This window comes from Streptomyces sp. NPDC000880 (assembly GCF_053599675.1).
This window is the reverse complement of record NZ_JBSFMS010000023.1, coordinates 1-55650: the sequence shown is the minus strand read 5'-3', so window position 1 is coordinate 55650 and position 55650 is coordinate 1. Positions and strand designations below refer to the sequence as shown.

Annotated in this window: 53 protein-coding genes and 3 pseudogenes (1 of these 56 only partly in view); 27 read left to right on the top strand and 29 right to left on the bottom strand. The window is 70.0% G+C overall.

Going from position 1 to position 55650, the window contains the following annotated elements:
• Both ACWDO5_RS10870 and ACWDO5_RS10865 read left to right on the top strand, forming a co-directional pair.
• Positions 1–1291 carry the 3' portion of a GH92 family glycosyl hydrolase gene (locus ACWDO5_RS10870; protein WP_450530012.1) on the top strand. The gene continues 1682 nt to the left of window position 1, outside the view, so only the last 1291 of its 2973 coding nucleotides appear in the window; its start codon lies beyond the left edge, outside the window; the stop codon is at positions 1289–1291.
• 369 nt (positions 1292–1660) lie between these two features.
• Positions 1661–2428 (top strand): NPP1 family protein, encoded by a 768-nt coding sequence (locus tag ACWDO5_RS10865; protein WP_450529997.1) that lies wholly within the window; start codon positions 1661–1663, stop codon positions 2426–2428.
• Between the two features lie 142 nt (positions 2429–2570).
• Here the strand turns inward: ACWDO5_RS10865 and ACWDO5_RS10860 are convergent, their stop codons facing one another.
• Together ACWDO5_RS10860 and ACWDO5_RS10855 are read right to left on the bottom strand one after the other, a co-directional pair.
• Positions 2571–3284, bottom strand: coding sequence for a DUF6454 family protein (locus ACWDO5_RS10860; protein ID WP_450529996.1), 714 nt, complete (start codon positions 3282–3284; stop codon positions 2571–2573).
• Positions 3285–3744: 460 nt separating this feature from the next.
• Complete coding sequence (locus ACWDO5_RS10855; RefSeq protein ID WP_450529995.1) at positions 3745–5280, bottom strand: hypothetical protein; 1536 nt, start codon at positions 5278–5280, stop codon at positions 3745–3747.
• A gap of 272 nt (positions 5281–5552) precedes the next feature.
• On the opposite strand from ACWDO5_RS10855, the gene ACWDO5_RS10850 reads away from it, so the two are divergent.
• A complete protein-coding gene (locus ACWDO5_RS10850) occupies positions 5553–6359 on the top strand; it encodes a class I SAM-dependent methyltransferase (protein WP_450529994.1) in 807 nt (268 codons plus the stop codon).
• A gap of 66 nt (positions 6360–6425) precedes the next feature.
• Here ACWDO5_RS10850 and ACWDO5_RS10845 read toward each other — a convergent pair whose 3' ends face one another.
• Complete coding sequence (locus ACWDO5_RS10845) at positions 6426–7103, bottom strand: response regulator (RefSeq protein ID WP_450530011.1); 678 nt, start codon at positions 7101–7103, stop codon at positions 6426–6428.
• 298 nt (positions 7104–7401) lie between these two features.
• Between ACWDO5_RS10845 and ACWDO5_RS10840 the strand changes: the two genes are divergently transcribed.
• The 4 genes from ACWDO5_RS10840 to ACWDO5_RS10825 are packed head-to-tail and all read left to right on the top strand — an operon-like array spanning position 7402 to position 10885.
• Positions 7402–8385, top strand: coding sequence for a Bug family tripartite tricarboxylate transporter substrate binding protein (locus tag ACWDO5_RS10840; protein WP_450529993.1), 984 nt, complete (start codon positions 7402–7404; stop codon positions 8383–8385).
• Entirely contained in the window at positions 8382–8927 is a 546-nt protein-coding gene (locus ACWDO5_RS10835; RefSeq protein ID WP_450529992.1) for a tripartite tricarboxylate transporter TctB family protein, read from the top strand. The genes ACWDO5_RS10840 and ACWDO5_RS10835 overlap by 4 nt, the downstream gene beginning before the upstream one ends.
• A 3-nt stretch (positions 8928–8930) precedes the next feature.
• On the top strand, positions 8931–10427 hold the full coding sequence (locus ACWDO5_RS10830; RefSeq protein WP_450529991.1) for a tripartite tricarboxylate transporter permease: 1497 nt from the start codon (positions 8931–8933) through the stop codon (positions 10425–10427).
• Complete coding sequence (locus tag ACWDO5_RS10825; protein ID WP_450529990.1) at positions 10424–10885, top strand: GNAT family N-acetyltransferase; 462 nt, start codon at positions 10424–10426, stop codon at positions 10883–10885. Before ACWDO5_RS10830 ends, ACWDO5_RS10825 begins: the two co-directional genes overlap by 4 nt.
• Positions 10886–10943: 58 nt before the next feature.
• Here ACWDO5_RS10825 and ACWDO5_RS10820 read toward each other — a convergent pair whose 3' ends face one another.
• Positions 10944–11438: a DUF402 domain-containing protein gene (locus ACWDO5_RS10820; RefSeq protein ID WP_450529989.1), complete on the bottom strand. Its 495-nt coding sequence runs from the start codon at positions 11436–11438 to the stop codon at positions 10944–10946.
• A complete protein-coding gene (locus ACWDO5_RS10815; RefSeq protein WP_450529988.1) occupies positions 11419–12348 on the bottom strand; it encodes an N-acetyltransferase family protein in 930 nt (309 codons plus the stop codon). The genes ACWDO5_RS10820 and ACWDO5_RS10815 overlap by 20 nt, the downstream gene beginning before the upstream one ends.
• Positions 12349–12430: 82 nt before the next feature.
• Between ACWDO5_RS10815 and ACWDO5_RS10810 the strand changes: the two genes are divergently transcribed.
• Positions 12431–12805: a GntR family transcriptional regulator gene (locus ACWDO5_RS10810; RefSeq protein WP_450529987.1), complete on the top strand. Its 375-nt coding sequence runs from the start codon at positions 12431–12433 to the stop codon at positions 12803–12805.
• Positions 12806–12818: 13 nt separating this feature from the next.
• Here the strand turns inward: ACWDO5_RS10810 and ACWDO5_RS10805 are convergent, their stop codons facing one another.
• From ACWDO5_RS10805 to ACWDO5_RS10785, 5 genes are all read right to left on the bottom strand, one after another.
• A complete protein-coding gene (locus tag ACWDO5_RS10805) occupies positions 12819–13913 on the bottom strand; it encodes a DUF5925 domain-containing protein (protein WP_450529986.1) in 1095 nt (364 codons plus the stop codon).
• A gap of 207 nt (positions 13914–14120) precedes the next feature.
• Positions 14121–14897, bottom strand: coding sequence for a polysaccharide deacetylase family protein (locus ACWDO5_RS10800; protein WP_450530010.1), 777 nt, complete (start codon positions 14895–14897; stop codon positions 14121–14123).
• 20 nt (positions 14898–14917) lie between these two features.
• The gene (locus tag ACWDO5_RS10795) at positions 14918–15952 is read right to left on the bottom strand and encodes a glycosyltransferase family 2 protein (protein WP_450529985.1); all 1035 of its coding nucleotides are present in this window, start codon (positions 15950–15952) and stop codon (positions 14918–14920) included.
• Positions 15949–16878, bottom strand: a complete 930-nt coding sequence (locus tag ACWDO5_RS10790) for a glycosyltransferase family 2 protein (RefSeq protein WP_450529984.1) — start codon at positions 16876–16878, stop codon at positions 15949–15951. The genes ACWDO5_RS10795 and ACWDO5_RS10790 overlap by 4 nt, the downstream gene beginning before the upstream one ends.
• 357 nt (positions 16879–17235) lie before the next feature.
• Positions 17236–17679, bottom strand: a complete 444-nt coding sequence (locus ACWDO5_RS10785) for a hypothetical protein (RefSeq protein WP_450529983.1) — start codon at positions 17677–17679, stop codon at positions 17236–17238.
• A gap of 171 nt (positions 17680–17850) precedes the next feature.
• On the opposite strand from ACWDO5_RS10785, the gene ACWDO5_RS10780 reads away from it, so the two are divergent.
• The gene (locus tag ACWDO5_RS10780; protein WP_450529982.1) at positions 17851–18660 is read left to right on the top strand and encodes an SGNH/GDSL hydrolase family protein; all 810 of its coding nucleotides are present in this window, start codon (positions 17851–17853) and stop codon (positions 18658–18660) included.
• Here ACWDO5_RS10780 and ACWDO5_RS10775 read toward each other — a convergent pair.
• Positions 18644–19336 (bottom strand): hypothetical protein, encoded by a 693-nt coding sequence (locus ACWDO5_RS10775; RefSeq protein ID WP_450529981.1) that lies wholly within the window; start codon positions 19334–19336, stop codon positions 18644–18646. The genes ACWDO5_RS10780 and ACWDO5_RS10775 overlap by 17 nt on opposite strands.
• A 233-nt stretch (positions 19337–19569) precedes the next feature.
• Here ACWDO5_RS10775 and ACWDO5_RS10770 point away from each other — a divergent pair, with 233 nt between their 5' ends.
• Positions 19570–19833, top strand: coding sequence for a hypothetical protein (locus ACWDO5_RS10770; protein WP_450529980.1), 264 nt, complete (start codon positions 19570–19572; stop codon positions 19831–19833).
• Between the two features lie 37 nt (positions 19834–19870).
• On the opposite strand, the gene ACWDO5_RS10765 is transcribed toward ACWDO5_RS10770, so the two are convergent.
• The 4 genes from ACWDO5_RS10765 to hmgA form a co-directional block, all read right to left on the bottom strand.
• Positions 19871–21064, bottom strand: coding sequence for a CaiB/BaiF CoA transferase family protein (locus ACWDO5_RS10765; RefSeq protein ID WP_450529979.1), 1194 nt, complete (start codon positions 21062–21064; stop codon positions 19871–19873).
• 152 nt (positions 21065–21216) lie between these two features.
• Positions 21217–22377, bottom strand: a complete 1161-nt coding sequence (locus tag ACWDO5_RS10760; RefSeq protein ID WP_450529978.1) for a type ISP restriction/modification enzyme — start codon at positions 22375–22377, stop codon at positions 21217–21219.
• A gap of 114 nt (positions 22378–22491) precedes the next feature.
• Positions 22492–23241, bottom strand: coding sequence for a GntR family transcriptional regulator (locus ACWDO5_RS10755; protein WP_450529977.1), 750 nt, complete (start codon positions 23239–23241; stop codon positions 22492–22494).
• Between the two features lie 13 nt (positions 23242–23254).
• Positions 23255–24598 (bottom strand): homogentisate 1,2-dioxygenase, encoded by a 1344-nt coding sequence (gene hmgA / locus ACWDO5_RS10750; RefSeq protein ID WP_450529976.1) that lies wholly within the window; start codon positions 24596–24598, stop codon positions 23255–23257.
• A 318-nt stretch (positions 24599–24916) separates the two neighbouring features.
• Between hmgA and ACWDO5_RS10745 the strand changes: the two genes are divergently transcribed.
• The 6 genes from ACWDO5_RS10745 (at position 24917) to ACWDO5_RS10720 (ending at position 33941) form a co-directional block, all read left to right on the top strand.
• Positions 24917–27130 (top strand): molybdopterin oxidoreductase family protein, encoded by a 2214-nt coding sequence (locus ACWDO5_RS10745; protein ID WP_450529975.1) that lies wholly within the window; start codon positions 24917–24919, stop codon positions 27128–27130.
• Between the two features lie 120 nt (positions 27131–27250).
• Complete coding sequence (locus ACWDO5_RS10740) at positions 27251–28660, top strand: CitMHS family transporter (RefSeq protein ID WP_450529974.1); 1410 nt, start codon at positions 27251–27253, stop codon at positions 28658–28660.
• Positions 28660–29955, top strand: coding sequence for an MFS transporter (locus tag ACWDO5_RS10735; protein WP_450529973.1), 1296 nt, complete (start codon positions 28660–28662; stop codon positions 29953–29955). Before ACWDO5_RS10740 ends, ACWDO5_RS10735 begins: the two co-directional genes overlap by 1 nt.
• Positions 29956–30008: 53 nt before the next feature.
• The gene (locus ACWDO5_RS10730) at positions 30009–31355 is read left to right on the top strand and encodes an ABC transporter ATP-binding protein (RefSeq protein WP_450529972.1); all 1347 of its coding nucleotides are present in this window, start codon (positions 30009–30011) and stop codon (positions 31353–31355) included.
• Positions 31356–31449: 94 nt separating this feature from the next.
• Positions 31450–32844 (top strand): aldehyde dehydrogenase family protein, encoded by a 1395-nt coding sequence (locus ACWDO5_RS10725; RefSeq protein ID WP_450529971.1) that lies wholly within the window; start codon positions 31450–31452, stop codon positions 32842–32844.
• 17 nt (positions 32845–32861) lie between these two features.
• A complete protein-coding gene (locus ACWDO5_RS10720) occupies positions 32862–33941 on the top strand; it encodes a Zn-dependent alcohol dehydrogenase (RefSeq protein ID WP_450529970.1) in 1080 nt (359 codons plus the stop codon).
• A gap of 156 nt (positions 33942–34097) precedes the next feature.
• Here ACWDO5_RS10720 and ACWDO5_RS10715 read toward each other — a convergent pair whose 3' ends face one another.
• From ACWDO5_RS10715 to ACWDO5_RS10690, 6 genes are all read right to left on the bottom strand, one after another.
• Positions 34098–35039, bottom strand: coding sequence for an NAD(P)-dependent oxidoreductase (locus tag ACWDO5_RS10715; RefSeq protein WP_450529969.1), 942 nt, complete (start codon positions 35037–35039; stop codon positions 34098–34100).
• Between the two features lie 104 nt (positions 35040–35143).
• The gene (locus ACWDO5_RS10710; protein WP_450529968.1) at positions 35144–35947 is read right to left on the bottom strand and encodes an ABC transporter ATP-binding protein; all 804 of its coding nucleotides are present in this window, start codon (positions 35945–35947) and stop codon (positions 35144–35146) included.
• A gap of 3 nt (positions 35948–35950) precedes the next feature.
• Complete coding sequence (locus ACWDO5_RS10705) at positions 35951–36682, bottom strand: ABC transporter ATP-binding protein (protein ID WP_450529967.1); 732 nt, start codon at positions 36680–36682, stop codon at positions 35951–35953.
• Positions 36679–37866 carry a branched-chain amino acid ABC transporter permease gene (locus ACWDO5_RS10700; RefSeq protein ID WP_450529966.1) on the bottom strand — a complete coding sequence of 396 codons (1188 nt, stop codon included), beginning with the start codon at positions 37864–37866 and terminating at the stop codon, positions 36679–36681. Before ACWDO5_RS10700 ends, ACWDO5_RS10705 begins: the two co-directional genes overlap by 4 nt.
• 41 nt (positions 37867–37907) lie before the next feature.
• Positions 37908–38783: a branched-chain amino acid ABC transporter permease gene (locus ACWDO5_RS10695; protein WP_450529965.1), complete on the bottom strand. Its 876-nt coding sequence runs from the start codon at positions 38781–38783 to the stop codon at positions 37908–37910.
• A gap of 7 nt (positions 38784–38790) precedes the next feature.
• Positions 38791–39993: an amino acid ABC transporter substrate-binding protein gene (locus ACWDO5_RS10690; protein ID WP_450529964.1), complete on the bottom strand. Its 1203-nt coding sequence runs from the start codon at positions 39991–39993 to the stop codon at positions 38791–38793.
• Between the two features lie 282 nt (positions 39994–40275).
• Here ACWDO5_RS10690 and ACWDO5_RS10685 point away from each other — a divergent pair, with 282 nt between their 5' ends.
• Positions 40276–41286, top strand: coding sequence for a LacI family DNA-binding transcriptional regulator (locus ACWDO5_RS10685; protein ID WP_450529963.1), 1011 nt, complete (start codon positions 40276–40278; stop codon positions 41284–41286).
• Positions 41287–41525: 239 nt separating this feature from the next.
• Positions 41526–42863: an MFS transporter gene (locus ACWDO5_RS10680; protein ID WP_450529962.1), complete on the top strand. Its 1338-nt coding sequence runs from the start codon at positions 41526–41528 to the stop codon at positions 42861–42863.
• A 118-nt stretch (positions 42864–42981) separates the two neighbouring features.
• Here ACWDO5_RS10680 and ACWDO5_RS10675 read toward each other — a convergent pair whose 3' ends face one another.
• Together ACWDO5_RS10675 and ACWDO5_RS10670 are read right to left on the bottom strand one after the other, a co-directional pair.
• Positions 42982–43980, bottom strand: a complete 999-nt coding sequence (locus ACWDO5_RS10675) for a DMT family transporter (RefSeq protein WP_450529961.1) — start codon at positions 43978–43980, stop codon at positions 42982–42984.
• Positions 43981–44049: 69 nt separating this feature from the next.
• Positions 44050–44694, bottom strand: coding sequence for a TetR/AcrR family transcriptional regulator (locus tag ACWDO5_RS10670; protein WP_356230501.1), 645 nt, complete (start codon positions 44692–44694; stop codon positions 44050–44052).
• A gap of 64 nt (positions 44695–44758) precedes the next feature.
• Here ACWDO5_RS10670 and ACWDO5_RS10665 point away from each other — a divergent pair, with 64 nt between their 5' ends.
• The 3 genes from ACWDO5_RS10665 to ACWDO5_RS10655 all read left to right on the top strand — a co-directional run bounded on the left by ACWDO5_RS10665 (position 44759) and on the right by ACWDO5_RS10655 (position 46997).
• A complete protein-coding gene (locus ACWDO5_RS10665) occupies positions 44759–45910 on the top strand; it encodes an acyl-CoA dehydrogenase family protein (RefSeq protein WP_450529960.1) in 1152 nt (383 codons plus the stop codon).
• A 106-nt stretch (positions 45911–46016) separates the two neighbouring features.
• Positions 46017–46304 carry a YiaA/YiaB family inner membrane protein gene (locus ACWDO5_RS10660; protein ID WP_450529959.1) on the top strand — a complete coding sequence of 96 codons (288 nt, stop codon included), beginning with the start codon at positions 46017–46019 and terminating at the stop codon, positions 46302–46304.
• Positions 46305–46373: 69 nt separating this feature from the next.
• Complete coding sequence (locus ACWDO5_RS10655) at positions 46374–46997, top strand: TetR/AcrR family transcriptional regulator (RefSeq protein ID WP_450529958.1); 624 nt, start codon at positions 46374–46376, stop codon at positions 46995–46997.
• 9 nt (positions 46998–47006) lie between these two features.
• Here the strand turns inward: ACWDO5_RS10655 and ACWDO5_RS10650 are convergent, their stop codons facing one another.
• The gene (locus ACWDO5_RS10650; protein WP_450529957.1) at positions 47007–47468 is read right to left on the bottom strand and encodes a MaoC family dehydratase; all 462 of its coding nucleotides are present in this window, start codon (positions 47466–47468) and stop codon (positions 47007–47009) included.
• A 147-nt stretch (positions 47469–47615) separates the two neighbouring features.
• Between ACWDO5_RS10650 and soxR the strand changes: the two genes are divergently transcribed.
• On the top strand, positions 47616–48095 hold the full coding sequence (soxR, locus tag ACWDO5_RS10645; protein WP_450529956.1) for a redox-sensitive transcriptional activator SoxR: 480 nt from the start codon (positions 47616–47618) through the stop codon (positions 48093–48095).
• A gap of 336 nt (positions 48096–48431) precedes the next feature.
• Here soxR and ACWDO5_RS10640 read toward each other — a convergent pair.
• The 3 genes and pseudogenes from ACWDO5_RS10640 to ACWDO5_RS10630 all read right to left on the bottom strand — a co-directional run.
• Positions 48432–49128: pseudogene (locus tag ACWDO5_RS10640) on the bottom strand (RNA ligase (ATP)); the annotation flags it as partial.
• A pseudogene (locus ACWDO5_RS10635) lies at positions 49116–49403 on the bottom strand (3-keto-5-aminohexanoate cleavage protein); the annotation flags it as partial. The pseudogenes ACWDO5_RS10640 and ACWDO5_RS10635, both read right to left, overlap by 13 nt.
• A 70-nt stretch (positions 49404–49473) precedes the next feature.
• A complete protein-coding gene (locus ACWDO5_RS10630) occupies positions 49474–50085 on the bottom strand; it encodes a hypothetical protein (protein WP_450529955.1) in 612 nt (203 codons plus the stop codon).
• Between the two features lie 122 nt (positions 50086–50207).
• On the opposite strand from ACWDO5_RS10630, the gene ACWDO5_RS10625 reads away from it, so the two are divergent.
• Positions 50208–50363, top strand: coding sequence for a hypothetical protein (locus tag ACWDO5_RS10625; RefSeq protein WP_450529954.1), 156 nt, complete (start codon positions 50208–50210; stop codon positions 50361–50363).
• A gap of 130 nt (positions 50364–50493) precedes the next feature.
• Entirely contained in the window at positions 50494–50772 is a 279-nt protein-coding gene (locus ACWDO5_RS10620; RefSeq protein WP_450529953.1) for a hypothetical protein, read from the top strand.
• Positions 50773–50808: 36 nt separating this feature from the next.
• On the opposite strand, the gene ACWDO5_RS10615 is transcribed toward ACWDO5_RS10620, so the two are convergent.
• Together ACWDO5_RS10615 and ACWDO5_RS10610 are read right to left on the bottom strand one after the other, a co-directional pair.
• A complete protein-coding gene (locus ACWDO5_RS10615) occupies positions 50809–52116 on the bottom strand; it encodes a serine-threonine protein kinase (protein ID WP_450529952.1) in 1308 nt (435 codons plus the stop codon).
• 169 nt (positions 52117–52285) lie between these two features.
• A complete protein-coding gene (locus ACWDO5_RS10610) occupies positions 52286–53536 on the bottom strand; it encodes an exo-beta-N-acetylmuramidase NamZ family protein (protein ID WP_450529951.1) in 1251 nt (416 codons plus the stop codon).
• Between the two features lie 205 nt (positions 53537–53741).
• Here ACWDO5_RS10610 and ACWDO5_RS10605 point away from each other — a divergent pair, with 205 nt between their 5' ends.
• From ACWDO5_RS10605 to ACWDO5_RS10595, 3 genes and pseudogenes are all read left to right on the top strand, one after another.
• On the top strand, positions 53742–54506 hold the full coding sequence (locus tag ACWDO5_RS10605) for an SDR family oxidoreductase (RefSeq protein WP_450529950.1): 765 nt from the start codon (positions 53742–53744) through the stop codon (positions 54504–54506).
• 47 nt (positions 54507–54553) lie between these two features.
• Positions 54554–54982: pseudogene (locus ACWDO5_RS10600) on the top strand (AMP-binding enzyme); the annotation flags it as partial.
• Between the two features lie 33 nt (positions 54983–55015).
• Complete coding sequence (locus tag ACWDO5_RS10595) at positions 55016–55609, top strand: TetR/AcrR family transcriptional regulator (RefSeq protein ID WP_450529949.1); 594 nt, start codon at positions 55016–55018, stop codon at positions 55607–55609.
• Positions 55610–55650 lie beyond the last annotated feature (41 nt).

The following is a 55650-nucleotide window of genomic DNA, read 5'->3' as shown; positions in this document are numbered from 1 at the left end:
GCAGGCCCGCAAGGCGGACGGCACCTGGCTGTGGCCGTTCTCGCCGACCTCGGACGCCGGCTTCGCCCAGGGCACCAGCGCGACCTACACCTGGATGGTGCAGCACGACGTCTCCGGGCTGGCCCAGGCGATGGGCGGCAAGGAACGCGCGGCCGAACGGCTCGACATGTTCTTCCACCGCACGGATGGCTCGTGGGCGACCGGCGGTGACGGATTCCGCTACGACCCGACGAACGAGCCGGGCATCCACACCCCGTGGCTCTACAACGCGCTGGGTCAGCCGTGGAAGACGCAGGAGACCGTACGGGCGATGGCGTCGCTGGTGTACGGGACGGGCCCGAACGGCCTGCCCGGCAACGACGATCTCGGCACCATGTCCTCCTGGTACGTCTTCGCCGCCCTGGGCATGTACCCGCAGACCCCGAGCCGCGCCGAAATGCTGCTGTCCAGCCCGATGTTCCCGAAGGCGTGGATCAAGCGCGACGGCGGCCCGACCATCACGGTCACCGCACCGGCGGCCTCGGCGGACAACGTCTACGTCCAGAACGTCCGGGTCAACGGGCGGACGCACAGCCAGTCGTGGCTGCCGGAGTCGCTGCTCAACCGCGGCGGCGAGGTCGTGGTGAACGTGGGCCCGACACCGAACACCGGATGGGGAACCGGCGCGGGCGACCTGCCGGTCGATCATGTGCCCGCAGCGGACACCGCGCTGCCCAACCTGCCGGGACCGTGCGCGGCGTCCGGACCCGACTGTGCCCAGGATCTGCGGACCCAGTACGACGTGGACGGAGTAGCCACCGCGGACGCCAAGCAGCAGGGCAACCTGGACGGCAAGGGATGGAGCTTCCCGGCCGGGCAACTGCCCGCACCGGGCAGTCGGACTGTGGCCGGGCGGGCCTACCGGATCCCGGAGACCTCGGGCACGACCGGCAACTTCCTGAGCCTGCGGGGCCAGCGGACCTACCTGGCCCCGGGCCGCTACTCCGCGCTCGACCTGCTGGTCACGGCGGTCAACGGAGACCAGCAGACGGAGGTCACGATCACCTACACCGACGGGACGACGTCCACCGCCCCGCTGGCAGTGACCGACTGGGCGAGCGCGTCACCGCACTTCGGCGAGGAGACCGCACTCTCCACCGACACCCGGTACAACGTCAACGGCACGGCGGACGGCCGCGCGGTGCGGATCCGGCATGTGGCGCTGCCGGTCGACAAGGACCGTACGGTGAGCTCGATCTCCAGCCCGCCGGCGGCCAACCTGAAGGTGTTCGCCATCAGCGGCCGCGCCTGACCCTCGGGCTCGTGAGTGTTCGACCGCGACCCGTGGCCGAACACTCACGGGCAGAGCGGACCACCACCGCAGGGGCCACTACTGTGAGGTTCGCTCCCGGCCGCGCCCGCCGCTGGTGCGCATCTGAGTTCAACTCGGTTTCCGACACCTTCACTTCGGCCTTCGTAGCCGTCACACTCCGCTCAACATGTAACTCCGGCTCAGGTCGCCCACCCCCTGTATTGGTTGACCTTTCATCGCTCTGACACCTGTCGGCGCTCAGCGTGTCAACGAGGGCCGGAGAGGCTGAGCCGGGCATGTCAACCAGCTGGGCTGGGCATGTCTACCGGACCGCGTGCCCCCCACGCCGCGGTCGATCAGGAGGACGCAGTGAAGAAAAGCTCGCGCATCCGCAAGGTCTCACTCATCCTTGGCAGCGCCATCGCGCTGGTCATCGCCTTACCGGGCAGCGCTCTCGCCGACCCGCCCCAGGCCTTGCCCGCCAACGCGGACGGACTGGAGCAGACGTTCCAACCGGCCTACGACTACGACGGGGACGGCTGCTACCCCACTCCCGCCATCGGCCCTGACGGGACCATAAACCCCGGCCTCAACCCGAGCGGGGCCCTCAACGGCCAGTGCCGCGACTCATGGGACCTCGACAACACCAACGGATACGCGCGGTACAAGTGCAACAACGGCTGGTGCGCGATCATGTACGGGCTCTATTTCGAGAAGGACCAAGCCGTGCCCGGCAGCAGCCTCGGCGGACACCGCCACGACTGGGAGCACGTCGTGGTGTGGGTGCAGAACAACCAGGCCCAGTACGTCTCCACCTCCGCCCACGGCAATTTCAACATCTACGGCCGTGACCAGATCCGGTGGGACGGGACACACCCCAAGATCGTGTACCACAAGGACGGCGCGAGCACGCACTGCTTCCGCCCCGCGAACTCCAACGACGAGCCGCCGGAGAACCACTACCACGGGTGGCAGTTCCCCAGGCTGGTCGGCTGGAACGGTTACCCCGCGGGACTCCGCGACAAGCTGAGCCAGGCCAATTTCGGCAGCGCCGTCTTCGGCCTCAAGGACGGCAATTTCAACTACCACCTCGAGAGGGCCAAGCCGGCCAACATTCCGTTCGACCCGAACGCCTGACGAGCAGGACCGGGGGGTGGCCGCAGTGCGTCAATCGCCGTCCATCCCCCGGCCCAGCACGCCGAGTTGCACCGCGGGTCGCCTCTACCCGGAGCAAGGTCCGCGTTCTGGGACGGGCGGTTGCGGGACGCCAACGTCGGCGTCAGCCGACCTTGGCCTCGTAGACGAGGATCTCGGTGCCGGACACCTCTTCGCCGTCGTCGGGAGCGGCCCACATCCGCAGCTTGCTGCCGTCGGCCTCCAGGTGGACCGGGTTGCGGGTGGCGACATGGCCGGCGGCTGACCACAGCTGAACCGGCACCTCGTGCCGGACGGTCTTCGACTTGAGGTCGAGCAGGGCGATGCCCCCCAGCTCGAAGTCGGTGCCGGTCGAGGTCTTGTAGTTGGTGATGCCGGTGCACAGCATCAGCTCACGCTTGGTGTACGCGCAGTCCTGGTAGTCCACGAAGTGGCTGGAGTTGGCCGAGTGGGCCAGTTGACCGCCCTTGCTGTTCCAGGTGTAGAACTCCCGGGATCCCCAGGTCACTCCGTGCAGCTTGCCGGTGCCGGGATCGGGCACGATGCCGCCGACGTGGTCAGCGACCCGGAACTCTTCATGCACCTTGAGGGTGGCCAGGTCGATCCGGTAGACGATCGAGCGGCTGTACGGCCGGTACTCCGCGACCGGAACCCACAGCGATGTCCCGTCGGCGTCGATGCCGCCAGGGTGGTAGGCGTTTCCTTCTCCGAGGACGATGTCCTTGAGCAGGTTGCCCTTCAGGTCGAGCACGAAGACATGTCCGCGGCCCTTGCCCGGCGTCCGGTCGTACCCGTCGACCGGCTTCGGATACTTCACCGGCGCCTCGATGATCTCCACGCTGGACAGGAAGAGCCGGTCCCCGACGCGGGCGAAACCCTGCGGGAATATAGGTCGGGAAGTTCAGCTTGATCCGCTCGGCCAGATTCCACTGCGTCGATCGGTTCAGCCCGGAGACCGCTTCGACCAGCGGCGTGTTCTTGGAGGGCTGGGCCGTACCTACGGCCGGCGTGGTGGTCAGTGCCACCGCCGCTGCTGCCAGCACGGCTCCGGCCAGGACTGCGCCCTGGAACTTGTTGACGGATCTCATCGGAGGGCCTCCAGGCGTAAATGGGAACTTCGGCTTCCGTATATCTACGGTCGGTCGGCAGCCGAGGCGTGACGTAATCCCACCGGGTGGGTGTCCTGAAACCGAACATCCGGCCGAAGAGGCGGGCCTGGAGAGGCGGGCGATCTCGGCGGCGTCCACCGAGGAGACCGGCGCGGACAGGCCTTTGAGCGAGGCCGGTAAACCTGTCGGTCAGTCAGACGCCGTAGGTGACAGGTAGGCGCGGTAGTCGGTTCGGTGGCCCAGGTCCGGGAGACGGTGGAATCGCCAGAGGCGAGCGTACGACGGGGGGCGTCGGTCGCCGGAGAGCAGGACCGCGACCGGGTGGCGGAGCGCCGCGGTGGCGAGGGCCTCTGGCGTAATGCCGGCGTCGTGGCCGGCGGGCTGGCGGGAGGCGCAACCGGTGCGGAAGGCGACGCGGATCGCCTCCTCCCCGGTGATCAGGCAGGGCGGGCGTACGCCCTGTGCGCGCAGTCCGGCGGCGATGCGGGTGTGGGCGGCGGTGTCGGCGCGTACGCGGTTCACGATTCCGTCGAGCACGCGGAACTGGATCGCGAGGTGTGCGGCAACGGCCACGGCGACGAGGGCGACCGCGACCGGGCGCCGCCGCGGTCGGGCGCGCCGGGCCAGGAGCAGGCAGTGCGCCACGGGCAGGGCCAGCAGGGCGTACGCCGGCAGCAGGAAGCGCGGCGCCGCGTAGTCGACGGTGAACAGATAGGGCGCGGCCAGTGACAGTCCGACCCCGGTCGCGAGGACGATCTCCGCGCGGTGGCGGGTGTGGGCAGCGGCCCATACACCGCCCGCGACGAGCAAGGGCAGCGCGAAGAACCAGAGGGCGGTGAGGGGTTGCCGCCAGGGCACGTCGCAGGGGCGGCACAGGGAGCGCCCGCCCAGTGCGCGCACGTGGTCGTCAACGGCGACGTGCCAGCCCAAGTGGCCCTGGATCTCGCTGCCTCGCCGTAGCCGCGCGAAGAGGCCGTCGTAACGGACGTACGCCTCGGTGATCCACTCGGCACAGCCGAGTGCCGTGCCCGCGGCAAGCACGACGAGCAACAGCGGCCGACGCCAGGCACGCATCAGCACGGCCGCCACGGCGAGCGGCAGGGCCAGCCATACCGCGTCGGACGGACGCATCAGCGCGGCGAACGCCACCCCGGCGCCCAGGCCGATCAGTGCCCGGTGGTCGCCGGGGTCCCGGGCAGCGCGCAGGAAGCAGCCGACCGCGATGAGCGCACCGTAGGCGACCCAGAGGTTGGGCATCGCCTGCGGGCCGTAGAACATCGTGACCCACAGGCTCGCGAACAGCGCCCCGGCGACCGCGAGCACGGGAGCGGGCAGCAGCCGCCGCCATACCCACAGCGCGAGAAACAGCCCGCAGCCGGCCAGCAGGGCCAGATAGATGCGGAGCGCCTCGGTGGAGGTGGTCAGCGTCGTGACGGGGGCGACGAGGAAGGTGATGCCCCGGGCACGGGGCGCACTGAAGAACGCCGCCGGGGCCTGCGGGCTGACCTGGCTGACGTACACAGTCTCGTCCCAGCCGAGTCCCAGACCGGGCACCACCAGGACGAGTTGGGCCAGCGTGAAGGCGGCGGCGACGGCCGCCAGCCATGGCAGCGGGCGTGCGGCCGCCCCGGCACGGGGGGCGGGCGCTCCGCGCCCCCGCGCCCCTTCACGCGCGTCGTGCGGCACGCCGTCTTGCGAGCCGGAGATCAAGCGTGACCGCAGCATGGTCAGGCCTCGCTGGACGGTACGACGGGGGACGGATTCCCCCGCCTGTTCCCTCCACGCTGTGGGTGGTCGCGGCGGCCCACCAGGCGGGTGTGGCACTCGGCCGAACGGCTTTCCCGAACGAGTGAGGCGCCGGTTTTTGGGGGCGGGCCGACCGGCCGGGCGGCGTAGGGGCAGGACTACGGGCGGGGCAGGCGGCCGGAGAAGCGTGTCATGTCCCGCGCGGTTAGCATCCGCGCAGGGGCAGCCCACGGATGGCACGGGAGGCCGTCATGCACAAGAAACCCGCTCCGCGCCTGTCGAGGAACCGTTCACGGCCGGGGCACAAGGTGCGCTACGCGCTGCGGCATCCACAGCGCGTGCTGCCGTATCTGCGACGGGCCGGCCGGGACGGCTGGCTCCGGTTCCGGCACCGCGGGAGTCACATCGCCTACTACCGGGCGGTGATGGCGTCGGACACGGCGAGGAGCCCGGAGGCGGCGGTCGGCGGCGCGCCGTCGCACGACCGCTGGCTGGCCATCGGACAGCTGCAGTACGACTACCTGGTGCGACACGGCCTGAAGCCGCAGGACCGGATGCTGGAGATCGGGTGCGGCAACCTGCGGGCCGGGTGGCGGTTCATCGAGCATCTGGAGCCCGGCCATTACGTCGGGATCGACATCTCGCCCGACATCCTCATCGAGGCCAAGAAGACCCTGGTCCACTACGGCCTCCAGGACAAGATGCCGTACCTGACCGCTGTCGACAATCTGACGCTGGACTTCCTTCCCGATGCCTGGTTCACGGTGGTCCACGCGCACAGCGTGTTCTCGCACTCACCGCTGGAGGTCATCGACGAATGCCTCTCGCACGTCGGACGGGTGCTGGCCCCCGGCGGCTTCTTCGACTTCACCTACGACCGCACCGAAGGCAGCGAGCACCAGGTGCTTGGCGAGGACTTCTACTACCGCACGCAGACGCTGATCCGGCTGGCCGAGAAGCACGGTCTCGTCGCCGGCTTCATGGACGACTGGGAGCGACTACCGCACAGCCAGTCCAAGCTCCGGGTCAGCCACCCCGGGCCCGACCGGGTCACCTGACCCGACCGGGTCCGCGGCCGGGTCAGTGGGCGCGAGGCGCAGCATGCCAGCCGCCCCGCCTCTGCCTCAGACGATCCGCCGGTAGCGCCGCTCCGGACGCCCCGTCCCCCCGTACCGCAGCGTCACCTCCACCCGCCCCGTCTCCGCGAAGTACTCCAGGTACCGGCGCGCGCTGACCCGGGACAGGGAGCCCGCCTCCGCGCACTGGGAGGCCGACAGGTCCTCGCCCGGGTGCTCCCGCAGGATCCGTTCCACCAGTTCCGCGGTGTGGGCCGCCAGGCCCTTGGGGAGTTCGCGCGACCCCGGCGGGCGGGTGCCGAAGATCTGGTCTACGTCCTCCTGGCGAGCCTCGCCCAGCCGGTCGAAGCGGGAGCGGAGCGATGCGACGTGGCGCAGTTGTTCCTGCAGCGCAGCCTGGCTGAAGGGCTTGATCAGGTAGTGGAGGGCGCCCGCACGCAGTGCCGCCCGCACAAGGCCCGCATCCCGCGCGGCCGTGATGAACAGGGCGTCCACGGAAGCACGTCCGTCGCGCTCCTCCGCCGCACGCAGCTCGCGCAGCACGCTGATCCCGTTCATATCGGGCAGATAGATGTCGAGCAATACGAGATCCGGCCCAAGCCGCTCGGCCGCGCGCAGCGCTTCGGCACCGCTGTGGGCCACCCCGACGACCGTGAAGCCCTCCGTCGCGGACACATAGCGGCTGTGCAGTTTGGCGACCATGAAGTCGTCGTCCACCACCAGCACGTTCACTGGGATTCACCTCGCGAGGACGGTCCGCCCAGCCTTGCGGCCCTGCTTGTCGGCCTGGGGGTCCCCCCAGGCCCGGAGGGCCGAGGGGTGGGGGTCCCCCCAGGCCCGGAGGGCCGAGGGGGAGGGTCCGGGGGTTGTCCCCCGGGAGAGCACAGCATCACGCCGACACGCTAGGCCGCGACCACAACGACCACAACGTCCGTTGATTCCGGAACGGAGACAGCTTCTTAACGCGCAGGCAACATGTGGGCCACTTCACACGTCTCCAACTCTCCTTCGAAAGGCGGCTCGCGTGCGATTGCGCACTCCCCTCGCCCTGCTCGGGGCGGCGTTGCTGGTGCTCGTGGCGCCGCCGCTGCTCACCGCAGGCAGCGGTTCCGACACCGGCACGCAGATCCCCGGCCTGCGCCTCATGGTCCCCAACACCCCCGGCGGCGGCTACGACATCACCGCCCGTACGGCCGCCAAGAACGCCGAGGACGCCGAGCTCACCCACAACATCGAGGTGTTCAACCTGCCGGGCGCAGGCGGCACCGTCGGTCTGACCCGTCTCGTCGGCGAGCACGGCAACGGCAGGCTCGCCATGTCCATGGGCCTCGGCGTCGTCGGCGCCGTACACACCAACAAGTCGCCCAAGACCCTCGCCGACACCACCCCGATCGCCCGGCTCACCGAGGAGCCGGACATCGTGGTCGTCAGCAAGGACTCCCCGTACAAGACCATCCAGGATCTGCTCGCGGCCTGGAAGAACAACCCCGGCAAGCTGCCGGTCGGCGGCGGGTCCTCGCCCGGCGGGCCCGACCATCTCGCGCCCATGCTGATGGCGCAGGCCGCCGGGATCGCGCCCAAGACCGTCAACTACATTCCCTTCGACGGCGGCGGCGAGCTGCTCGCCTCCATCCTCGGCAACAAGGTCGCCTTCGGCGTTTCCGGCGTCGGCGAGTACCTCGACCAGATCAAGTCGGGCGAGCTCCGGCTGCTCGCGGTCACCGGTCCCGAGCGGGTGCCGGGCCTCGACGCCCCCACTTTGCGCGAGGCCGGGCTCGACACCGACTTCACCAACTGGCGTGGCGTCGTCGCCCCGCCCGGCCTCTCCGACGCCGAGCGCGACAAGCTCATCGGCCTCCTCGAGAAGCTGCACGACTCCCCCCAGTGGAAGGAGTCGATGAAGAAGAACGGCTGGGACGACGCCTTCCTCACCGGCGACAAGTTCGGTGACTTCCTCGACGAGCAGAACAAGAGCGTGGACTCGGTGCTGAAGGAGCTCGGGCTGTGACGACTCAGACGGAAGCAGAGACCGAAACCCCAGCCCCGCGCCGCTCCTGGCAGGAATGGCTGCGTGAGTACTCCGAACTCGGCGTCAGCGCCCTGCTGTTCGTCATCGGCGTGCTCGTCCTGACGGACGCGCTGACGATGGACGTCGACATCGCACAGCGCGGGCCCATCGGGCCCAGGACCGTCCCCGTCGTCGTCGGCATCGGCCTGCTGCTCGTCGCCGTACTGCTCGCCGTCGACGTACTGCGCGGCGGCCGCGGTGAGGCCGAGGGCGGCGAGGACATCGACCTCAGCGAGCCGAGCGACTGGCGTACGGTGCTGCTCCTCGCGGGCGTCTTCCTCGCCTTCGCCGTGCTCATCGGCCCGGTCGGGTTCCCGATAACCGGAGCCCTGCTCTTCTGGGGCGCGGCCTTCGCACTCGGCAGCCGCCACCTCCACCGCGACCCGCTGATCGCCGCGGTCCTCTCCCTGGTCACCTACTTCGTCTTCAACAACCTGCTCGGTGTTCCGCTGCCGGGTGGCCCGCTGATGGGAGTGCTTTAGCCGATGGACTCTCTCAACTCACTCCTCGACGGCTTCGGCACCGCGCTGACCCCGGTAAATCTGCTCTGGGCGGCGATAGGCGTACTGCTCGGAACCGCGATCGGCGTACTGCCCGGAATCGGCCCCGCGATGGCGGTGGCGCTGCTGCTGCCGGTGACGTACGGCCTTGAACCCACCGGCGCGTTCATCATGTTCGCCGGCATCTACTACGGAGCGATGTTCGGCGGCTCCACCACATCGATCCTGCTCAACACCCCCGGCGAGAGCGCGGCCGTCGTCGCCGCCCTCGAAGGCAATCCGATGGCGAAAGCCGGACGTGGCGCACAGGCCCTTGCGGCCGCCGCCGTCGGCCACTTCGCCGGCGGCATGATCGGCACCATCCTGCTGGTCGTGCTCGCCCCGACCGTCGCCAAAATGGCCGTCGACATCGGCGCGCCCGACTACTTCGCGATCATGGTCCTGGCCTTTATCGCGGTGACGTCCGTACTTGGTTCGTCGCGCATTCGCGGGCTGGCGTCCCTGCTGATCGGGCTCACCCTCGGGCTCGTCGGCCTGGACCAGATGACCGGCCAGCAGCGGCTGACCTTCGGCTCGCTCCAGCTCGCCGACGGCATCGACGTCGTCATCGTCGCGGTCGGTCTCTTCGCGATCGGCGAGGCGCTGTGGGTCGCGGCCCATCTGCGGCGCAGCAGCGGCGAACCCATCCCGGTCGGCCGGCCCTGGCTCGGCAAGTCCGATGTCAGGCGCACCTGGAAGTCCTGGCTGCGCGGGCCCGCCATCGGCTTCCCGTTCGGCGCGATCCCGGCCGGCGGTGCGGAGATCCCGACGTTCCTCTCGTACGTCACCGAGAAGCGGCTGTCCAAGCACAAGGAGGAGTTCGGCAAGGGAGCCATCGAAGGCGTGGCAGGGCCGGAGTCGGCGGCCTCGGCATCGGCCGCGGGCACGCTCGTCTCGATGCTGACGCTCGGTCTGCCGACGACCGCCGTCGCGGCCGTGATGCTGGCCGCCTTCCAGCAGTACGGAATCCAGCCCGGGCCGCTGCTCTTCGAGCGCGAGCCGGACCTGGTGTGGGGCCTGATCGCCTCGCTCTTCGTCGGCATGGTGCTGCTGCTCGCGCTGAACCTGCCGCTGGCGCCGGTCTGGGCGAAGCTGCTGCGCATCCCGCGCCCGTACCTCTATGCCGGAATCATGTTTTTCGCCGCGGTCGGCGCTTACGCGGTCGGCGGCGAGGCGCTCGACCTGGTGATCCTGCTGATCATCGGTCTGATCGGCTTCGGCATGCGGCGGTACGGACTTCCCGTGCTGCCGGCGGTGATCGGCGTCATCCTCGGCCCGGCCGCGGAACAGCAGCTGCGCCGTGCCCTCCAGATCAGCGACGGCAGTGTCAGCGGACTTGTCAACACGCCCTTCTCGGGGACGGTGTACGCCGTGATCGTGGTCCTGCTGGCCTGGCCCTGGCTGAAGAAGCTGATCACGCGCCGCCGTAACGTGTCGGCATGACGCGTGACATCGTCCACCTGGCCGCCGCCGACGTGCCCGCCGTGAAAGCGGTGACCGACGCGGCGTACCACCCCTACATCGAGCGCATCGGGCGCCGCCCCGTGCCGATGGACGCGGACCACGCCGCGGATGTAGCGGCAGGGAGGGTGTACGTCACCGGGGATCCGGTGGTGGGAGTCCTGGTCCTCGTCCCGCACGAGGACCATCTCTTCCTGGAGTCGATCGCGGTCCACCCCGACGCCCACGGGCGCGGGGTGGGCCGCCGCCTGCTGGAGTTCGTCGACGAACACGCGCGGGCGCTCGGCCTGTTCGAGGTGCGGCTCTACACGAACGCGCTGATGTGGGAGAACCAGAAGATCTATCCGCGGTTCGGATACGAGCTCGTGGAGCGCCGCGTGGAGGGCCTCTACGACCGCTTCCACTACCGCAAGTCGCTCGCCCAGCGCTCGGACGACTGACTCGGCCCGGCGCGGGCGACCCGACTGCGCCGGAGCTGGGAGCTCCGGCGTTCACCGACTAGGAACCGGTGTGAGCGAGCAGCGCCGTCAACTTGCCCTCGCGAGCGAGGAGTTCGAGCTGGTCCAGGGCCTGGACGGCCTGCTCGGCGGCCGCGGGGTCCGCCTCCCACAGGCCGCTCGCCTCGAACTCGTCCTCGTCCAGACGCAGCACCGACGAAGAGTCCGCCGACACCCACAGATCGAGGTCCAGGTCCTCGACCGTCAGCTTGTCGCCGTCGAGGCCGGCGGGGCGGGTCATGTCGCAGTACCAGCCCTTGAGCGCGCCGTCGCCGGTACGGACCTCCTTCACCGAGTACCAGCGGTCCCGCCAGTAGTGCTCGGTGAACACATCGCCGCGCTCGAAGCGTACGAAGCCGAAATCGCGCGCATCCTCGCCGGCCCACGGCGCCTGGACCACCACATGGGTGCCGTCGTCCGCGAGCAACTCGGCGGCATAGCGGATCTTGGTCCGGCCCGCCTTGAGCAGGATCACCTCAACCGAGCGTGCGGACATGACGTACCTCCGTCGCACAGATCTCGTAACCGAACCATTTGTTGATGGCCAGCATGGGGCCATTGTCCGCGTCATTGCTGGTGAACGCGTCCGTGTAGCCCGCCGCGCGGGCGCGGCGCAGCGAGTCCGTCTTGGCGAGCTTCGCAAAGCCCCGGCCGCGGTGGGCGCGCAGCGTGCCGGTCATGCCGGACATGTAGCGGGTGCCGCCGTCGGACCGCGCGGCGGTGAAGGCCGCGACCTCGCCGTCCACCAGCACCACCGTCGTGAGCGCACGGTCGAGCAGCGGGTCGTTCCAGGTGTGGCGGATCCAGTCGTCGTAGTCGTCGAAGTCCACGCTGATGTCGCCGGGTTCGTCCGCGGTGGCCTCGGCATCGGCCCGGTGCATCGGCCGCGGATCGGCCTCGAAGTCCGCGGCGGTACGCAGCTCGACGCCCGCGGGCAGCTCCGGCAGCGGGGGCAGCGTGCCGTTCGCCAGGTCAAGACGCTGGAAGTGGGCCGGGCGGGTCGGCCGGTAACCGCGCTTCTCGGCGAAGGCCCGGGACTCGGGGTCGTCCATCACCCAGGCGTACACGTTCTCCGCGCCTTCGGCCGCCAGATGCTCCTCGGCGGTGCGGAGCAGCAGCGACCCCGCGCCATTGCCGCGGTGGTCGGGGTGGATCTGGGGCGTGGCGTACGACTGGCCCGGCTCGATGCTGTCGTACGCGACGCCGACCTGGGCCGTGCCCACGATCTCGCCGTCGATCTCGGCGATCAACAGCCGGTATTTCTTGGCGGGGTTGGCGGTCTGCACGCCGAAGAGGATGGCCGCGGAGGTTGTCACCTCGAAGGGGATGGCGGCACGGCGGGCGCGGGCCACGGCTTGGGCGTCCTTGGCATCATGGGCACGGAAGTCACGGACGATCACGGTCATGGGGCCGCACGCTACGCGCGGGCCCGGCGCGGACGCTCCCCATTTTCCGGCGGCCCGCCCGGCGGTGGGGGACAATCGGGCCGTGACCTTGAAGATCGTCATTGACACGGACTCGGCGACCGCGCCGTACGAACAGCTGCGCGCCCAGATCTCGATGCAGGCGCGCTCGGGCCGGCTGCCCGTCGGCTACAAGCTGCCGACTGTACGCGGGCTCGCCGAGGAGCTGGGGCTCGCGGCCAACACGGTGGCCAAGGCGTACCGCGCGCTGGAGTCGGACGGGGTGATCGAGACGCGCGGTCGCAACGGCACCTTCGTCGCGGCGGCGGGTGATGCCGCGGCCCGCGAGGCAGCCGCGGCGGCGGCAGCCTTTGCGGAACAGGTCCACCGCCTGGGCCTGACCCGCGCGGACGCGCAGTCGGCGGTGGATGACGCGCTGCGAGCGGCGTACGGGAAGTGAGGGGGCGGCGGGTCTACAGGTACAGCCCCGCATCCGCCCCGTCGTTCTGCGTCGGCACCGACGCCGGGGTGGTGCCGCGGCGCAGGGCGTACAGCTCCGCCAGTGTCGCGCCCTCGCGGCCCACGCCCTCCTCCGTGCCGAGCCAGTTCACCGCCTCATTGCGGGTCAGCGCGCCCACCTCGATGCGGGCCAGGCAGCGGCCCGGGCGGACCACCGCCGGGTGGAGGCGTTCCAGATCCTCGTTGGTCGTCACGCCCACCAGGACGTTGCGGCCCTGGCCCAGCAGGCCGTCCGTGAGGTTGAGCAGCCGGGACAGCGCCTGGCCCGCCGTGTGCTTGGCCTCGCCGCGGATCAGCTCGTCGCAGTCCTCCAGCAGCAGCAGCCGCCAGCGGCCCTTCGACGTGCCCTCTTCCTCGCCGATCGCGATGTCCATCAGATAGCCGACGTCGTTGAACAGCCGCTCCGGGTCCAGTACGCAGTCGACCTGGCACCAGTCCCGCCAGGAGCGGGCCAGCGTGCGCAGCGCCGAGGTCTTTCCGGTGCCGGGCGGGCCGTGCAGCAGGAGCAGCCGGCCCGCGATGTCGTCCGGCGTCACCTTCATCAGCCGGTCCATCGCATCGGCCACCGGCGCCGTGTAGTTGGGCCGGACCTCCTCCCAGGTCCCCGCGGCGATCTGGCGGGTGGTGCGATGCGGACCGCGCCGCGGCGACACGTACCAAAAGCCCATGGTGACGTTCTCCGGCTGCGGTTCCGGCTCGTCGTGGGCGCCGTCCGTCGCCTGCCCCAGGACCTTCTCGGCGAGCTCGGAGGTGACGGCGGTGACCGTGACGTCCGCGCCGCGGTTCCAGCGGGAGACGAGCAGCGTCCAGCCCTCGCCCTCGGCGAGTATGGCGCTGCGGTCGTCGTCGCGCGTGGAGCGCAGCACGGAAGCCGCCGGCGGCAGCAGCGTGGCCCCCGGTTTGACGCGGTCGATGGTGGAGCTGTGGGAGTACGGCTGCTCGCCCGTCGCGAAACGGCCGAGAAACAGCGCGTCGACGACGTCCGAAGGTGAATCGCTGTCGTCGACGTTGAGCCGGATCGGCAGAGCGTCCTGAGGCTTGGCAGACATGCGCCCATGATCCGGCACGGGGACGCCGCGCGCACGGTGTTTTGACCGGTGACGCGCCAGGCCCGGAACGGCGGCGGGTTTCCGCACCAATAGACCGGCCGCCGACCGGTTCTCCCGCGGGCAGCCGGCCCGCTGCTGGTTCCCGCGCCGGCCGCCGATCCTTCGCCGGGTCCCGTGCTCGGTGCCGGCCCGCGACCGGCTCCCCCGTCAACCCCCGCCCCGGCGGATCAGCCCGGCGGCCCGGCGTACCCGGCGCACCATGGCGTAACCCTTGGTGAGCGCACGGTCCTTGGCGAAGTTCCGCGCGATCGAGAGGCCTTCGACCAGCCGCTCGAACTCCTCGATGCCGGTGGCGCGCCGCACAGTCACCCGCTGAAGGGCGTACGGCCCCTGCCGGGGCAGGGCGAGAGCGTTCCCCACGGCGAGCGACTGTGCGAAGCCCGCCGCCCGGACCGTACGCCGCACCCGGCGGCTGGAGTAGCCGTACGGGTACGCGAAGGAGAACGGCAGAGCGCCCAGTTCGTCCGCGATGATGTCCCGGCAGCGGAGCGTCTCGTACTGAAGCCGGTCGTCGTCGAGCTGGTCGAGCTGCGGATGGGTGTGCGTGTGCCCGCCGATCTCCGTGCCCGCGGCGGCCAGTTCACGCACCTGGTCCCAGTCGAGCATGGTGTCGAGCGCGCCGCCCTCGTCGTGCGCCCCGCGCAGCCAGCCGGTGGAGACGAAGAGTGTCGACGCGAAGCCGTGCTTGGCGAGGACGGGGAGAGCGTGCCGGTGCACGCCCTCGTAGCCGTCGTCGAATGTGATCAGCACCGGCCGCCGTGGCAACGGCCGTCCGCCCGCCCGCCAGGCGTCGCCCAGCTGTGCGGTGGTGAGGGGAGTGAACCCGCGCTCGCCGAGCAGCTCCATCTGCTCGGCGAAGGCGTCGGGTGAGACGGACAGTCCGTACGTGGCCTCGGCCGGCCGGTGTCCGACCGCGTGATACATCAGGATGGGGACAGGCCGGCTCACCCGGACGTACCTCCTGTGCCCGGCGCGGCCGCGATCGGTCCTGACGAGAACGTCGCGCCGCCCCCACGCGCCCGCACGCTCCCCACCACATAGCCTCCCGCCGCCGCAGCCAGCCCGGTGACGATCGCGCCCGCCCGCCCCGCGCCGCCGGGGCGGCCAAGCACCGCGTCGCGCAGCCCGCGTACGACTCCTGCCGGGAGCACCCGGGTGGTGTAGCGGCGCTCCGACTCGAGGCCCTTGTCCGCGCCCACACTCCGGGCCACGAGCGCCTTGGACAGGCCCTCGGCATACGACCGGGTGCGGAAGTACCCGAACCGTTCCCGCGCGGCCGGGACCTTGTGGTGGATCACCGCGCGGTCGTCGATCATGAGCACGGCGTCGGGCAGCGCCTTGGCGAGCCGGATGCACAGCTCGGTCTCCTCGCAGCCCAGCGGCCGTTTGTCGCCGTCGCGCCCGATCCCCGTGGCGAAGCCGCCCGACGCCTCGAACGCGCTGCGCCGGAACGACGCGTTGCCGCCCAGCACATTGCGCACGCGCACCCTGCCGCGCGGCAGGCCGCGGTACGTACAGCCGACGACCCAGTCGAACTCCTCGGGGAACCAGACGGGCCTGCGCCCGGACACCCAGGCGGCCATGGTCCGCCCCCCGACGGCCATCACCCGCCTGTCGTCGTACCCCTCGGCGAAGTACCGCAGCCAGTCGCGTTCGGCCACCGCGTCGTCGTCGAGGAAGGCCACGAACTCGCCGCGGGCCGCCGCGATTCCGGTGTTGCGGCCCGCGGAGAGGCCGCGGGGGCCCGCATTCGCGAGCACCCGCACCTTCTCCCCGTCCGCCACGCTCTCACTCTGCTCGCCGTACTCCTTGTACTCCTTGGCGAGCCGGTCGAGCAGCGCCGGATTGTGGTCGACCACGAGCAGCGTCTCCAGGGCCGGCAGTGACTGCCGCCGTACGGAGTCGACGGCCGCGAGGATGTCCTCCCAGCGGTCCTCCGTATAGGCACAGATCACCACGGAGAAGCGCCGGTCGCTCAAGACGCCCCTCCCCGTGGGATCCCGATGCTCAGCGCCGCCGGACGGCGACGCGCGGCTTTGCTCACGCCCTTCTCCTTGAGGATCACTCTCAGGACCCGCAGCCCGTCCCGTACGGCTCTGAGGTTGCTGACGCCGTGGATGCGGAGGTACTCGTGGCTGGGGACCTCCTGCACCCGCAGTCCGGCCTTGACCACCCTGATGTTCATCAGGGTCTCGATCTCGAAGCCGGTGCAGTCCAGGCTGATCCTGTCCAGGCAGTGCTTCCAGGAGGCGTTGTAGCCGTAGCAGAGGTCGGTGTAGCGGGCCCCGAACTTGGCGTTGACGACGGTGCACAGGACCCAGTTGCCGAGCTTGCGGATCGGGGTCATGTCGTCGGTGCCGCCGCCGTTGGCGAAGCGGGAGCCCTTGGCGAAGTCGGCGCCCGAGACGAGTGCCGAGACGTACGAGACGATCTCCTGGCCGTCCGCCGAGCCGTCCGCGTCGACCATCACGATGATGTCGCCGGTGCAGGCGGCGAATCCGCTGATGAGGGCATCCCCCTTGCCCTTGCCGACCTGCTTGACGACCTTGACGTCCGGCCACAGTTCGCGGGCGACCTGCACGGTGTTGTCGCTGGAATTCCCGTCGACCAGGACGACTTCATGAATCCAGTCGGGCAGGGTCTTGAAGACGTATGGAAGATTCTCCGCCTCATTCATGGCGGGGATCACGACGCTCACCGGCGGAGTGATCGCAAGGTGTGAGGAGATCGGCCGGTACGCGGTGGCTATTCGGCCGGCTCCCTGTGCTTCCGGTCCGACGCCTGCTGAATGGGCGGCCGCGGACTGTCTGACTGAATCCGCGGTTGATTCGGCGGTGTTGCCATGGTGCGACGGTGCAATGAACGGATCTTGCCCCGGAGCGGCCGGGTGCAGGACTGAGCTCATGAGTCTGATTCCCTCTCCACCGGTGGACTGCCCGCCCCCGGGCAGTCCGGATGAGTGTCCGGTTTGAAAGGGGGGTTCTTCTCACCCCGGCCATGACGGCATAGCACTCCGTACTTGGTGGATGAGCTGGCAAAACTGGCCGCGCGGTGTACGGCTCGGATTGAGCGCGAAACCGAGCACGGCACCCCCCTACCGCGCCCCGCTCGGGATCCATCGCGACGCCTGAGCCCTCCCCTGAAGCCGCTTTGCATGATGGACCGTTGCGGGTGGATGTACGACGGTATTGATGATTAGGACTGTATGGCAAGACCTGGACCGGGGACTCACTTTTTCACTTTTTTCATACCGATTCGGTGGTCAGATACGGAACCGTCCCGATCGGATTCTCTTGATCCCTTTCATCAACCGGTCTTCCGGATCGATGCGTTCCGCATTCCGGATACGCCGTCCCAGCGCCCAGAGGAAGAGAAGAGCGGTGATCGCGGCGACTGCCGTAATCCCGCCATTGGCCGTCAGGACCCGTGGTGACGACAGGGATTGGGCGATGAGCAGATCAGTGGCCACCGCGCCGGTCGCGGCCGTGGCGGCACGCACGGCCGGATCCAGCCGGTGAAGTACGGCGGCCAGGCCCCCGGCCGGCCCCGCGAACAGGAAGAAGAGGATGAACGGCGCGCGCAGCGGCGACTGGGCGCCGGTGAGTGCCAGCGCGACTCCGGCCGCCGAGATGGCGGACGCGACGCCCGCGAGAGCCGGCAGTAGGTCCGTCCGGACTGCTGACGGCTTGTTTCTGGTCGTCCGCATGACCGACTTTGCCCCCAAGTTGCCGGTTTCCGGGTCTCAATGCTGGGCAGTCGGCGACGCCCCGTCAAGAAGCCAGATCCTCTCGCCGAATCTTCTTGGCATGGACACTTCCGGTGAAGTGTGGGGCCTGCTACGAAAGTTGTGGCAGAGATCCTGCTAAAGGGAGGTTCCATGAAACTGTCCCGAATCGCGGCATTATCATCCTCACTTCTCCTCGGCGCCGTCCTCGCTCTCACCGGAGCCGGCCAGGCACAGGCCTCGGACACCGCGCTGGCACTGGACTATGTGGCCCTCGGCGACTCGTACTCATCGGGCGTCGGGGCCGGCAGCTACGACAGCGGCAGCGGCAACTGCAAGCGCAGCACCCGCGCCTTCCCCAGGCTCTGGGCGGCTTCGCATTCACCCTCGTCGTTCGCGTTCACAGCTTGCTCGGGCGCTCGTACGGGTGATGTCACGGCCGGTCAGCTCGGCCCCCTCAGTTCCGCGACCGACCTCGTATCCATCACTGTCGGAGGCAATGACGCGGGCTTCGCCGACGTCATGACGACCTGCGTCATGTATTCCGAGTCCACCTGCATCAACCGCGTCAACCAGGCGAAGAGCTACGTCGATTCGACCCTGCCCGGCCAGCTCGACTCCGTGTACTCGGCCATCAGATCCAAGGCTCCGGCGGCCCAGGTCGTCGTCCTCGGCTACCCACGCTTCTACAAGCTCAGCGGCAGCTGCGTCGCCGGGCTGACCGAGAACGAACGGTCCGCGATCAACGGCGCGGCCGACTACCTCAACGCCGCCACCGCGAAGCGCGCGGCCAACCACGGCTACGACTTCGCGGATGTCACCCCCGCCTTCACCGGACACGAGATCTGCTCCGGGTCGGCCTGGCTGCACAGCGTCAACTGGCTCAACATCGGCGAGTCCTATCACCCCACCGCCTCCGGACAGTCCGGCGGCTACCTGCCCGTCTTCACCTCGCACGCCTGAACACGGTGTTCGCCGCGCTCGCAGTGTTCGCGGCGCTCGGTGTGTTCGGTGTGTTCGGTATGTCCGGCGTGTAGGAGCTCTCGTCCGTCGGGGGCGGCTCCTGCTCGCAGGTGACCGAGAAGTCGATCCAGTTCGAGCGCACCTCGACCGGGCTTTGGACCTTCACCCGGATCCGGTCGTGGTGTGTCTCGTTCGCCTTGTACGTCAGCTCGGTGTGGCTGACCTGCTTCTGCTTCGAGCCGCCGGCCGCGAAGTGCAGCGTCTTCCAGCCGGAGCCGGAGCTCTCACCGCTCTTGGTCGCCCAGCGGTAGTCGACAGCCGCAGGGGTGCGGCCGACCGTGATCGTCGCCCGGAACGCCGGAGCCTCCGCTTCCGGTGGCGGGCAGGTGCCCGAGTAACTGCCGTGCACGGTCTCGGCGTACACCTTCACGGTCTGCGGCGGCGTGACCGTACCGCCATTGCCCCCGTCGTTGCCCCCGCCGATCGTGCCGCCGTCCGTCTGTGCGCCCGGGGCGGTCGCCGTGCTGCCCGGGCTCGCGCTCGAACTTCCCGTCGCGGGGACCGTGCCGCCGCCGTTGTCGTCCAGGCCGCCCTGGTCCTTGCCCTTGTTGACGAGCGCCCAGGCCAGTCCGCCGACCGCGAGCAGCAGCACGGCCACCCCGGCGACCAGCACCATCGCTGCCCGCCGCGCGCGGTCAGGCGGCACACCGGTCGTGGCCGTGGTGGCCGGACCGGGCGGTTTTTCCTGACGTGCTGTCCAACTCGCCCTGGAATCGGATGGATTCGGTGAGTAGTCGTCAACTCACGTATGGGTGTGGTGAATCCTGCGGCCGGTATACACGAGTGTGATGGCGGGGCGATAGGGTTAACCTGCCCGGGCCGGGTGCCCTCGTACGGGTGGGGAGTGACATGGAACAGATAACGGTGCGCAGCAGGCCGCGAGTGCCTGCGATCACGTGTGGGAGCAGTGCGACCAGCACGCGTCTCGACCGCCATCTCTCGGTGCTCGGCGGACCTGCCGTCCCGCAGGGTGAGACGGCCGAGGCGACGTCGCTGATGCGCGAGCTCACCTCACGCGATGTCGCGCACACCCGCAAGAGCAAGAGCGCGCGTGTCTCGCTCTTCGCGCCGCTGCGGCGGCTGCGTCGCTCACTGTTCGGCAGCCGCGGCTGACCGACCCCCAGGACCCCCTTCTCGTACGCGAACGCGCTCAGGCGACCACACCGTCCCGGCGTAGCGCCGCTGTTCCCTCATCCGTCATCCCCAGGGCCTTCAGCAGCGCATCGGTGTGCTCGCCGAGTGCGGGAACCGCGCCCATCCGCGCCTCCGGCCCGCCCGGCAGGGTGATCGGCGGCAGTAGCGTCCGCAGCGGCCCGACCGGTGAGTCCACCTCCCGCCACCGGTCCCGCGCAGCGAGCTGAGGATGCCCGGCCACATCCGTCACGCTGTTGAGCCGGGCGCACGCGATGCCAGCCGCCTCCAGCCGGTCGATGGCCTCCCGTGTGTCGAGGCAGGCCAGCGCCTCGGCCACCACCGCGTCGGTCTTCTCCCGGTTCGCCGTACGGGCCGTATTGGTCGCGAAGACCGGAACGCTCCCCAACTCGGGCCGGCCGAGCACCTGGTCGGCCAGCCGCCGCCACTCCCGGTCGTTCTGCACCGACAGCAGAACCTGCCCGCCGTCCGCCGTCGCGTAGGCGTCGTACGGCGAGATGACGGCGTGCGCGACCCCGGTGCGCGCCGGGGCCTCACCTCCATGCATCCCGTAGTGCAGCGGATGCCCCATCCACTCCGCCAGCGAGTCCAGCATCGAAACCTCCACGGGGCCGCCGACGCCCGTGGTCCCGCGCCGCAGCAGCGCCGCCAGCACCCCCGAGAAGGCGTACATCGCCGCCGCGATGTCGGCCGCCGGAATGCCCGCCTTGACGGGCTGCTCCGCGGTCCCGGTCACCGATACGAGGCCGGCTTCGCACTGCACGAGCATGTCGTACGCGCGCTTGTGGGCGTACGGCCCCTCCGCGCCGTATCCGGAGATGTCCACGGCGATCAACCGCGGGTGCGCGGCGCACAGAGTGGCCGCGTCCAGACCTAACCGGGCGGCCGCGCCCTGCGCGAGATTCTGCACGAACACATCGGCGTCCGCAACGACTCGACGCACGATCTCCAGGCCGCGCGGGTCCTTGAGATCGACGGCGATGGACTCCTTGCCGCGGTTGCACCAGACGAAATGCGAGGCGAGCCCGCGGGCCGCGGTGTCGTAGCCGCGCGCGAAGTCGCCGCCGTCAGGGCGCTCGATCTTGATGACGCGGGCGCCGAGATCGGCGAGCTGGCGCGTGGCGAAGGGCGCCGAGACGGCCTGTTCGACGGCGACGACCGTGATCCCGTCGAGGGGGAGAGGGTGGCTCATGAGCCGTACCTACCGTGTGCGTACCACCTTTGTCACCTCCGGACCGTTACCAGCCGTTCTGTGCGAAAGGGCGTGCGGCGAGGGTGCGGATGCCGTGGACCCGGACGAGTTCTTCGACCGCAAGCCGGCCGGGTCCTCGATTCCTTCGCCCCTCACAGCAGGGCGAACTGGCCCTCCGGCCCTTCCTCATGATGGTCGAGTACGGAGGCGGGCCGCCGAGTCACGTCGGCCGGCGGCAGAACACCCGGGAGCTCGGTGATCTCCATCCCCTTCAACTCATGCTTCTGCAGCCGGAGTTGACACAGCAATGCCAGCACGGTGATCAGCTCCAGCAGCTCGGAGGTCCACTCCTGCGGCCACACCGGGGGCCGGATCGCCTCCAGCGTCCCGGGCTCGGCCTCGGCGGTACGGCTCTCGAACCAGAGCTCCAGCACGCGTACGCCACCGACCTCGAAGTTCCAGGCGTCCGCGGGCACGGGTGAGATCCGGCCGGTCCCGAGGCTGAGCACCTCCTCCTCGGCGTCGTACGCGATGGCGTCGGGCCGCGCGGGCACGGCGGCCCGCACATACGGCCGCCGACCCCCGGGCAGCCGGGGCCGCTCGCCGCCCCGGGCCCCGCGCAGCTGGACCTCCATCATCCGCCGCCCCAACTCCACACCGTTCACCCACACGTGGGGGTCGGCGGGCAGCGGCACCACGCATCCGGCTGCCGACGCCTCGGCGGCCGCGACGATCCAGGCAATGACGTCGTCGGTGTCAACCTCGCGCCCGTACCGGCTCCCCAGCGCGGACAGCAGCCCGGGCGCGAGATTGGGCTCGACGCCACCGGGCCGCCGGTAGAGGGGCCGAATCCGCCCGGGTCTTCCCGCGGGCGAGCGCCCGTCCGGCAACAGGGCGGAGACGACCACGGCAGGCCCCGACGCGTCGGCCACCCACCCTTGCTCGACGACAAACACCTGCCGCTCATCGCAGACCCGCCACAACTCGGGCCGGGCCGAGTCGATGAGCCGGTGGTCGGGAATCATCCACTGCCCGTCGAAGGCCCCGTGCAGCACCCGCACCGGCGCGGGACTCCGCCCGTTCTCCCGGACGAACCTGCCCGTCCCGCTGGTCTGCCCGGGCAACTGGGCAACGGCACTGCGCGGCGTACGGGCCCGAGTGCACCCGAACAAGGCATCGCGCTCGGCGCCCTCAACGCGCACAAGAGCATCCCACCGGGCTTTGAGAGAGCCCGCGTCCGGGGCCATCACCCACGCCCGCCCCAGCCGCAATGGGGGTACGCCCCACGGCATGAGCTCGTCCAGCATCGGCATGCCGAAATGCTAACCGGGGGCCCGGGGGCCTGTCCCGGGCCCACCGCGAGCCCCGCACCCCGAGACCCGCACCCCGAGACCCGCACCCCGAGACCCGCACCCCCGACCGGACGGTCACTCCGCGTCGACCGTCACCGAGAACGCGAACCGGTCCCCCCGGTACCGAATCCGCGCCACATCCACCACCCGCCCGCCCTCGTCGTACGTCACCCCTGTGTAATGCAGGATCGGGCTCAGCAACGGCACCTTCAGCAGTTCCGCCGTCGGTGGGTCCGCCAGCCGCGCCTCCACCGTGTCCGTGATCCTGCTGATCCGCACCCCCAGCGAATCCCGCAGCACCTTCGTCATCGGCCAGCGCTCCAGATCCGCGACGTCCAGCCCCGCCGCCACATCCGGGTGCACCGCGTTCTCCGCCCAGTTCGTCGGCTCACCGCTCTCGCCGTCGCAGCGCAGCCGCCGGTACGTCACGAGCTCGGCCACGTCAGGGAAGTACTCCGCGAGATCGCCCGGCACCGGCTCGGGCCCGTGCCCCAGGATCGTCGTCCGCTCGCCCGATTGCTGGGCCACGATCGCGTCGATCGAGCCCAGCAGCCGCCTCGGCGTGCCCCGCCGCGCCCCCGGCTCGATGAAGGTGCCGCGCCGCCGGTGCCGGCTGATCAGGCCCTCCTCCTCCAGCTCCTTGAGGGCCTGGCGCATGGTCAGCACGCTGACGCCGTAGTGCGCGGCGAGCTGCTCCTCGGTCGGCAGCCGCAGCGACGCCTCGGGCGCTCGGCCCAGTATGGAGGCGCGCAGCGACTGCGAGACCTGGTACCACAGCGGCAGCTTGCGGTTCAGGACCAGCGAGTCGGGGGCAAAGGCGCTCACGGGGAACTCCGTACTACGACCGGAAGTGGCGCTCAAGACCCTGCCACACGTCGTCGTAGCCCTTCTGCAGATGGTCCGCGTTCGCCGCCTGTGAGGTCGCCGTCACCGGCCAGCGCGTCTCGAACATGAACGCAAGACCGTCGTCGATCTTCTGCGGCTTCAGCTCTGCGGCGCTCGCGCGGTCGAAGGTCTCCCGGTCGGGGCCGTGCGCGGACATCATGTTGTGCAGCGAACCGCCGCCGGGCACGAAGCCCTCGGCCTTGGCGTCGTAAGCGCCCTCGATCAGGCCCATGTACTCGCTCATCACATTGCGGTGGAAGTACGGCGGCCGGAAAGTGTTCTCGCCGACCAGCCAGCGCGGCGCGAAGACGACGAAGTCGACCCCGGCCAGGCCCGGGGTGTCGGTCGGCGACGTCAGCACGGTGAAGATCGACGGATCCGGGTGGTCGTACGAGATCGTCCCGATCACATTGAAGCGGCGCAGGTCGTAGACGTACGGAACATGATTGCCGTGCCAGGCGACGACATCGAGCGGTGAGTGGTCGTACGTCGCGGCCCAGAGGTTCCCGCAGAACTTGTTGACGACCTCGACCGGGCCCTCCACGTCCTCGTACGCGGCGACCGGCGCGAGGAAGTCCCGGGCGTTGGCGAGGCCGTTCGCGCCGATCGGTCCGAGGTCGGGCAGCTGGAAGGGCTGACCGTAGTTCTCGCAGACGTAGCCGCGCGCGGTCGGGCTCTGCCCGCCATCAGACACAGTGTCCAGCAGCTCGACCCGGAAACGGACCCCGCGAGGGATCAGCGCGACCTCGCCGGGCCGGGCGGCGAGCAGCCCGAGTTCCGTACGGAGCAGCAGGCCGCCGCGCTCGGGCACGATCAGCAGCTCGCCGTCGGAGTCGCTGAACACCCGGTCCGTCATGGCGGAGTTGGCGTGATACAGGTGCACCGCCATGCCGGTGCGCTGGGTCGCGTCGCCGTTGCCGCCGAGCGTCCACAGACCGGCCAGCCAGTCCGTGCCGGGCGCGGGCTCCGGCAGCGGGTTCCAGCGGAGCCGATTGGGGTCGGGGACGGACTCGGTGAAGGGCGCGCTGCGTACGCCGCCGTTGCCGATGCGGACGAACGGCGGATGGGCGGCCGACGGGCGGATCCGGTACAGCCAGGAGCGGCGGTTGTGGGCGCGCGGCTCAGTGAACGCGCTGCCGCTCAGCTGTTCCGCGTACAGCCCGAGCGGTGCCCGCTGCGGTGAGTTGCGCCCGTGCGGAAGTGCGCCCGGGACGGCCTCCGAGCTGTGTCCATTGCCGAAGCCGGGCGAGTGCCCAAGGCTTTCGGCGGTCTTCCGCGCCTGCTCGATGCCGCTCATCGTCCGCTCCCGGTGCCGAAGTATTCCTATGGGCAACCGTAGGATTGCGGGACCGCTCCGTCAACGGCAACGGGGCGGCCTGATGGACGGCGTGTCCCCAGCCCGTCTCCGGCGTACGCCCGTGCAGCAGTGCGGCAGTGCAGCAGTGCAGCAGTGCAACAGTGCAGCAGTGCAACAGTGCAACAGTGCAGCAGTGCAACAGTGCAACAGTGCAGCGCCGAGCGGCTCGCACCGCCCGCACCCCCTCCCCTACGTGCATACCGGTCGGTATGCTCGGCCCTGAACCGCGCGTCACCGCCGTCGCCCCGGGGAGGGCCCATGTCCCACACAGCTGCCACCCGTACCGCACTGCGCATCTGTCCCCTCTGCGAGGCCACCTGCGGACTGACCCTCATCATCGAGGGCACCCGCGTCACCGGCGCCCGCGGTAATCGCGACGACATCTTCAGCAAGGGCTTCATCTGCCCCAAGGGCGCGTCCTTCGGGGAGCTCGACGCCGACCCCGACCGGCTGCGCACGCCCCTCGTACGCAGGAACAGCGAGCTCCAGGAGGCCGGCTGGGACGAGGCCTTCGACGTGGTCGCGGCGCGGATCAGGCCGCTGATCGAGGAGTACGGACCAAATGCCGTGGGCGTCGTACTCGGCAATCCGAACGTCCACACCATGGCCGGAGCGCTCTACCCGCCCGTACTGCTCTCCCTGCTGCGCACCCGCAATCTCTTCACCGCCAGCACCCTGGACCAGATGCCCAAGCATGTCTCCAGCGGGCTGCTCTTCGGTGACCCCGTCGCCATCCCCGTCCCTGACCTGGATCGCACCGACCATCTGCTGCTCCTCGGCGCCAACCCCTTCGACTCCAACGGCAGCCTGTGCACCGCGGCCGACTTCCCGGGCAAGCTCAAGGCGCTGCGCCGGCGCGGCGGCACGCTGACCGTCGTCGACCCGCGCCGCACCCGCACGGCGCAGCTCGCCGACCGGCACATCGCCATCCGGCCCGGCGCCGACGCCCTGCTGCTCGCCGCCATCGCCCAGACCCTCTTCGAGGAGAAGCTCACCGACCTCGGAGCGCTCGAAGCGCATGTCGAGGGAGTGGCTGAAGTCGCCGAAGCGGTACGGGAGTTCACACCTGAGGCGGCCGCCGCCGCCTGCGACATGGACGCCGGGGAGATCCGTACGATCGCCCGCGAGCTCGCCGCCGCGCCCACCGCCGCCGTGTACGGACGCGTCGGCAGCAGCACCGTCGAGTACGGCACCCTCGCCAACTGGCTGATCGACGTACTCAATGTGCTCACCGGCAACCTCGACCGCCCCGGCGGCGCGCTCTTTCCGCTCTCCGCCACCGACCGCGCACCCCGCCCCGCCGCCCCCGGCAAGGGCTTCGCCCTCGGCCGCTGGACCAGCAGGGTCGGCGGCCACCCCGAGGCCAAGAGCGAACTGCCCATGGCCGCCCTCGCCGAGGAGATCGACACCCCCGGGGACGGACAGATCCGCGCGGTGATCTCGCTCGCCGCCAACCCGGTGCTCTCCGCGCCCGACGGTGACCGGCTCGACCACGCTCTGGCCGGACTCGACTTCATGGTCAGCGTCGATCCGTACCTCAATGAGACCTCGCGCCACGCGGACGTGGTGCTGCCCCCGCCGCCGCCCTCCCAGAGCGCGCACTTCGACTTCGCCTTCAACGCCTTCGCCGTACACAACCAGGCCCGCTACAGCCCGGCGGCCGTCCCTCTGGAGGAGGGCCGCCTCGGCGAGTGCGAGATCCAGGCCCGTCTGGTGCTCGCCGTCGGCGGCATGCACGGCGCGGAGCCGGGCGCCGTCGACGACATGGTCATCGAGCGCACCCTCACCAAGGCCGTCGCCGATCCGCACTCCCCGGTCAAGGGCCAGGACGTGAAGGAGCTGACCGCGCAACTCACCGGCCGCAGCGGGCCGGAGCGGCGACTGGACATGATGCTGCGCCTCGGCCCGTACGACCTCACCCTCGACAAGCTCCTGGAGCACCCGCACGGCATCGACCTCGGCCCGCTGCAGCCCCGAGTCCCGCAGGTCCTGGAGACCCGCAGCGGACGTGTCGAGCTCTTGCCGGGACCCATCGCCGCCGATCTGCCGAGGCTGCGGCGCGCCCTCGAGGAGCGGCCCGCCGCCCTCGTCCTCGTCGGCCGCCGCCATCTGCGCTCCAACAACAGCTGGATGCACAACGTCGCCACGCTGAGCGGCGGCTCCAACCGCTGCACGCTCCAGATCCACCCGGCCGATGCGGCCCGCCTCGGTCTTGAGGACGGCGCTCAAGTCCGTATCACCGCGGACGGAGGGGAGCTCGAAGCGCCGGTGGAGATCACCGACGCCGTACGGACCGGAGTGGTGAGCCTGCCGCACGGCTGGGGACACAGCCGGCCGGGCACCCGGATGTCGGTGGCCGCCGCGCGTCCCGGAGTCAACGTCAATCAGCTGCTCGACGGCTCGCGGCTCGACCCGCTGTCCGGCACCGCCGTGCTCAACGGCTTCCCCGTCGAACTATCACCAACGCGATGACCTGGGGTTTTGCTCGTATTGCTCACGCGTCAACATCTTGTTAACGGCTGTCGGCGCGACCTAACGTCATGCGAACCGCCGCTCCGGTGGGAGTTCAAGGGTGAACGTTAGGTGTCCCAAATGCTGACAATCCTCGGCTTCGTCATGATTGCGACCTTCCTGGTCCTGATCATGATGAGGAAGATGTCGCCGATCGCGGCGCTGGTCCTCATCCCCGCCCTCTTCTGCGTATTCGTAGGACAGGGCGCGCACCTCGGCGACTACGTCATCGAAGGGGTCGGCACGCTCGCCCCCACCGCGGCGATGCTGATGTTCGCGATCGTCTACTTCGGCGTGATGATCGACGTGGGGCTGTTCGACCCGATCGTCCGCGGCATCCTGCGCTTCTGCAAGGCGGATCCGATGCGCGTCGTGGTCGGTACGGCGCTGCTCGCCGCGATCGTCTCGCTGGACGGCGACGGCTCCACCACCTTCATGATCACCGTCGCGGCGATGTATCCGCTCTACAAGCGCCTCAGGATGAGCCTGGTCGTGATGACCGGAGTCGCCGCCACGGCGAACGGCGTCATGAACACCCTGCCCTGGGGCGGCCCCACCGCCCGCGCCGCCACCGCCCTCAAGCTCGACGCGGCCGGCATCTTCGTCCCCATGATCCCCGCGCTCGTCGTCGGACTGCTCTTCGTCTTTGTCCTCGCCTACGTGCTGGGCCGCCGTGAGCGGAGGCGCCTCGGCATGCTCACGCTCGACAAGGTGCTGGAAACCGAGTCCGCGACCGTCTCCGAGACCGTGCTGGTCAAGGCGGGCGGCGGCGGTTTCGAGGAGCGCAAGGCAGCTGCCGGTGGTACCGGCGACGCCCCCGGCGCACCAGAGAAGGAAGAGGACGCGCGCTTCCAGGGCCTCGACCCGAACCGTGCCACGCTGCGTCCCAAGCTGTACTGGTTCAACGCCGGGCTGACCGTCGCTCTGCTCGCCGCGATGATCATGGAGTGGCTGCCCATTCCGGTGCTCTTCCTCCTCGGCGCGGCCCTCGCCCTCACGGTCAACTTTCCGAAGGTCGCCGGCCAGAGGGCCCGGATCGCCGCCCACGCCGACAACGTCCTCAACGTCACCGGCATGGTCTTCGCCGCCGCCGTCTTCACCGGCGTCCTCACCGGCACCGGCATGGTCAAGCACATGGCCGACTGGCTCGTCAGCGCCATCCCCGAGGGTATGGGCCCGCACATGGCTATCGTGACCGGTGTGCTGAGCCTCCCACTCACCTACTTCATGTCGAACGACGGCTTCTACTTCGGCGTCCTGCCAGTCCTCGCAGAGGCGGGCGCGGCCCATGGCGTCTCCCCGCTGGAGATCGCCCGCGCATCCCTCGTCGGCCAGGCGCTGCACATGTCGAGCCCGCTCGTCCCCGCCGTGTACGTCCTGGTCGGCATGGCCAAGGTCGAGTTCGGCGACCACACCAGGTTCACCGTCAAATGGGCCGCGCTCACCTCGCTCGTGGTGCTCGGAGCCGGAATCCTGTTCGGCATCATCTGATGCCAATAACCCCGGCGCGAGGCTGGCTGCTGCGTCTCGTCATCGCCTTCGGCTTCGCGCAGGGGGCGGTGTCGATGGCGCGGCCGGCCGTCTCCTACCGGGCGCTGGCCCTGGGTGCGGACGAGCGCGCGATCGGCGTGATCGCGGGTGTGTACGCGCTGCTTCCCCTGTTCGCCGCCGTACCGCTGGGGCGCAGGACGGACCACGGGCGGTGTGCACCCCTGCTGTCCGTCGGCGTCGTCCTGATCTCCGGCGGGTGTGCCCTCAGCGGTACGGCGGGCTCGTTCTTCGCCATGGCGGCCTGGAGCGGAGTGATGGGCCTCGGCCATCTCTGCTTCGTCATCGGTGCCCAGTCGATCGTCGCCCGGCAGTCCGCACCGGACGAACAGGACCGCAACTTCGGCCACTTCACCATCGGCGCCTCGCTCGGCCAGCTGGTCGGACCGGTTGCCGCCGGATTCGTCGTCTCCGAGCACGACGGCGCGATGGGGCGTACGAGCGCACTGGCCCTTGTCGTCTCGGCGGCCGTCGCCGCCGTCTCCTTCACCTCGCTGTGGCGCATAGAACGCCGTACGGACGGCCCCGCCGCCCGCGACAAACAGCGGAAGGTCCCCGTACAGCGCATCCTGCGCACCCGGGGCGTCCCCGGCGGGATCTTCATCAGCCTCGCCGTGCTCTCCGCCACCGACATCCTCACCGCGTATCTGCCGGTGATCGGCGAACACCGCGGCATCGCGCCCGCGACCATCGGACTGCTGCTGAGTCTGCGGGCGGCGGCCACCATCGCCTGCCGGCTGGTGATGACCCCGATGATCCGCTTGCTGGGCCGTACGGCGCTGATGACCGTGACCTGTCTGCTCGGCGGACTGCTCTGCGGCGGTATCGCCCTGTCCGTCCCGGTCTGGGTGCTGGCCCTGATGCTCGTCGTCCTCGGCTTCTGCCTGGGTGTCGGGCAGCCGCTGTCGATGACGACGGTCGTCCAGGCTGCCCCGGCCGAGGCGCGCTCAACCGCGCTTGCCCTGAGGTTGACCGGAAATCGTCTTGGGCAGGTCGCGGCGCCCGCCTCGGCCGGACTGGTCGCGGGCGTCGCGGGCACCGCGGCCCCGTTCGTCATGCTGGGCGTACTCCTGCTGATGGCGGCCGGGCTGGCCGCACGTCAGTCAACCCGCCCGCCGGACACCGGAGTTCACGGCAGGGGGACCGGCGGGCGGCAACAACGCCCGTCGGCGGTGGACGGCTCCGCACAGAAGGCCCGCCCTCAACCTGCTCGCGAGCCATTCCCTGACCGGGAGTAATGGGCTAGTTTCAGACGTCTCAGTCGCTCCCCCTCGTCCCCCTGGCGGAACCAATGAGTCGCGCCATCTCGCTTCGCAGCGTCAGTAAGAGGTACGAACGCACCGCTCGCGCCGTCGACCGTTTCACGCTCGACATCGAGCCGGGGGAGTTCGTGGTGCTGCTCGGCCCTTCGGGCTGCGGCAAATCGACCGTTTTGCGCATGATCGCCGGCCTCGAGGACATCACCGAGGGGGAGTTGCTGCTCGACGGGGAGTACGCCAACCACGTCCCGCCCCGCGATCGCGCCATGGCCATGGTGTTCCAGAACTTCGCGCTCTACCCGCGCATGACCAACCGCGAGAACATCGGCTTCCCGCTGCGGCTGGAGAACTCCCGGCTGGACCGCGGCCAGCAGGTCGAGGCCACCGCCCGGATGCTCGGCATCGAGGACGTCCTGGACCGCTACCCCAGCCAGCTCTCCGGCGGGGAACGCCAGCGGGTCGCGATGGGCCGGGCCATCTCCCGGCAGCCCTCCGTCTTCCTGATGGACGAGCCGCTGTCCAACCTCGACGCGAAGATGCGCAGCCATCTGCGGGCCGAAATCTCCCAGCTCACCGCCGAGCTGGGGGTGACCACTGTCTATGTCACGCACGACCAGGCCGAGGCGATGTCGCTCGGCGACCGGGTCGCCGTGATGCGCGGTGGGGTGCTCCAGCAGGTGAGCACCCCACGCGATACGTACGCCCTGCCCGAGAACGTGTTCGTCGCCGCGTTCATCGGTACGCCGCGCATCAATCTGCTGCAGGCCGTCGTCTACGCGCCGCTGGACGGCCGGATGTCGATCGACCTCGGCAAACAGCGGCTGCCGCTGCCCGAACCCCTCAGCGCCGACCACCAGTTGCTCCGCATCCAGCAGGGCCGGCAGATCATCGTCGGCCTTCGCTCCGAAGCCGCCCGGATCGCCCCGCCGAGCCAGGCCCGCCCCGGCGAGGTCGCCCTGACCGGGATCGTCGAGCACATGGAGTACCAGGGGCATGAGGCGCTGGTGCACTTCAACACCGGCTCGCAGCCCGCCGTGGTCGCCGACCTGGAGTCGCCCAGGCCGGGGGCGTCCGTGCGAAGACGCAGAAGCAGAAGCAGCGGCCCGAGCGTCCTGACCCGGCTCAAGGAGCGCGCGGTCGCCCATGTCTCGGGGCCCGTGGTGACGCTCGACGACCCGGAGCCGGGGCCTCGTTCCGTCGCCCCCGAGCGCCCGGCTGTCGCCGCGAGCGATCTGGTCGTGCGGACCGGACCCGATGTGAGGCTGCGCACCGGCGCTCAGGTGCCGCTCCTCGTCGACCTCGCGCATCTGTACGTCTTCGACCACACCGGCCGCAGGATCTGCCCTGCTCCCGCGGACCTCCCGGGCCTGGACGCCTGAGGGTCCCGGCTACGCTCCAGGTGCCCCTGGCGTCCAAAAACTAACACCGCTAGTTTGGGGTGCGGACGACAACCGCAGGCTCTGGAGGAGTGCGATGAAGGCCCACGACGGGATGTACATCGGCGGCCAGTGGCGGCCCGCCGCAGGCCCGGACACCATCGCCGTGGTGAACCCGGCGGACGAGCAGGTCATCGCCCATGTCCCGGCCGGCACGGCCGAGGACGTCGACGCCGCCGTACGCGCCGCCCGCGCCGCGTTCCCCGGCTGGGCCGCCACCGGGCCGGCCGAGCGCGCGGCCAGGATCGCCGCACTGCGCGATGTGCTTGTGGCCCGCGCGGACGAGATCGCCGAGACCGTCACAGCCGAGCTCGGCGCGCCGCCGGCTCTGTCGCAGACGGTCCACGCGGGTGTGCCGGTCCTGGTCGCCGGCTCGTATGCGGAGCTGGCCGCTTCGTACTCCTTCGAGGAGAAGATCGGCAACTCCACCGTGCTGCTGGAGCCGGTCGGCGTGGTCGGTGCCATCACGCCCTGGAACTACCCGCTGCACCAGATCGTCGCCAAGGTGGCCCCCGCTCTCGCGGCGGGCTGCACCGTAGTCCTCAAGCCCGCCGAGGACACCCCGCTGACCGCGCAGCTCTTCGCCGAGGCCGTCGACGAGGCCGGACTGCCCGCCGGGGTGTTCAACCTGGTGACGGGCCTCGGACCGGTCGCCGGACAGGCACTCGCCGCGCACGAGGACGTGGATCTCGTCTCCTTCACCGGCTCCACCGCGGTCGGCAGGCAGATCGGCGCGACAGCAGGGGCCGCCGTCAAACGGGTCGCCCTGGAACTCGGCGGCAAGTCCGCCAATGTCATCCTGCCGAGCGCCGACCTGGCCAAGGCCGTCAAAGTCGGCATCGCCAACGTGATGTCCAACTCCGGCCAGACGTGCAGCGCGTGGACCCGGATACTGGTCCACAAGGACCAGTACGAGGAGGCGGTGGCACTCGCGGCGGCCGCGGTCGCCAAGTACGTACCGGGCGAGCGGGTCGGCCCACTGGTCAACGCCAAGCAGCAGCAGCGCGTGCGCGGCTATATCGAGAAGGGCGTCGCCGAGGGAGCCCGCCTTGTCGCGGGTGGCCCCGCCGCCCCGCACGAGACGGGCTACTACGTCAGCCCCACCGTCTTCGCCGATGTCACTGTGGAGATGACCATCGCCCAGGAGGAGATCTTCGGCCCGGTCGTCTCCATGATCGAGTACGCGGACGAGGAGGACGCGCTCCGTATCGCCAACGGCACGGTCTACGGCCTCGCGGGCGCGGTCTGGGCGGCCGACGAGGCGGAGGCCGCCGCCTTCGCCCGCCGGATGGACACCGGACAGGTCGATATCAACGGCGGCCGCTTCAACCCCCTCGCCCCGTTCGGCGGTTACAAGCAGTCGGGGGTGGGCCGCGAGCTCGGCCCGCACGGTCTGTCCGAGTACCTCCAGACCAAGTCCCTCCAGTTCTGAGCCGGGAGTTTCGTACCATGGTCCGTGCCGCCGTACTGCCCGCCGTCGGCTCTCCGCTGGAGATCACCGACATCGAACTGCCCGAGCCCGGCCCCGGCCAGGTGCGGGTGCGCCTCGCCGCCGCCGGGGTCTGCCACTCCGATCTGTCCCTGTCCAACGGCACTATGCGCGTACCGACGCCCTGCGTACTTGGCCACGAAGGCGCGGGCACGGTCCTCTCCGTCGGCGAGGACGTCACCCATGTCGCCGTCGGCGACGGTGTGGTCCTCAACTGGGCTCCCTCCTGCGGGAGTTGCCACCACTGTGGGATCGGCGAGGTCTGGCTGTGCGCCAACGCGCTGGCGGGCGCGGCAAGCGTCTACGCCCGCACCGCCGACGGCGCCGAGCTGCACCCCGGTCTGAACGTCGCGGCCTTCGCCGAGGAGAGTGTCGTCGGCGCGAACTGCGTCCTGCCGGTCCCGGACGGCGTCCCGCTCACCGACGCCGCGCTGCTCGGCTGTGCGGTCCTCACCGGGTACGGCGCGATCCACCACTCCGCGCGCGTCCGCACGGACGAGTCGGTGGTGGTCTTCGGCGTCGGCGGCGTCGGCCTCGCCACCCTCCAGTCCGCCCGGATCGCGGGCGCGTCGACGATCATCGCCGTCGATGTGTCCCCGCAGAAGGAGGAACTCGCGCGGCAGGCAGGCGCGACGGAGTACGTCGTCGCCTCCGACACCACCGCAAAGCAGATCAGGGCCCTCACCGGCGGCCAGGGCGCGGACGTCGCGATCGAGTGCGTGGGCCGGGGCGCCACCATCCGCACCGCCTGGGAATCCACCCGCCGCGGCGGCCGCACAACGGTCGTCGGCATCGGTGGCAAGGACCAGCAGGTCACCTTCAACGCGCTGGAGATCTTCCACTGGGGCCGTACGCTCTCCGGTTGCGTGTACGGCAACAGTGACCCGGCCCGTGACCTGCCGGTGCTGGCGGACCACATCCGCGCCGGCCGCCTGGACCTGGGCAGCCTGGTGACCGCGCGGATCGGACTCGCCGGAATCCCCGCGGCCTTCGACGACATGCTCGCGGGCAAGGGCGGCAGGGCGCTGGTCGTCTTCTGACGGGGGCTCCACCCCAGACCCCGCGCCTTCTCCCACGTACCCCAAGATCGTTTCCCGCCGGGCAGGTGAGAGGGCCCGTCACAGGCGTCGTCGTATTGGCTCGGCGCGGGCGGCCCCAGCCGCCTGCGCCGAGCTATCACGCCGACCGCCGGCGCCTCAAGGCGTGGCATCCAGGCCGTCGCCGACCTCGGTCCGCTCCGGGGACAGCGTCAGTCCGGCGGCCTGTGCCGCCTCGAGCAGCAGAACGGCGAAATCGGTGTCCCGGTGGCCCCGGCCGATGGAGTGCTGCACCAGCTGATGGGTGAGCGACGCGACCGGCATGGGAACCTCCAGCTCACGCGCCGCGGCCAGGCCGAGATCGAAGTCCTTGCGCAGCAGTTCGGGCGTGAACGTGGGGGCCAGATCGAGGTTGACGAACGCGGGCGTCTTGTACCGGGTGAAAACCGACCCCATGACCGAGTCGTTCAGGAAGTCCAGGAACGCCGCGCGGCTGACGCCGCCCTTCTCGGCGAGGACGGTGATCTCCGCCATCGCCTGGGTGACCACGCCCAGAAAGATGTTGTGCGCGAGCTTGACCAGGCGCGCGACTTCCCCCTCACCGGCGTACGTCACGGCGCGCGCGATGGTCGTCAGTAGCGGCTCCACCTCGTTGAAGACATCGCGGGGGCCGGAGACAACCATGGACAGCTTGCCGGCCTTGACCACCTTCGCATTGCCCGAGACCGGAGCCGCCAGAAGGGACGTACCGGACTGCTCGGCCTCTTCTCGCACTTGGGCCGACACCGAGGCGGACACCGTGGAACAGTCGACGAGGACGCGCGGCTTGGACGGCTGACGCAGAATGCCCTGCTCGCCGACGGTCACCTCGGCGAAGTCATTACTGGCGCTGACCATGATGAAGACGACGTCCCGGTCGGCGAGTGCCGCGACGGTGTCCACGATGGTCGCTCCGAGGCCGGCCAGCGGCTCGCACTTGGCTCGCGTGCGGTTGTAGACGGTGACGTCGTGACCGGCCTTGAGCAGGCGCGCGACCATGGCGTATCCCATGCGTCCGGTGCCTGCCCAGCCGATGGTGGGCTTACTGGCGGAGTCAGTCATGAGGAGATCCCTTTTCAAGAGTCCGGGCCACGGCCGGACCGGGCTCGTGGCGCGAGTCAGCAGAGGTCCGTGCGCGGCGACGCTGCGCCCACGCGAGGGAGGTCCTAGGGCGTGGTTCCGGCCACGGCGGTGCCGGCTCCCAGGTACAACCGGCCGACCTCGGGGTCGGTGAGCAGGTCGGATCCCGAACCGGTCAGGGCGACTCGTCCCGCTTCGAGGACGGCACCGGTCTGGGAGACCGCCAGCCCCGAGCGGGCGTTCTGCTCGACGAGGAGGATGGTGCGTCCGGATGCTGCCAGCTCGGCAACATTCTTGAACACCGCGGTGCGTGACTTGGGGTCCAGGCCGATGGACGGTTCGTCGAGGAGGATGAGGGCGGGATCGAGCATGAGCGTCCGAGCGATCTCGACCGTCTTCTGCTCGCCGCCGGACAGGGAGCCGGCGTGGGCGCCTGCCCGTTCGGCGATCAGGCGGAACGAGGAGGCGATCTCCTCCCACCGCCGTGCAAGGAGCCGACGGTCACGCAGCACATAGCCGCCCATCTGCACGTTCTCACGCACCGTCATCGCGGGGAACAGACTGCGGTCCTGAGGCACGTGGACGATGCCGCGCATGAGCCGTTGCCGTGCGCTGAGGCGGGTGATGTCCTCGCCGCGGAAGGTGACGGTGCCCTCGACCGGCTTGAGCAGACCTGAGACCGTCTTGAGCGTGGTGGACTTACCCGACCCGTTGGGCCCGATCAGGCACGTCACCTGGCCGGCGGTCAGGGCGAGGTCGACACCGCGCAGGATCAGGCCGGCACCGTAGCCGGCGGTGACCCCGTCCAGCCGCAAAAGCTCCTGCCGCTCCGGCGCGTTGCCGGCGGCTGCCGCCGCGCGCTCGTGCGGCTTCGATGAGGGATGGGTCATGGGCTATTCCCCCAGATAGGCGTCGAGGACCTGCGGGTCGCTTTGGATCTGCGCCGGCGTGCCGGTCGCGATGGGACAGCCGCGGTCGAGGACGATCACGGGGTCGCACAGGCGCATGACGAGCGGCATGTCGTGTTCGACGACGAGGAACGTCACTCCGGCGGCGTTCCTCGCCCTGATGTGGCGTTCCATCGCTTCGATCATCACCGGGTTCACTCCCGCAGTCGGCTCGTCCAGCAGGACCAGGGAGGGATCGGACATGAGCACGGCGGCGAACTCGCACAGTTTGCGTTGTCCGTAGGACAGGTCCGCGGCGGCCAGTTCCGCCTTGGCGGCCAGGCCGAAGTCCTCCAGCAGCGCGTCGGCCCGTTCCACGTCCCTTCGGGCGGCGCGCGGTCCGAGCAGTCCGGTCCAGCGGTGACCGGCAGCGGCGACCAGATTCTCCCGCACGCTGAGCGATGAGAAGATCCGCGCTTGCTGGAACGTGCGGGTCAGGCCACGGCGGTACAGCACCGCCGGGTCGGGCTTGCGGTAGTCGACGCCGGCGAAGCGCACCGAGCCTGCGTCCGCGCCGAGATACCCAGTGATCATGTTGAACGCGGTCGTCTTACCGGACCCGTTGGGCCCGATGAGAGCGGTGACCGAGCCTTGCTCGACCTCGAAGGAACAGTTCCGGACCGCTTGCACTCCGCCAAAGGACTTGGTGACATTGCGGACCTCGAGCAGCGCACTCATCGGTCGCTCACCTGCTCTCCCGTCGGATGCTTGCCGGTATCAGAACCAGAATCAGAACCGGAACCGGTCGTTGCCGTCACCTGACGTCCGCTGGACGGCACAGGCCGGGACGGCTTCGCACCGGTGGCTTCGGCCGGTGGCGCCGGGCCGGGCTCTCCCGCGCCGTGGACGTCGCGTTCGCCGCCCGGTGCGGTGGCGGCCCCACCGGCGCGCTGCCGTCGTGCGGTGAGCCAGTCGCTGATCGACGGAAGGATTCCCCTGGGCAGAACCAGCATGACGACCAGGAACAGCGCGGCGTATCCGACGAGGTACAGCGAATTCGCTCCGAGACGGTAGGCGAGGTACTGCTGCACCGGCACGACGAGGAAGGCGCCCAGCACCGGGCCCCACAAGATGGCCCGCCCGCCCAGATACACCATGAGGACCATGCCGATGGTCACCAGCGGGTCGACGGCGAACGGTGGGTAGACGAAGGAGACGTAGTACGCCCACACCGCGCCGACCGCGCCGGTGATGCCGACCGACAAGGCGAACGCGGCGAGTTTGGCGAGCGTGGTCGGCGCACCGACACCGCGCGCCTTGTCCTCGTCGTCGCGGACACTGGCCAGCACGAGCCCGAGCCGCGAGCGTTGGACGAACGCCGTGATGGCGACGGCGATCGCGAGTACCGCGACAAGGACGTAGTAGAAGGGGAAGGCGTAGTAGGCCGCATCGAAGGGCGCCGGTGGGATTCCGATGCCTTGGGCGCCGCCAGTCAGTCCGCGGGCGTTGTAGGCGATGGTCTGGGCGACGAAGACCAGCGTGATGGTGACGATGGCGAACGTCGCCGCCCGAGTGCGCATCGCGACCCACGCCACCGGCAGCCCGACCAGGGCCGTGAGCACCGCGACGACCGGCAGCGCGAGGAACGGCTCCCACCCGGACGTCGGCGGGTTGTGGTGGAACCAGATGGCTTCGGTGTAGGCGCCCACTCCGAAGAACGCGGCATGTCCCAGCGAGGGATAGCCGGCGAAGCCGCCGACCAGATTCCATGCGCTCGCCATGGCGGCCGACATGAGGGTGAACACCAGCAGGTTGAGGATCCACTGCTCGCCGACTGTCCACGGCGCGGCAAGAAGCGCTCCGAAGACCGCGACGGGTACCGCGGCGCGCAGCCGGGAGACGGACAGCAGCGCTCGGGGCATCGAGGCTGCGGGTGCACTCGCCGATGAGGTTGCCGAAGTGCTCACAGCGCGCCCCGCATCTGCGCGCCGAACAGGCCACGCGGCCGCACCAGCAGGACGACCAGCAGCACCACGAAGAACGTGAAGCTGGCCCAGACCGGCGACCAGGTCGCGGCCACCACGGCCTCGGCGACACCCATCAGCACACTCGCGGCCACGGCCCCGCCCAGGCTGCCGAGCCCACCGAGGACGACGATTGCCAGCAACCGGGCGATGAGGTCGTAGTGGCTGGCGGAGTTGAAGGGGTAAACCAGGCCGAACACCGAGCCGGCCGCGCACGCGGTTGCCGCGCCCAGGCCGAAGCCGAGAGCGGAGACCCGTTCGGGGTTGACCCCCAACAGGCGCGCCGCAGTCGGGTTCTGCACCGTGGCCCGGACAGAGGCGCCGAACCGGCTGCGGTGCAGCAGCAGCCAGAGCCCGCCCAGGACGGCCAGGGACAGAGCGAACGCGGCAAGCCGCGTCACCGAGAGCCGGTAGTCCCCGACGACCCACGCGGCATCGCGGTAGCTGGTGTTGATGGACCTGTAGGTCGTCTTGTACGCCACGGCCAGCACTCCTTCGATGCCCAGCGCGAAGGCGAACATGACCAGCAGGCTCAACTCGCCCTCGCCCGCCTTCAGCGGGCGCAGGAAGACCCACTGCACGGTGACCCCGAGCAGGAACATCAGCGGTGCCGTGATGAGGATGCTGAGGAAGGGGTCGATGCCGGCCCAGGTGAAGAGCGTGTAGGAAAGGTAGGCGCTCAGTACCACCATGGCGCCCTGCGCCAGGTTGACCACGCGCATGATGCCGAAAATCAGCGTCTGTCCACTGGCCATCAGCGCGTACACGCCGCCGGTGAGGACACCGAGGATGACCGCCTGGATGAGGGTGTGCACGAGCGGCTCAACCCCCCCACGCCGGCTTGGCCGTGAGCGGCTGGGCGGCCGCGACACCCGTCGGGAAGACCGGCGTCAGGCGCTCCTTCTGCCACTGCACCAGGGTGTAGCGACCTTGCGGCTCACCATTGGCGTCCCACGAGAGGTCGCCTATCGGGGTCGACCATGTGCCCGAGTGCAGGGCCGATATGAGGGTCGCGTTGTCGATCTTGTTGGTTTTCCTGGCCACTTCTTCGACGAGCACGCCGGCGGAGTACGCCTCGGCGCTGGTCGTGTCGATGCCGGTCTCCTTGCCGCCGTACTTCTTGAGGTACGCCTTCACGAATTCGGCGGCGCCCTGCTGCGTGGATCCCGCGTACCAGTCACCGGTGGAGAAGATGCCGTTGACGTTCTCCGCGCCGACCTTGTCGGGGAATTCCAACGGGTTGTTGGCCCCGTTGGACAAGAACAGCCACTTCGGGTTGAACCCGAGCTGGATCATGGCTTTTACCTGTGCGTACGCGTCCTCGGACTGCGTACCGCCGACGACCAGATCGGGCTTGGCAGCGGCGACCTTGGTGATGACCGGCGTCAAGTCGGTCAGGCTGTCGGGGTAGGTCTCGGAGTAGACGGTCTTGATACCGGCGCCCTCCAACCGCTTACGGACGTTGTCCGCCAGCGGAGTCGCGAACGGGTCGTCCAGCGCCGCGTAGGCTGCGGTCTTCGGCCGCTGCGCGGCAGGAAGGCTGAGCACGTAGTCCACGAAGATGTCGCCCTGCTTGACGATCGCGGCGGGCTGGACGAAGAACAGGTTGTTCAGCTTCTGCTCGAACACCGTCGGGCCGCCGCCCGCCGGCTCGAGGAAGGCGTAGTTGTAGCGCTTGGCGACCTGTGAGGCCGGGATGGTCAGCATGCTGGAGAAGGGGCCGAAGACCAGGTCGACCTTGTCCTTCGTGATGAGGTTGGTGTAGTTCGTCGTCACCTGGTTGGGGTTCGAGGTGTCGTCGACGATCTTCACGACGACCTTGCGGCCCAGGACGCCGCCGCGGGAGTTGACATCGTCGGCCCACAGCTCATAGCCGCGCCTGGCGGCCTTGCCGGGATCGGCGAAGTCGCCAGTGAGCGACAAGGACACTCCGACGGTCAGCGTGTCCTTCGACGACGAGCCCTGACTGGAGCCGCCGGTGGCCGGGCCGCACGCGGCCAGCGCCAGGCAGGCGGCCGCGGCCACCGCAGGCGGGAGAAAGCGGTGCGCCCGCGTCCGCTGCCGGGGGCTTGGGCCGGCGCGGAACACGCTCCGCGGCAAACGATTGCCATACATCGCAAGTCACTCTCTTCCTCAGAAGATTGGAACTGATGACCATCCCGCCACGGGCCCAGACGGTGATCCCGTGACGCCACCGCAATCGGTTGCCGCGACGTTAGAACTGCGTTACAGGCCTGTCAAGGGTGTGGGTGGCCCTATCCATCGCAATCCATTGCCGCTGTTCACCGGACCTCTTAGGATTCGGGCATGACAAGCCTCAGCGACGTGGCGCGAGCGGCCGGAGTGCATCCCGGGACCGCGTCGAAGGCCCTGAACCCGAAGACCCGCGGCCGCGTCTCGGCCGAGACCGCTCGGCGAGTCCAGAAGGCGGCTGACCGCTTGGGTTACCAGGCCAATTCAGTCGCTCGTGCGCTGCGCACCCGCCGCTCGAACATCATCGCGGTGCTCATCCCGGACCTGACCAACCCCCTCTTCCCGCCCATCGTGCGCGGAGTGGAGAAGGTCCTCGCCTCTGCGGGGTGCTCGGCCCTGTTGGTCAACACCGACAACGATCAGGACAAGGAGCGGCATCTGTTCGCCGAACTCCGCGGACGCCAGTGCGACGGTTTCATCGTGGCGACCGCTCGCCGCAAGCATCCGCTCCTGGAGGCCGCTGCTGCCGATGGTGTGCCGATGGTGCTGGTCAACCGGGTCATGGACAGCCATCACGTACCGTCCGTGGCCGGTGACGAGGCCGCGGGCGTGCGCGCCGCCGTCGCCCACTTCGTGTCGCTGGGGCACCGGCGCATCGCTCACATCGCAGGCCCCCAGGAGCTGTCGACCGGCCTGGTCCGCTACCGCGCGTTCGTCGACGCGTGCGACCGCAACGGGCTGGATCCCTCCGCGTGCCCTGTCGTATTCGCAGACTCCTTCAGCGAGACGGCCGGCGAGAGCGCCATGCGGCAGTTGCTCGAGGGTTCGGCAGGTACGACGGCGGTGTTCGCCGCGAACGACCTGCTCGCACTGGGCGCGCTGGACGCGTTGAACGCCGCCGGGATGCTCTGCCCCGATGACATGTCCGTCATCGGCTTCAACGACATGCCGTTCCTGTCGCGGCTGAACCCCCCGCTGACCACCGTTCATGTACCGCAGAGCGAGATCGGGGTGGCCGCGGCCCGCATGCTGCTCGAATGCGTCGAGCAGCCAGGCCCACCGCGGTCGCTGCTTCTGGGCTGCGACCTCGTCGTCCGTGCTTCGACGGGGCCTGCCCGGCCGTAGCTGCCCCTGAGCCAACGCCGGCGGTGGTGTCCTCCGGACCCGCCTCACCGCAGCGAGGCCGGAGGGGACGGCGGCGTCGACAGCACCGAAGAAGGCGGCCGCCCTCCGCAGAGATCGACATCGCGGGAATGAGCAGCCGCTGTCTGATGCAACCACCTGCGCAAACCGTTGACCACATACCCACCAGTCGGTATGTTCCCCGCACTCCTCGTCCCCGTACCCATCGGAGTGTGCACAGTATGGACACCGCCCCATCGCTCACCGCCCCCATCGCGGATCCCCGCCGTCGCCGCGTGGCCACCGCGGCCGCCCTCGCCTCCGCCGTCGAGTGGTACGACTACTTCGTCTTCGGCATCGCCGCCGCCCTCGTTCTCGGCGATCTGTACTTCCCCGCCGGCAGTTCGTCGGCCGGCGTGCTCGCCGCCTTCGCCACCTTCGCCGTCGGCTTCCTCGCCCGCCCCATCGGAGGCATCATCGCGGGCCAGCTCGGCGACAAGCGCGGCCGCAAGCCGATGCTGGTCCTCGCGCTGACCCTGATGGGCCTCGCCACCACCGGAATCGGCCTGCTCCCGACGTACGAGACGATCGGCATCGCCGCCCCCGTGTTGCTGGTGCTCTTCCGCGTCGTCCAGGGCATCGCGGTCGGCGCCCAGTGGGGCGGCGCGATGCTGATGGCCACGGAGTACGCCCCCGAGGGCAAGCGCGGGCTGTACGGCAGCCTCGTCCAACTCGGTGTCCCCATCGGTGTGGTGAGTGCCAACACCGTCTTCCTGGTCGCCGGAGCCCTCACCAGCGACTCCACCTTCGCCGCCTGGGGCTGGCGCGTCCCCTTCTTCGTCGGCTTCCTGGTGCTCGCGCTCGCCTGGTTCATCCACACCCGGGTGGAGGAGACCCCGGAGTTCCGCGCGGCCGAACACGCCCTGGCCGCGCAGGAGAAGGGCGAACCCCGCTCGCCGCTGCGCACGATCCTGCGGGAGCACCTCGGCACTGTCTTCCTGGCCGGCGGCTCGTTCGCGGTCAACACCGCGACCTTCTACATCATCATCACCGGCGTGCTCGACTACGCGACCCGCGAACTCGACATGAAGCGCAGCGCCGTGCTCACCGTGTCGCTCTGCGTCAGCCTCACCCAACTGGCGCTGATACCCGCGGCAGCCGCGCTCTCCGACCGCATCGGGCGGCTGCGTATCTATGCCTTCGGCGCGGTCGGGCTGCTGGTCTGGGCGATCCCGATGTTCCTGCTGATCGACACCAAGTCGCTGCTCTGGCTGGGCGTCGGCACCTTCGTCACCAGCTGTTTCCTGAGCATCATGTACGGCCCGCAGGCCGCCCTCTTCGCCGAGCTGTTCACCGCCGAGATGCGCTACACGGGAGCCTCGCTCGGCTACCAGATCGCGGCGGTGTTCGGCGGCGGACTGGCCCCGTTCATGATGGTCCTGCTCCTGGAGGCCACCGGCACGTCGATGGCTGTGTCCGCCTACATCATCGGCCTCGCTGTCGTCGCGCTCATCTCGATCAAGATTCTGGCGACTCGGGCCGCCGCCCGGACTGCCGGCGGGGCCGCCGCCCAGGAGTGAACCGTTCGCGCCTCTCGCACGTGAGACCCCTGTGCGCGGCCGTCCCTACTTCCCCCGCCGGGGCGGCCGCACTCACTCACGTCACGGGGACACACCGCCGGCTGCGGGAGAGCGCCGGTCAGCTCCGACGGCCCCGGACCCCGGGCGCGTCGGGCTCCGGCGTCCCCGGGTCCGCGGCTGTGGGCTCCCCCGCCAGAGCCTGTGAGGGCGAGGCGGGGGCGGCCACTCGCCGGGACCGGCTGCGGGAGACGGCCACTCCGGCCAGGCACAGCGCGCCGCCCGCCAGAGTCAGCCAGCCCGGCACCTCGTCCAGCGCCAGCCACGACATCAGCACCACCAGCGCCGGCACGGCGTAGGTCGTCGCGCCCATCCGTCCCGCGGTCGTACGGGCCAGAGCGTACGCCCAAGTCGTGAACGCGAGGGCGGTCGGGAACACGCCCAGGTAGACCATGTTGAGTGTGGCCGACAGCGGCGCCCGCTCGGCCTCGGAGACCAGTTGCCCGATGAACGGCAGACAGGCGACCGCGCCGACCAGGCACCCGAACGTCGTCACCTGGAGCGCGCTCGCATGCGCCAGTGCGGGCTTCTGGCTCACCACTCCGCCCGCGTACCCCACTGCCGCCAGCAGGCACAGCAGCACACCCAGCGTGGAGGCGCTGCCCTCGCCCGACATCGAAAGTCCCACGGTCACCGCTCCCGCGAAAGACACTGCCATCCCGGCCAGCAGCCGCGACGGCAGCGCCTCGCCCAGCAGCCGCGCGCCGAGCAGCGCGATCAGGACCGGGCCGATGTTCACGACCATCGCCGCGGTGCCCGCGTCGACCTCCTGCTCGCCCCAGTTGAGGACCACCATGTAGACGCCGAACCAGAGAAGCCCGGATATGGCGATCCCGGGCCAGGCGGCACGCGGCGGCAGTCCCTCGCGCCGGATCAGCAGGACGCAGCCGAGAGCCAGGGACCCGGCAAGCAGCCGTCCCAGGGCCAGCGCGCCGGGGGAGTACGCCTGGCCGGCGCTGCGGATCGACACAAAGGCAGAGGCCCACAGAACGACGGTGACGCCCGCGGCGGCCAGGGCGGGCCACTGCGACCGGTGGGCGGAGGGCGAGGAGTTCGTCATGGGCCGACCGTACGGGCTCGACCCTTCGGCGCTCACCGCAATATCCCCGGCTAGGTGCCGCCGCGCGGGTCAGGCACGCGCCAGCGCCGCGTACTGCACGGCCAGGCCGTCGATGAGTGCACGCAGCCCCGTCTCGAACGCGCCCTCGTCCACCTTCTGCTGCCGCTCGGCCAGCAGATGCGCCTGGCCGAGGTGCGGATAGTCGGCCGGGTCGTACGCCGTCTCGTCGTCGACGAAGCCCCGGGCGAAGGAGCCGAGCGCCGAGCCGGTGATGAAGTACCGCATCAGAGCGCCGATGTACGTCGCCTGGGCCGGTGGCCAGCCCGCGCGGACCATCGCGCCGAAGACCGCGTCCGCCACCCTGAGGCCGGCCGGGCGGCGTCCTGGGCCGCGGGCCAGGACCGGCACGGTGTTGGGGTGGGCGGTCAGGGCCGCGCGGTAGGAGACGGCCCAGTCGTGCAGCGCGGTGCGCCAGTCCCGCTCGTCGTCCTCCTCGAACATCGACAGATCGACCTGCGCGCTGACCGCGTCGGCGACGGCGTCGAGGATCTCGTCCTTGTTGCGGAAGTGGTTGTAGAGGGAGGGGCCGCTGACGCCGAGCTCGGCCGCGAGCCGCCGGGTGGAGACGGCGTCGAGACCCTCGGCGTCCACGAGCGCGCTCGCCGTCTCGACGATGCGTTCTCTACTGAGGAGGGGCTTGCGCGGGCGGGCCATGCGGCACATAGTAGGGCCTGCCAACAAGAAACTAGCAGTGATAGTTAAAAGTGGGGTGTGGCGCATGAACCTGGAGCTCAGCGAGGAGCAGGCAGCCGTACGGCAGCTGGCCAAGGACTTCGTCGACCGCGAGATCACCCCGAACGTCGTCGAGTGGGACCGTGCCGAGAGCGTCGACGGGTCGATCGTGAAGAAGCTGGGCGCGCTCGGCTTCCTCGGGCTCACGATCGACGAGGAGTACGGCGGCTCGGGCGGCGACCATCTGGCGTACTGCCTGGTCACCGAGGAGCTCGGACGCGGTGACTCATCGGTGCGCGGCATCGTGTCCGTATCGCTGGGTCTGGTCACCAAGGCTGTCGCGGCCTGGGGCGACGAGACTCAGAAGCGCCACTGGCTGCCACGGCTCACGGCCGGTGAGGCACTCGGCTGTTTCGGGCTCACCGAGCCGGGGACCGGGTCCGACGCCGGAAATCTGACCACCAAGGCCGTGCGTGACGGCGACGACTACGTCATCAACGGCTCGAAGATGTTCATCACCAACGGCACCTGGGCCGATGTGGTGCTCCTGTTCGCCCGTACCAATGACACGCCCGGACACAAGGGCGTCTCCGCCTTCCTGGTGCCCACGGACACCCCGGGGCTGACCCGCCGCACCATCCACGGAAAGCTCGGCCTGCGCGGCCAGGCCACCGCCGAGCTGGTGCTCGACGGCGTCCGGGTGCCCGCCGCCGCGATGCTCGGGCCCGAGGGCAAGGGCTTCTCCGTCGCCATGTCCGCGCTCGCCAAGGGGCGGATGTCGGTCGCGGCGGGCTGTGTCGGCATCGCGCAGGCCGCCCTCGACTCGGCCGTCGGCTACGCGGGAGAGCGCGAACAGTTCGGCAAGTCCATCGCCTCGTATCAGCTGGTGCAGGAGCTGATCAGCGACATCTCCGTCGACGTGGCCGCGGCCCGTCTGCTGACCTGGCGGGTCGCCGACCTGATCGACCGGGGCGAGGACTTCGCCACCGCCGCGTCCCAGGCGAAGCTCTTCGCGTCCGAGGCGGCGGTGCGCGCGGCCAACAACGCCCTGCAGGTCTTCGGCGGTTACGGCTACATCGACGAGTACCCGGTCGGAAAGCTGCTGCGCGACGCCCGTGTGATGACCCTCTACGAAGGCACCAGCCAGATACAGAAACTGATCATCGGCCGCGCGCTGACCGGAGTCTCCGCCTTCTGAATCCCGGGGCCTTCAGCGCGGAGCCTTTTGGTGCCGGAGCCTTTGAGTAGGTCAGTGAGTACGGGAGCGGATGTGGCGGGGGCCGCACCCGCCGATGCTGACGGGCATGAGTGAGACACCGGTCAAGCAGCAGAGCACGACGGCCTTCTACGGACAGGCAGTCGCCTCCTTCGCCGTGGCCCTGGCGGCCGTCAGCCTCGGCATCCTCTATCTCGACGCGGACGCCTGGGTGCGCGGCTTTCTCGCCATCGCAGTCCTCTACCTCACGACGTCGGCGTTCACCCTGGCCAAGGTGATCAGGGACCGTCAGGAGGCCGGGCAGATCGTCAGCCGCGTCGACCAGGCCAGGCTGGAGAAGCTGCTCGCCGACCACGACCCCTTCTCGAAGCTCTGACCCCAAGCGCTAAGCGCTTGCTCACCGGCGGGGTAGGGTGTGCCTTCTGCTGAACGGAAGGGGCGAGCGATGAGTACGGCGGAGAACACGGCGGGCGAGGACATGCCGTGGGACGAGGTCACGCCCGAGGCGGCGAAGAAGCTGCTCGTCGCCGCCGTCGATGCCTTCGCCGAGCGGGGCTATCACGCGACGACGACCCGGGACATCGCGGGCCGCGCCGGGATGAGCCCAGCCGCGCTCTACATCCACTACAAGACCAAGGAAGAGCTGCTCCACCGGATCAGCCGGATCGGGCACGAAAAGGCTCTGGCGGTCCTGTCGGCGGCGGCCGGCACCGAGGGCACGCCCTCCGAGCGGCTCGCCGAAGCCGTGAGTTCCTTCGTCCGCTGGCACGCCGGCCGGCACAACACCGCGCGCGTGGTGCAGTACGAACTCGACGCGCTCTCCGACGAACACCGCTCCGAGATCGTGGAGCTGCGCCGCCGCAGCGACGCCGTCGTACGCGGGATTCTGCGCGAGGGGGTGGAGTCGGGGGAGTTCGACGTCCCGGACGTGCCAGGCACGACCGTGGCCGTGCTGTCGCTCTGCATCGACGTGGCGCGCTGGTTCAACACCAAGGGGCGCAGGACGCCCGACGAGGTCGGCGCGCTCTACGCCGACCTCGTCCGGCGGATGGTCACCGCTCAGAAGTAGGCCGGCGGCTCAGAAGAAGTAGCGGGACACCGACTCGGCCACGCACACCGGCTTGTCGCCACCCTCGCGCTCGACCGTGACGAGTGCGGTCACCTGCACGCCGCCGCCCGCCTCTTCGACGTTCTGCAGGACCGTGGTGGCGCGCAGCCGCGAGCCCACCGGCACGGGGGCGGGGAAGCGGACCTTGTTGGCCCCGTAGTTGATGCCCATCTTCATGCCCTCGACGCGCAGGACCTGCGGCACGAGGGTCGGCAGCAGCGACAGTGTGAGATAGCCGTGCGCGATCGTCGTGCCGAAGGGGCCGCTCGCCGCGCGCTCGGGGTCCACGTGGATCCACTGGTGGTCGCCCGTGGCCTCGGCGAAGAGATCGATCCGCTTCTGCTCGATCTCCAGCCAGTCGCTGTAACCCAGCTGCTCGCCGACCCCGGCGCGCAGTTCGTCGGCGGAGGTGAAGATCCTCGGCTCAGCCATGTCCCTGGTCCCTGCCTCTCAAGCGTTCAAGCTCTCGTCTAAGCGCTTGCTCAGCATGGTTGGGTGTGCGCGCTCTGTCAACGCACGCCCAGTGGCGAACGACCAGCGGCCAACGACCAGTGGTCGACCACCAGTAGGCTTCGAGGAGTGCCACAGATTCCCGAGTCGATTCACGAGCTCACGGTCGGCCAGCTGTCCGCGCGCAGCGGCGCGGCGGTGTCCGCCCTCCACTTCTACGAGTCCAAGGGCCTGATCAGCAGCCGCCGGACCAGCGGAAACCAGCGCCGCTACAGCAGGGACGCGCTGCGCCGCGTCGCCTTCGTCCGCGCCGCGCAGCGCGTCGGCATCCCCCTCGCGACGATCCGGAAGGCCCTCGCCGAACTCCCGGAGGAGCGCACGCCGGACCGGGAGGACTGGGCGCGGCTGTCCGAGGCATGGCGCACGGAACTCGACCAGCGCATCCAGCAACTCGGCCGCCTCCGTGACCACCTCACCGACTGCATCAGCTGCGGCTGCCTCTCGCTGGAGACCTGCGTACTGTCCAACCCGGACGACATCTTCGGCGACCGGATGACGGGCTCCCGCCTACTCCCGGAGGGCCGGAAGCCGGGGAAGTGCGAGGCCTGAGGCGGGAGCGCGCGCCTGGGCGAGGCGGGCGCGGCGTCGCCGGGCCCGAGGCGAGCAAGGCGGGCCCATCCGAGGGGTGGTGCCCTGCGATGCCGGGCGGCTGCGCGGCCCTTGAGCGCTCACGGCACCGGGCCGGCCGCGTGGTCTTCGCCGCCGAGCGCGGCGCGAGACCGGGCGGGCCTGTGCGAGACCGGCCCCGCCCGCAGGGCGGCAACTCACGCGAGTGCGGGCGCAGGAGCGAATGGTGGGCCCGCACCCCCGTGGCGGGCCCACCTTTTCCGCGGATCGAGCGCGGACCCGCACCCCCGTGGGCGGGCCCGGGCACGTCCGGCGGGCTCACTCGTACTCCGTGCCGCCCTTGCGGGTCAGATACGCGGGGCTCACCGCCTTCGCGATCGCCCTGCCGCCCACCCACCGGGCTGTAGCGCTCCACAGCGGGGCGGACCACGACACCCTCGCGCAGGTGCAGCTCGCGCCCCGACACCGTCTCCTGGCCGCTCGCCAGCTCCAGCACCTCGTCGATGTCGTACGGACACTCGTACAGCCGGGGCACCAGCGGCAGTTCACCCTCCAGCAGCTCTGCCGGGTCCAGCCAGCGGATCTGGCCGGATATCTCCGCCGATACGTCGAAGACCGCGTAACCCAATGCCCCGGAACGGGCATTGGCCCCATAGCCCAGGTCCTGCACCCCCGCGCCGTACACCTCGCCGAAGAGCCCGACCCGGCTCGCCCCCAGCTTCTCGGCGAGGCGTGCCACGACCGCCGGGACGTCATGGGCGAGCACCGCGCGCCAGTAGAGATTGCGCGGGTCCTCCGTGAGCGCGAGGCCCTTCGCACCGAAGCCCTTCGACGACACCTGGACCTTCCCGCCGTTCGCGACGCTGTACGTCAGCAGGCAGGCCGAGCCGTGCAGCTTCTCGGTGACGACCACCGGCTCGCCGGGCGCGAAGATGTCGGGGTAGCGCTGGATGTTCTCGATGTCTACCCACGGCAGCAGATCGGGTGCGGTCTCCACATCCCCGTCCAGGAGCGGACGCGCTCCACCCGGCGCCCGGGATCGGGCTCCGCCCGGGCGCCCGTGGTCACTCCGACGGGGACGTCCACCGCGGCCCGTATCGCCGTGAGCACCTCGGCCAGGGCGCGCGGCGACAGGGTGTCGTCGCCGCACGGTGTCTTGGGGTGCACATGCACCGCGGCGGCACCGGCCGCGACAGCTTCCGCCGCCGACTCGGCCATCGCCCCGGGCGACAGTGGCACGCCAGCGCCGTCACTGGCCGAAAGGGGCCCGTTCAAGCAGACCTGGATCATGCCGTCGATGGTGCCGGCCACCACTGACAACGCGGGGGCTCAGCGATTTCGTCGACCGCCCCCGCGCGCCTCAGGCGACCGACGCCAGCTCCTTGCGCCACGCCCGTTTGGCCGCCGCTACGGCCTCGGACGTCAGAACGGGCTGCGGCACGACAATGCCGCAGCCCGTGCACACCGGCCCGAACCACGGCTCGTTCGCCAGATCCTGCCGCCACACGATGTGCGTCCCCCCGCACACCGGGCATGCGGCGCCCGGTTCCGTCTCCAGCGCCGCTATCAGCCGCCGCAGCACCTCGTCGAGCGGCGCCGAAGGATGCGCGGCCGGCCTCTCGCAGCGCGCGACGCCGTTCCCGCCCCAGGTCCGCCGGTGCCAGTCGTCGATGGACGCCGGCCGCCGCAGCCCGTCGTGCTTCTCGCGCTTGCGGCGGTCCGCGAAACTCTCTTCGTACGCGAGCCAGACCGCCCGCGCCTGCTCCAACTCCTCGAGCGCGGCCACCAGCCGCGCCGGATCGGGCGCCCGGTCCTCGGGCTCGATGCTGTGCCTCGCGCACAGATGATCCCAGGTCGCCCGGTGCCCATAGGGGGCAAATCGCTCCAGGCACTTGCGCAGCGAATAGCGCCTGAGCGCCAGATCACACCGCGCGTCGCGCACCTGTCTCGCAAGACTCCGGAAACCGGCCATCGCACTGCCACCTCCGTCGGCTCGTACTTCTGCGTCATGGAATGGACGTACGTGTGCCCGATCCGGCTCCATCAAAAAATCAGATGGCAGTCATCAGCCGGATTTCGCCTACGATGCCGGGCGTGCCGGTGGAGAGTTCGATCTTCAGTGAGCAGCGGCTGCCCGGTGGCCGGATGCATGTCGTCGTCGGTGTACAGCCGATCGCGGCCCTGGGCGAACCCGCACCCGTCGCGGCCTGCGCCCGCGACCTGCACAAGACCGAGGCGGCCGGTCTCTGACCGAGAACATCCTGCGCGGCCTCGCCGCCAACCTCCCCCCGGGCTCGCTCCTCGACGCGCTCAATGGCCGCCGCCGACACCGAGATCTGCGAGATTCTCACCGAGCGGGCGATCTGACCGAGGACCGGACATGGCCATGTCGCACGACACGGCCCCGGGGTCTTCGCATACGCCGCCCATCATTCCCGGCTGCCCGCCCGGGCTGCTGCACGACATGGCGCTGCGCTCGAGCCCCGTACGCAAGGCGCTGCGGCCGTCGCCGGACATCCCCCGGCCACCGCGGACACCGGACCAGTGGTGCTCGGACGCGATCATCCACTGTGCGCTGGGCGGCATCACCCACCCTGCGATCAGCCGGCAGAGCCGGCCGACGTATCAGCAGGCCATCGAACTCCCGTCCCCCAGGTGACAACAGCTTTGGTTCGCAGGGGCGTTGAGTGGCGACTCAGCGTTCGATGCGGCCCGCGGCCAGCACCACCCGGGCCAGCTCCTCATGACAGATGTCGCTGTGCGCACCCGACGGCGGCCCGCCGCGCCGCACCACCGACGCCGTGTCCACACTGACGCAGCCCGAGCCGGGAATACCCTGCCGCAGAGCCTCCTCCAGGGTGAGCCGGACCAGCGGCCGTACGGCCTGGATGCCGTTGTGCCCCATCGCCCACCAGCGCTTGTCGAGCCCGACCGCACTCGCGTCGTCCCCGGCCAGGCTCGATGCCAGCGGATACATCACCCCGAGCGCACTGTCGTGCCGTGAATAGCAGGCCACCACGGGACCGTCGACCCGCTGCTCCATGGCGCTCAGAGCCCCGCCGCTGTGCGTCGAATGCGGCAGGCTCTGCGCGAACGCATAGTGCGAGAAGGCCCCCTGGAGGAGCGTCAGCGACTTTACGTTGCGTACCCCGTCGGGCAGTCCGCGCAGCGCGAACGACACCAGCCGCGCCCCCTGGCTGTGGCCGACCAGATGCACCCGCACCTCGGGGGACGACCGGGACAGCTGTCCGAGCAGCGGGCCCAGGCCCAGCTCGCCGACCGTCCCGGCGCGCCGCTTCATCGCGTAGTACGTCGTCTGCCGCAGCAGCTCCTTCGCGCCCTTCCACGCCTTCTTGAGCCCGCCGCCGAAGGAGAAGGACAAGAGGGCGGGCTCCTTCTCGGTCACCTCACCGGTCTCCTCCAGCGCCAGGGCGAACCTCCGGCACATCGTGAGGGCGTCCTCGTACAGCACGGCGGGCGGGCCCTGCTCGTCATACGGCAGATCGTCGCTGATGCCGGCCTCCAGGCCGCCGGGCGGGGCTTCGGCCAACTGCCTTGCCAGCACGGCGAACTCCGCGAACGCTTCCTCGGACTCGGGCCGTTCGTCGAGCAGTTGGGCCAGCCGCGCCACCGTCCCGTCGTGCCCGGGGAACAGCTGGACCAGGGCATCCCGCGTGCCCTTGTCAAGACCGGAGCCCAGCAGCGGGCCGGCGGCCGACGGCTGAAAGTCGGGGATCGCCTCGTCCATGAACTTCATGGAGGGCCATACGACGCCCACATATCCGAGCCGCACCTCGGGAGTGGCCGCCAGCAGCCCAGGGAACGGTGCGAAGAAGGCCGAGTACAGCCGGTTCGCGATGGCGGGCGAGTTGTTCCATCCGTGCGCGAACATGACCAGATCGGTGACATCCATTTCGGCCAGTCGCTCGCGCTGCGCGGTGTCGACGTCGCCGTCCTTGTCGAAGGTGATGTCCCGGTACGGACGCACACTCATCTGCAGCATGGCCTGCCCCTCCCCGTTGTCCCGGTTTCAACCCCTTGTGCCACAGCATCCTGCGCAAGGGGAGAGACGGCCATACCTTCGGCGGTAGTCGGCCGGGCTCGGTCGTGGCCGGTCCCGGACGGTCAGACCCGGTCGGCGGCGCGGACCCGGGCCGGCCCCCATGCCCCCGTCAGTACCGCAGATACCTCTTCCGCACGGCCCGGAACGCGGCCAGTTCGTCCCGCCACGCCCCTACCACCTCGTCCGTCCCCGCCCCCGCGTCGATCATCGTGCGGACCTTTGTCGAGCCCGTCAGCTTGTCGATCCAGTTGTCCGGCCGCCAGGCGAAGCCGCTCCAGGTCCGCTTCGCAGTCACCAGCAGGGCGATGCCCGTGCGCACCGGGTCGTACGACTCCCGGTCGTGGACGTGCAGTTGAACCCCGCCGGCGGTCTTGCCCTGGAACTTGGAGAACGTCGGCGCGAAGTACGCCTCGCGGAAACGGACACCCGGCAGGTCCAGAGCGTTCGCAGCCTCCGCCCAGCGGCGGTCGATGCCCTCAGCGCCCAGCAGTTCGAACGGGCGCGTCGTGCCGCGCCCCTCCGACAGGTTCGTGCCCTCGAAGAGGCAGGTGCCCGAGTACACCAGCGCGGTGTCGGGCGTCGGCATATTGGGGCTCGGCGGCACCCACGGCAGGCCCGTGGCGTCGAAGAAGTCCGAACGCCGCCAGCCCGACATCCGTACCGTCTCCAGCTCCACGGGCCGCGTCAGGAATTCGCCGTTGAACAGCTCTGCCAGCTCGGTGACCGTCATGCCGTGCGCCTGCGCGATCGGCTCGCGGCCGACGAAGGTCGCGAAGGCCTTGTCCAGTACGGGCCCGAGCGCCGCCCGCCCGGTCACCGGATTCGGCCGGTCCAGCACCACGAAGCGCTTGCCCGCGAGCGCGGCCGCTTGCATGCAGTCGTAGAGCGTCCAGATGTACGTGTAGAAGCGCGCGCCGGCGTCCTGGATGTCGAAGACGATCGTCTGCACGCCCGACGCGGTGAAGATGTCGGCGAGCGGCTGCCCGCTCTTGAGATACGTGTCGTACACGGGCAGCCCGGTCGCCGGGTCGTCGTGGCGGCCCTCGGAGCCGCCCGCCTGGGCCGTGCCGCGGAAGCCGTGCTCCGGGCCGAACACGGCGACCAGGTTCACCCGGTTGTCCGGGTGCATCACGTCCACGATGTGCTGCGCGTCGTGGGTGATCCCGGTCGGGTTGGTGACCACTCCCACCCGCTCTCCGGACAGCAGCCGGTAGCCGTCGGCGGCCAGCCGGTCGAAGCCGGTGCGGACCCGGCCGCGGCCCGGGTGGGCGGCGGCGGGCGATGCGGTCGCGGCTCCCACCGCGCCGCCTGCAGTCACTGCGCCGGCGGCGGCCAGCAAACCCCGTCTGGACAGGCTCATCGGGTTACCTCCGTGATCGCTGTCTGTCATGGCCACGCACGCTAGCGCGCACGGCGGGTGCGGGGAACGATCCCGGCGCCCACGGTTCGCATCCGGCACCCGCGGCCCGGTACCGACCGTACCCGCCCCTACCCGCGCCCTTCCCCCGCTACATACCGACTGGTTAGTCTGTCCGGGTAGTCGGCGCGCAGAGAGGCGGAGCTTGATGAGTACGGTGCAGGGCGCTGGAGTGGTGGTCACGGGCGCGGGCGGCGGCATAGGCGCCGCACTGGCCCGCAGGTTCGCGGCCGAGGGCGCCCGCGTCGTGGTCAACGATATCGACCCCACAAGGACCAAGACGATCGCCGACGAGATCGGCGCGACCGCGGTCCCCGGCGATGCCTCCGAGATCGTGGCGGCGGCTCGCGACGCACTGGATGGCACCGTCGACGTGTACTGCGCCAACGCGGGCCTCGCCTCGCCCGGCGACGCCTTCGCCGACGAGGAAGTCTGGGCCGCGGCCTGGGACGTCAATGTCATGGCGCACGTCCGCGCCGCCCGCACCCTGCTGCCCGACTGGCTGGAGCGCGGCAGCGGCCGCTTCATCTCCACCGTCTCCGCCGCCGGGCTGCTCACCATGGTGGGCGCGGCCCCGTACAGCGTCTCCAAGCACGGCGCGTACGCCTTCGCCGAGTGGCTCTCCCTCAGTTACCGCCACCGCGGCCTCAAGGTGCACGCCATCTGCCCGCAGGGCGTGCGTACGGACATGCTCACCGCGGCCGGATCGGCGGGCGAACTGGTCCTCGCGCCGACCGCGATCGAGCCCGAGGACGTCGTCGACGCATTGTTCGAGGGCATCGAAGCGGACCGCTTCCTGATCCTTCCGCACCCCGAGGTCGCCGGGTACTACCAGGCCCGCGCCGCCACTCCCGACCGCTGGCTGGCCGGTATGAACCACATCCAGCAGAAGTGGGAAGGGACGGTCCAGTGACCTCGATCTACGCCGCCAAGCCCTGGCTCGCCCAGCTCAGCGACGCCCAGGTGGTGCCCGGCTACTGGCGGCTGCCCCGACGCCACCGCCGAGGCGTTCCCGGACGGTGAGCTGCGCACCGGCGACGTCGGCTTCATGGACGCGGAGGCTGGCTCTATGTCGTCGACCGCAAGAAGGACATGATCAACGCGTCCGGCTTCAAGGTCTGGCCGCGCGAGGTCGAGGACGTCCTCTACACCCACCCGGCGGTCCGCGAGGCGGCCGTGGTCGGCATACCCGACGACTACCGCGGCGAGAGTGTCAAGGCGTACGTGAGTCTGCGCCCGGGGGCCACCGCCGAACCGGCCGAGATCTCCCCGTACTGTGCGGAGCGACTGGCGGCGTACAAGTACCCGCGCGAAGTCGAGGTCCTGCCGGAGCTGCCGAAGACCACAAGTGGGAAGATCCTCAGGCGGGAACTGCGTTTCCCCGGGTGAACCCAAGGAACTGACGAGAGGCGGGTGGCGGCAATGGCCAGGACGACGGACGGGGACGGCACCCCCGTCCCGCAGAGGCTGCTGGCCGCCGCCACCCGGCTCTTCGCCGAGCGAGGATACGACCGCACCTCGGTCCAGGAGATCGTCGAGGCGGCCGGCGTCACCAAGGGCGCGCTGTACCACTACTTCGGCTCCAAGGAAGACCTGCTCCAGGAGGTCTACGCGCGGGTGCTGCGGCTCCAGCAGGAGCGGCTCGACGCGTTCGCGGACGCCGACGAGCCGGTCGAGCTGCGGTTGCGCGGCGCCGCCGCCGATGTGGTCGTCACGACCATCGACAACCTCGACGACGCCGCGATCTTCTTCCGCTCCATGCACCATCTGAGCCCGGAGAAGCACAAGCAGGTGCGTGCCGAGCGCCGCCGCTACCATGAGCGGTTCCGCGCGCTGGTCGAAGAGGGCCAGCAGAGCGGGGTCTTCTCCTCGGCCACCCCCGCGGACCTGGTTGTGGACTACCACTTCGGGTCGGTCCATCATCTGTCGACCTGGTACCGGCCGGACGGCCCGCTCACTCCGCAGCAAGTGGCGGACCATCTGGCGGACATGCTGCTCAGGGCACTGCGCCCGTAGCGTTTTCCGGTCCTCAATCGCCGGACGGGCTTGAAATCAAG

Bases quoted from the DNA above. Each gene is read 5' to 3' on its own strand.
- ACWDO5_RS10855 (WP_450529995.1), bottom strand. From the start codon at position 5,280: ATGCTGCGGTCACGCTTGATCTCCGGCTCGCAAGACGGCGTGCCGCAC.
- ACWDO5_RS10850 (WP_450529994.1), top strand. From the start codon at position 5,553: ATGCACAAGAAACCCGCTCCGCGCCTGTCGAGGAACCGTTCACGGCCG.
- ACWDO5_RS10830 (WP_450529991.1), top strand. From the start codon at position 8,931: ATGGACTCTCTCAACTCACTCCTCGACGGCTTCGGCACCGCGCTGACC.
- ACWDO5_RS10825 (WP_450529990.1), top strand. From the start codon at position 10,424: ATGACGCGTGACATCGTCCACCTGGCCGCCGCCGACGTGCCCGCCGTG.
- ACWDO5_RS10820 (WP_450529989.1), bottom strand. From the start codon at position 11,438: ATGTCCGCACGCTCGGTTGAGGTGATCCTGCTCAAGGCGGGCCGGACC.
- ACWDO5_RS10815 (WP_450529988.1), bottom strand. From the start codon at position 12,348: ATGACCGTGATCGTCCGTGACTTCCGTGCCCATGATGCCAAGGACGCC.
- ACWDO5_RS10805 (WP_450529986.1), bottom strand. From the start codon at position 13,913: ATGTCTGCCAAGCCTCAGGACGCTCTGCCGATCCGGCTCAACGTCGAC.
- ACWDO5_RS10800 (WP_450530010.1), bottom strand. From the start codon at position 14,897: ATGTATCACGCGGTCGGACACCGGCCGGCCGAGGCCACGTACGGACTG.
- ACWDO5_RS10790 (WP_450529984.1), bottom strand. From the start codon at position 16,878: ATGAGCTCAGTCCTGCACCCGGCCGCTCCGGGGCAAGATCCGTTCATT.
- ACWDO5_RS10785 (WP_450529983.1), bottom strand. From the start codon at position 17,679: ATGCGGACGACCAGAAACAAGCCGTCAGCAGTCCGGACGGACCTACTG.
- ACWDO5_RS10780 (WP_450529982.1), top strand. From the start codon at position 17,851: ATGAAACTGTCCCGAATCGCGGCATTATCATCCTCACTTCTCCTCGGC.
- ACWDO5_RS10775 (WP_450529981.1), bottom strand. From the start codon at position 19,336: ATGGTGCTGGTCGCCGGGGTGGCCGTGCTGCTGCTCGCGGTCGGCGGA.
- ACWDO5_RS10770 (WP_450529980.1), top strand. From the start codon at position 19,570: ATGGAACAGATAACGGTGCGCAGCAGGCCGCGAGTGCCTGCGATCACG.
- ACWDO5_RS10765 (WP_450529979.1), bottom strand. From the start codon at position 21,064: ATGAGCCACCCTCTCCCCCTCGACGGGATCACGGTCGTCGCCGTCGAA.
- ACWDO5_RS10760 (WP_450529978.1), bottom strand. From the start codon at position 22,377: ATGCCGATGCTGGACGAGCTCATGCCGTGGGGCGTACCCCCATTGCGG.
- hmgA (WP_450529976.1), bottom strand. From the start codon at position 24,598: ATGAGCGGCATCGAGCAGGCGCGGAAGACCGCCGAAAGCCTTGGGCAC.
- ACWDO5_RS10745 (WP_450529975.1), top strand. From the start codon at position 24,917: ATGTCCCACACAGCTGCCACCCGTACCGCACTGCGCATCTGTCCCCTC.
- ACWDO5_RS10740 (WP_450529974.1), top strand. From the start codon at position 27,251: ATGCTGACAATCCTCGGCTTCGTCATGATTGCGACCTTCCTGGTCCTG.
- ACWDO5_RS10735 (WP_450529973.1), top strand. From the start codon at position 28,660: ATGCCAATAACCCCGGCGCGAGGCTGGCTGCTGCGTCTCGTCATCGCC.
- ACWDO5_RS10730 (WP_450529972.1), top strand. From the start codon at position 30,009: ATGAGTCGCGCCATCTCGCTTCGCAGCGTCAGTAAGAGGTACGAACGC.
- ACWDO5_RS10725 (WP_450529971.1), top strand. From the start codon at position 31,450: ATGAAGGCCCACGACGGGATGTACATCGGCGGCCAGTGGCGGCCCGCC.
- ACWDO5_RS10720 (WP_450529970.1), top strand. From the start codon at position 32,862: ATGGTCCGTGCCGCCGTACTGCCCGCCGTCGGCTCTCCGCTGGAGATC.
- ACWDO5_RS10715 (WP_450529969.1), bottom strand. From the start codon at position 35,039: ATGACTGACTCCGCCAGTAAGCCCACCATCGGCTGGGCAGGCACCGGA.
- ACWDO5_RS10710 (WP_450529968.1), bottom strand. From the start codon at position 35,947: ATGACCCATCCCTCATCGAAGCCGCACGAGCGCGCGGCGGCAGCCGCC.
- ACWDO5_RS10705 (WP_450529967.1), bottom strand. From the start codon at position 36,682: ATGAGTGCGCTGCTCGAGGTCCGCAATGTCACCAAGTCCTTTGGCGGA.
- ACWDO5_RS10700 (WP_450529966.1), bottom strand. From the start codon at position 37,866: ATGCCCCGAGCGCTGCTGTCCGTCTCCCGGCTGCGCGCCGCGGTACCC.
- ACWDO5_RS10685 (WP_450529963.1), top strand. From the start codon at position 40,276: ATGACAAGCCTCAGCGACGTGGCGCGAGCGGCCGGAGTGCATCCCGGG.
- ACWDO5_RS10680 (WP_450529962.1), top strand. From the start codon at position 41,526: ATGGACACCGCCCCATCGCTCACCGCCCCCATCGCGGATCCCCGCCGT.
- ACWDO5_RS10675 (WP_450529961.1), bottom strand. From the start codon at position 43,980: ATGACGAACTCCTCGCCCTCCGCCCACCGGTCGCAGTGGCCCGCCCTG.
- ACWDO5_RS10670 (WP_356230501.1), bottom strand. From the start codon at position 44,694: ATGGCCCGCCCGCGCAAGCCCCTCCTCAGTAGAGAACGCATCGTCGAG.
- ACWDO5_RS10665 (WP_450529960.1), top strand. From the start codon at position 44,759: ATGAACCTGGAGCTCAGCGAGGAGCAGGCAGCCGTACGGCAGCTGGCC.
- ACWDO5_RS10660 (WP_450529959.1), top strand. From the start codon at position 46,017: ATGAGTGAGACACCGGTCAAGCAGCAGAGCACGACGGCCTTCTACGGA.
- ACWDO5_RS10655 (WP_450529958.1), top strand. From the start codon at position 46,374: ATGAGTACGGCGGAGAACACGGCGGGCGAGGACATGCCGTGGGACGAG.
- ACWDO5_RS10650 (WP_450529957.1), bottom strand. From the start codon at position 47,468: ATGGCTGAGCCGAGGATCTTCACCTCCGCCGACGAACTGCGCGCCGGG.
- ACWDO5_RS10630 (WP_450529955.1), bottom strand. From the start codon at position 50,085: ATGGCCGGTTTCCGGAGTCTTGCGAGACAGGTGCGCGACGCGCGGTGT.
- ACWDO5_RS10620 (WP_450529953.1), top strand. From the start codon at position 50,494: ATGGCCATGTCGCACGACACGGCCCCGGGGTCTTCGCATACGCCGCCC.
- ACWDO5_RS10615 (WP_450529952.1), bottom strand. From the start codon at position 52,116: ATGCTGCAGATGAGTGTGCGTCCGTACCGGGACATCACCTTCGACAAG.
- ACWDO5_RS10610 (WP_450529951.1), bottom strand. From the start codon at position 53,536: ATGAGCCTGTCCAGACGGGGTTTGCTGGCCGCCGCCGGCGCAGTGACT.
- ACWDO5_RS10605 (WP_450529950.1), top strand. From the start codon at position 53,742: ATGAGTACGGTGCAGGGCGCTGGAGTGGTGGTCACGGGCGCGGGCGGC.
- ACWDO5_RS10595 (WP_450529949.1), top strand. From the start codon at position 55,016: ATGGCCAGGACGACGGACGGGGACGGCACCCCCGTCCCGCAGAGGCTG.